Origin of the sequence: Streptomyces sp. CAU 1734 (assembly GCF_039888735.1) — a bacterium.
GTDB lineage: Bacteria > Actinomycetota > Actinomycetes > Streptomycetales > Streptomycetaceae > Streptomyces.
On record NZ_JBDQQP010000012.1, the window covers coordinates 53,508 to 111,178 of the forward strand.

The window sequence follows — 57,671 nt, forward strand, 5'->3', positions numbered from 1 at the left end:
CCACCACCTGACTGTCCCGCCGATACCGTGAACGCGTTCGGAGCGCCCACCGCGGGGACAGTTCGACCATTGGCCGGCACCTCGGATGACGGTCAGCCCCAGGCGGCCCGCGCCAACGACGCTCGGGCGGGTACGGCGGGAGGGAGGCGGAGCACGAGCCGCGAGGACAGGGGGTCGTGGTTCTCGTCAGCCCGGTGGCTAGAACGGGTGGGCGATCGGTGCGGCCGGCCTCTCTCGCATCGCCCGGGGAACTTCAGCGACGTGGGGGAACGGGGGAGCGCAGCGGTCTCGGAACCCGGCGTCGGGTAGAGAGCGGGATGAGGGCGGAGGCCCGGGGCCGGCTGCGGCAGGCTGGCGTGTTTCCCGGGCGTCACGAAAAGGCGCAGCCCATGAACGGCCAGGGGACCGCTACTCACCGGGGTCGCGCCGGCGAGTCCATTTGCCGCGTGCGTTGTCGGGCTTCAGCGCTTCTCGACGGCGGCCTGGTGATGGGAGCCGTGCATGACCGCTACGAAGCCGTGTGTGAGCACTCCTGCCGGAACTCGAACGGGGGAAGGAGGCGGCCTCTCCTTCGGAACCGGCAGCGGCGCGTGGCAAAACAGCGCATCCCCTCGGGCACCAACCACCAACGCCGGAGCCGGAGGCGCAAGCAACGGCGGGGGCTCAGGAGTTAGGACCGTTCATTCAGCAGCCTGCAGTTCAGGCAGAGCAGTTCCGTCTTGCTGCATGTGGCAACGCAAATGTGCTCCGCCTTCAGGAGTCCATTGAAGCAGCGCTTGGAGTCGTGTCCGCGCGGCGGGACCGGCCTGTACTTGTAGGGGGTCATACGGTCGCTGCCGCAGAGGCGGCAGCGGGCCTTGTTCAGGGGTGCGGCGTCACCAATCAAGTTTTCAGATTCCACAGGAATTGGACTTTCTACGAAGGTTGCGCGGAGAACGCGTTGGAGGGGTTGCACGACGGAACATCTGACCGGTGATGGAATTGCTCAGTTACAGCGGCATGCAGGGCCGGACCGGTGGAGGCCGGTCGCACCCTCAACCCTTGCCGGGCCGAGTGATTCGAACCCCGCCCGGTGCCCTTCGGCCACGCACCTACGCGGAGAGGGTCCGCAGAACCGACAGAACCACCCCCCTCTCGATGACCTCCTCAGGCAGGACCACCACGCTCTGCGCGGCATCGAGAGCCTTGAACGCAATGTCCGACAGCATCTCCGTGCTGATGGGGCAGGAGACCTCCACGTAGACACCGGAACCGGCTTCCGGGGCGATCACGACCCAGTCCCCCTTTGCGGTGACCTTCGCGACGAAGTCCAGGGCGCACATCACGTCCTGCCCCGCCGGGACGGTCAAGTCCTCCACGACTCCATCCCGGAAGACCCGGTGAACCGTGACCTGGAACGACAGCTTCCTCATAGCAAACTCCCTTGTCGTGACGCCGACCTCTCCATCTATCTCTAATGTACCCACTTTGGAGGTAGAAGTCAATTCTTAGATGCAAGCACCCTTGAACCGGGGCCTCCGGGTGGCCAGGAGGGGCGGTCGACTCCTCGGTCGCCTCGACGCGGCGGAGGGTGGGGCGGCGGGGGTGGCGGGAGGGTCGACCGCACCCCCGTGGCAAACCTCGCAAAATTTGACCCCCACCCCCTTTCTTGGTACATTAGAGATATCGGATGGCAGGCAAGGCCACCCCGAACACCACGAGCCCCCAGCGCGAGGAGTGCCCATGACCGCCATGCTCACCGACACCGTGGTCGACCTCATGGGCACCGGCAGGTTGACGGTCATCGAGTTCGACCGGATCGAGTGCGGCCAGTGCAACAGGCCCGGACCTTTCCTCGACGACGCAGACGAGGGAACCGAAGCGGCACACGACGCCGGATGGCACGTCTACAACCTCGATGACTGCGGCTGCCCCCACCAGATGTGCCCGGAGTGCGCCGATGAGTGGTGCGGAGTCCGGGACACCACACCCCGTCTGTTCGGGATGCGGGTCGTCTGACTTCCCCAACCGGGGGTGGCCATCGGCCGCCCCCGGCTACACACCGCACCGGAGCCCTGGCGGCGCCCGGCGAGAGCACCTTGAACCGCCCGCACCTCCCAACACCAAACGACGGGAACACACCGTGATCGTGGCACCGACAGAACTGGCCGAGGGCCCGCACGCGGCCGACTACCTTGCGCTGCGGCTGCCCGCCGGGACCTGGGTGAGCCACGAGGACGACGACGACGTGATCCGCCGCGTCTGGATCGCACAACCCTGCGCGTGCACGATCTGCGTGTCGGCAACTCTGGTGGGAGCACCCTCCACACACTACGAACTGCACCGGGCCGGCGATCGCAACACGACCCTCGCCCATGTCCGGTACACCTCGGTCGTCCCCCACCTCCACCCGGACGAGCTGTTCCAGACCTGGGCATCTCCCCTGACGCAACCTCAAATCGCCTCGCACCTGCGCAAGATGCTCCGCGAGGCCTTCCCTGCTGTGCGGTTCTCCGTGCGGCGCCAGCGCAGCCTGAAGCTCTCCGTGCGCTGGAGCGGCGGACCCTCCACCGTCGAGGTGGCAACGGTCGCGGCACCGCTGCTCGCGGACTACACCACCCCGGAACGCCGCCGGGCACGGCCGGTCACGGTCACTCGTTTCGGACGGGTCACACACGGGACGCCGCTCGTCAGGGCAATCGCCTTGAACCGCCGTTGACCGAGCCGCACACCCCAGCAACATCACAGCGGCTTCCCCCGCCCGCCCCTTCCCGAATCCATGTTTGGCAGCGCCTCTTACCGCGCGACGGCGGGGCCGATGCCTGCCGGACTGCCTCCGACGGGTCGGTGGTCAGCAATAAGAGCTCCGTCACCCTGCGGCTGCTCCTGTGCGGTCCCCGACCCGGCACCGGAGCCCCGGCCTCCTGTCCGGGAAGAGGAACACACCGATCCCTGGTTCACACACGGCAGCGCCGCACGATCACCGTCAGGCCCCGCCCGCCGTCACCATGGCGTGCGCGCTCGATGGACGCCTGGCCACGTTCCTGCTCCGGGAACCATCCCCTCTGGCCGCTCAGGCGGGCACGTGGAAGCCACAGCTCTGGTGCTCGACAGATACCGCGCGCGTGGGCGCCCGGGGACATCTACGGCGCTCTCGTGCGCGGCCGTTGCGGGCCGCGCGCCGATGCCGGTGAACGGCCCGAGGGTGTGGACGCTGTGGGTCCTTTCACCGTGCCGACGGCCGCGGGTGGACGGGACCAGGCATCACCGCTCCGCTCCCCGGAGGGCGCGGCTGCGGTGCTGGTCCGAAGCCACCTTGCCCAGGCCGGCGCGGAATCACATGTGCCGCGAGTCGGCCTCACTGCGTGGGGTGCCACGGCCGGGTCCCCTGCGGCGGCAGCCGGCTGCCGCCGCAGGGGACCGTCACGATTGACACAAGACCTCCAACATGGGAACATTAGAGGATATTATCGAAACGAACGGGCCCCCGGTCCCCTTTCCCGGCTGCCAGAATGCCCACCTGGAGACCCCACATGAAGAACATTGAAGAAGTCCGGGAGGCCTTCAAGGCCTTGCCCGAGTTCGTCACCGGCAAGGAGATCGCCGCCGCCACCGGGCGTGCGCACATCCAGAACTGGGTGGGGGACCCCACTTTCCCCAAGGTCCGGCGCGAGGGACGCACAGGCTACTGGCCCCGCGACGAGGTTCTGGCCTGGTACGCGTCCAAGGGCTTTGCGGGGACCAACCGGTCCGGCCCTCGCGGGCTGAAGCAAAAGATCCTCGCCGCAGAGCCGAATCTGGTGCTGATGGACTCCAGCGCGCTGGCCGACCTTCTTGATCTGACGCGTCGCGCCGTGAACAAGTACGCCGAGCGGTTCGCGCCCCGCGCGGTTGCCGATCCTTTCCCGCCGGCGGACCACGACGGCAAGCGCTCCTGGAGCCAGGTTCGCGGATGGTGGCTGCGGAAGGACGACCCGATGCCGCAGACCGACACGGGTGAGGCACCTTCCTGGGCAGACCGCCGCGCGTGGTTGCTGCGGCACGCCTCCGACGGCAACGAACCGCGCGCGGACGGCACCGTCTATCTGGACGAACTGGGGCTCACCGTCGGCCAGCGCGACGCCATCGAACGCGCCCGGGTCATGCGGTCCTCCGGTGCCCCCGTATCCACCGAGTGGCTGTCCGAAGTTCTTCACCTGACAGACCCTGAGCAGGAGGAGTGGCTGAACGAGTTCCTGGACCTGCAGAACGCAGGGCTGGCCGCCCTGCGGGTGGGAAGTGCATCGCCCGCGCGGGAGTCACGTCGCATGGGCGTCACTGCACTCGCTCGTGAGCTCGGCATCAGCCCTGTGTCCATCAAGCACTTCGCACGCGTTTACACCCCGGACCTGAAGGACGATCCCTTCCCGGCCAAGGACGAGAGCAAGACCCGCGACGTTGCGGAGGTCCGCGACTGGCTGATTCGCAACCGAAAGATCCAACTCGGTGAGGGCGCCTCCACCGAGGGCACAGCCTCCGGCTCCTGACGGATTCCCAGGACAGACGCAGGAAGATCAGGATCCCCAACCGGTGAGCCTCGACTCGGGTGTAGCCACGAGTCCACCGCCGCAGGTTCCGTGCTGGGAGTCACACGACGCGGTCGGTACCAGCGCGGTCCGGTCAGCAGCCTCGGCACCACGACGGAAGAAGCCCTTGAAAGGCAGGACGGCATGATCCAGACCGCACCGGAGCCGACTGATCCGGCCGGCATCGCAGCACTGCGCGGCGTGTTCTCCGACGGGTACACCGCTGACGACATCAATCGCGTCTTCGGCATCATCCACGACGTACTCGGCCAGCGGCTGGTGTGCCGCTGGGAGTTCCTCGACGAAGGCTGCTATCGGGGGAGCTCAGAGTTCTACTTCGAGAACAGCGGCGTCTACTACTACGACGGAGGCATCTATGGCTGGCTGAACGGAAGCTCGGATGCCCCCCTCAACCTCGGTGATCCGTTGCGGTGGCGCGGCGGCCCCGTTCCGGACACCGACCGCGAGGGGCCGCAGAGGGCAGCGACCGAGGACGGGTTCCACAACTGCGTGCTGTTCGACAAGAACGCATGACCGCGCGCCATCCCGCCCGCAGCCGGGGACACCATCCCTCACCCCGCCGGGAGGACTCCCGGGAGCACCGCGGGCCCTGCCGTGCTCCCGGGGGGTAGAGTAGATTCGCGTTCTTCTCCTGCCCGGTGTACTGGGTGGGGGGTTCGTGGTGAGGGGCCGGGCGGTCTTGCACATCCCCTTCGTCCCTGAAGGGGAAGACTTCGGTCTGCCGTCCGGCCCCGTTCTTGCGCCCGCGGCTCCTGTGGCGCGTTGCTCGGCGGATTCTCCCGCTCGTGCCGCCACCGCCGCCAGGCGAGCCAGCCCGTGCACACGGCCACGCCCGTCAGAGCAGTCCACACCGTTGCTGTGCCCCATACCTCTGACTCGGCGATCACGACTACGTCGCCGGGCCCCTTGCCGGCATTTCTCTCTGTCCCGCCATGCAACTTCCTCCCGGAGCCCTTGCGGCACGGGTGCGCGTACTGCACCGCTCCCCGCACCGCCTTGGCTGGCGACGTCTCCGCCGAGCGGCATTCTGCCGTGCCCGCGGGACTGCGGTAGCGACCCTCCCCCATGACGTCTTTAACTTGACTCTAAAGTACCCCTCATGTTAAATTAAAGACATCAGGGAGTTGGATGGGACTCCCGGTTGACCGAGGAGTCTGCCTGTGACTGTGCTTGAGACCCCCACCGACGGAACCGCCCTCCGCGCCCCCGGCCGCCCCGACGCCTGGAGCATTCTGGGCACCAGCATCCGCGAGGCGACCACCGCCGGCGAAGCCCTGGACACGGCCCACCTCAGCAACTGGGACGTCCGCGTGCTCGGCAGCGTCACGGCCAAGAGCGCCACGGTCTCCAAGGACGGCGTCACGATCAACGAGATCAAGATGCCGGACACCCGTGCCACGGTGCGCACCAACCCGCGCACCAGGGAGACCGAGTACCTGGGTACGGTCGGCCGCAAGTACACCCCGGTCCAGATCGAGGCGTACGAGCGGGTTCTGGACCTGGCTCGCACCGAGAGCGGTGCCGTCTTCCACAAGGCGGGGGGCTACGCGGGCGGCCGCAAGTTCTTCATCTCGATGAGCCTGCCCGGCACCGTCCGTATCGGCGGGGTTGACGAGCACGACATGCACCTGACGCTGTTCGGCAGCCACGACGGTTCCTCATCCAACTCTCTGCATATCGGACCGACCCGTCTGGACTGCGGGAACATGCAGCGGCTCATCATCGCGGGGGCCCCGCACAAGGTCTCGGTCCCTCACACCGCTTCGGCCCTCAAGAAGCTCGTCACGCTGGAGAAGGAGCTGGCCATCCTCTTCGACTGGCAGGATGCCTTCGAGCGTGAGGCCGACCGCCTGCTGAACACTCCGCTGACGTTGGGCCAGTTCGAGAATCTCGTCACCGGCCGCGACCTGTGGCCCGTCCCGACCAGTCCGACCACACAGACGCGCAGGAACTACGAGCAGCGCATGGCCACCCTGCGCGGCCTCTTCGAGAGCGCGGGCACCCAGGAGAGCATCCGGGGAACCGCATGGGCGGGATGGAACGCCGTCGGCGAGTACCTGGACCACTTCACCAAGGCCAAGAGCAACTCGCTGCGCGCAGCACGGTCGCTGGCCGACACCGGAACGGTCACCAAGAAGAAGACCTCCGCCTACCGGGCACTGCTCTCCCTGGCAGCCTGACGGCCCCGTTCGGCCGCCGGGAGCACTCCCCCGCTCCCGGCGGCCCCTCCCTCAGCGACTGAAGCGACGGAGTTCCCGTGTTCCACGATGCCGAGCACGATTCCGCCCAGTACGGGTACGGAATCAGCCGCCACGACGACGGCGTCCTCGTTCACATCGCGGCCGGGGCCTGGTCGGTCCGCTACTGGCCCGGCAACCCCGACAGCCTGCGGACCGAGGAGCGCACCGGCTACTGGATCGCATCCGTCTGGGGACGCTGCGGGCGCGGTCTCACCTGGAAGTCCGGCCCGCCCGAATCCGGCGGCCCGCGTCCCTGCCCGGCCTGTGGTTTCAGCCGCGCCGAACTCGCCGGTCGCCGGACACGGGTCCGGCCCACCCGTCCCCGGTAACCCGGTCACGGTGAGCCGGGCCCGTCCCCGGCTCCCCTTGACCGCCCTGCATCCGCTTCCGCCCTCTCCCTCCACACGTTAGGAAACTGCATCTGTGGCAACCTCCAACGGGATTCTCAATGGCCAGGAGGTCATCGAGTTCGAGTTCGCCGAGACGCCTCGCAGCACCCCCGAGAGCCCCCGGCACTACAGGGAGGTTCTGAAGGTCCTCCTGGCCGACGGCTCCGTGGTCTACAACTGCGTCTGGCCCGAGTGCGCGTTCACCCGACCGAGCGCGAACGGAGTGTGGCCCCACACCAAGGCCCACAAGACCCCGGCACCAGCACCGGCACTCGTCGCAGGGGAGGCCCCGGACCACTCGATGATCGACGTCGGAGGGCTGACGCTCGCCGAGGTCATCGACCGGGCGCAGAAGTCCGCCTGGTACAAGGCCGAACGCGACGACGCGCTGAAGAAGCTGGGCAGGATCAGCCGCGAGCTGGACGAGTGGAAGCCCCGCGCCAGGGCGGCCGAGAAGCAGCTCAGGGCCATTCAGAGCGCTATCGCTGGAGCCGTGTAGCGCTGGAGGGACCGAACCACGGGCCATCGACAGCCTTCTGCTGGCCCGCGCGGGCGGCGCCGCTCTACGGCATCGCCCCTTCCTCCCCTTTGCCCTCCTCTTGTGAAAGGACTGGGCCATGCGCCTGGCCGACCTGCCTGCGGGGACCGTTGTGATGGACGGCTCCGTCGCCACCGCCGTCGAGGCCCGCGAACTGCGGGAGGGGGATCTCCTTGACGTCGGTGGCACCACGGTCACCATCACCGGCAACGCTGCCGGCCACGACCTGTCGGGGATGACCCGCGTCTCCGTCAGCTACCGCCTGCACGACAACGAGACCGTCCGCACGGAGCGGTGGACCCTGCCCGGCACGGGCCACTTCGCCGCGCGCCGGCTGCTGCGTTCCGAGCGCGTCGAGTGCGGTCTGTGTGAACCCGGCGGAAACAGCCACGACGTCCTGGTCGACCGCGTCACCGAGGGCTGGGTCCGGTCCTGGGTGTGCGACGCCCATCTCACTCGGCCCTAGCCCCGTACCCGCTCTGTCCTGCCCTTGACTGTCAGACCCATCCGGAAGGATCACCGCATGACCACTGCTGCGCCTGTTGCCCCGCTGACCGACCGCACCGCCTACGAGAAGGCGGTCGAGGAGGCCCTGTCCGCGAGCGCGGCGTACCACCGTGCCGGAGACTCCCACCTCGACGACGCCTCCTACGACGCACTCGCCCGCTCGATCTCCGTCTATGAGCGTGAGCACCCCGACCACATCCGGGCCGACTCGCCCACCGGGAAGGTCGGCGGCGGCGTGGCACCCGTTGGGGATGTCGCTCACCGCGTACCCATGCTGTCCCTGGACAACGTCTTCGACTCCGAGGGCCTGGAGAAGTGGGGCGCGTCCCTGAATCGCCGGATCGACGGGCCGGTGACCGGCGGCTACGCGGTCGAGCCCAAGCTGGACGGGGCGGCGATCGCGGCCCGCTACCGTGACGGCCAGCTGGTCCAGCTCGTCGGCCGCGGCGACGGCGCGCACGGTGAGGATCTCTCCCACGCGATCGGCACGATCGTCGGACTTCCCTCTCAGCTGCCGGACCGCGTCACCGTGGAGATCCGCGGTGAGGTCCTGCTGACCCGGGCCCAGTTCCAGACCGCGAACGAGATCCGTGCGGCGCACGGGGCGAAGCTGTTCTCGAATCCGCGCAACGGCACGGCGGGAACCCTGCGCGCGAAGGACCGGCCGTACGTGATCGAGACGACGTTCTTCGCGTACAACGCCGTCCCTCTGGACGACGCCGAGTTCTTCGACGGCGAGACGCACGAGGCTGTCATGCGGCAGGTGGCCGATCTCGGTGTGCAGACCACCGAGACCACCGAGGTCGGACTGCTGGTGTGCGGATCGCTGGCTGAGGTTCAGACCCGCGTCGAGGAGATCCAGACGCTGCGGGCCGAGCTGCCGTTCGGCATCGACGGCGTCGTGATCAAGGCGAACCGTTTCTCCGAGCAGCGGGCTGCCGGGTTCGCCACGCGGCACCCGCATTGGGCGATCGCCTACAAGCTCGCGGCGGTGGAGGCGCAGACGAAGCTCGTCGGTGTGGAGTGGAACGTCGGGCGTACCGGGATCATCGCGCCGCGCGCCGTGCTTGAGCCCGTCGAGGTCGACGGAAGCACGGTCACCTACGCCACCCTTCACAATCCGGCGTTCATCCGGGACAGCGGTCTCATGATCGGTGACACCGTCATGGTGTGGAAGACGGGGGACGTCATTCCCAGGGTCGAGGCTCCGGTGACCTCGCTGCGTACGGGTGCCGAGACCGAGATCGTGCTTCCCAAGGCGTGCCCGAAGTGCCACGGCGGCATCGACACGTCGGGCGGACGGTGGGAGTGCGCGGGCGGCGTGGACGGCGGCTGCGGCCTGCTGCCGTCTCTGAAGTACGCGGTCGGCCGCGACCAGTTCGACATCGAGGGCCTGGGGGTGACCTATCTGAAGGCCCTGGTCGACGCGGACCTGGTCAGCGACGTAGGCGACTTGTTTCTCCTCACCCGGGCGCAGCTTGCCGGTGCGACCGGGAGTGAGAAGCGGGCCGACTCGTTGCTGGCCGAGTTCGAGAAGGCCAAGCAGCAGCCGCTGAACCGGGTGTTCTGCGCCCTGGGTATTGTGCGGACCGGGCGGACTCTCTCGCGGGAGATCGCGCGGCACTTCGGCACGATGAGCCAGATTCAGGCCGCTGACGCCGCCGCGCTCGCCGAGGTGAACAAGCTGCCGGGTGCGAACGCGCCGAAGATCGCCGCGCACATCGCCGTGATGGCCTCGGTCATCGAGAAGCTCGCCGGTGCGGGGGTGAACATGACCGAGCGCGTCTCCAGCGGGGGTGGGTCCGCGAGCAAGCCGCTGGCGGGCGAGGTGGTCGTGGTCACGGGCGGGATGCACGGCCCGCTGGCCGGGCGCAACCGCAACGAGATGAACGAGCTGATCGAGAACGCGGGCGGAACCGCCTCCGGCAGCGTCTCGAAGAAGACGACGATCCTGGTGGCGGGCGAGGGTGCCGGTTCCAAGCTGGCCAAGGCCGAGCAGTTCGGGACGAAGATCCTCAGTGAGCTGGAGTTCGCTGAGCTGGTCGCCGACCAGCTCTCCTGACCTGTATCACCTGCCGAAGGCGGGCGGCCCTCACAGGCCGCCCGCCTTCGCTCATCCCTGCTCATGGCGCGCGGGCACGAGGTGGGCGGGCCCGCTGAGTGCTGATTCGCCAGCCTCTGTCCACAGGACCGCCGCTTCAGCCTTCCCTGTGAACGACCAGGCCGCTGGTCCGACACAGGGGAGCAGATCGTGTGCAGGTCACTCGCGCAGGGAGGCAGGCGCTGCCGGGGAAGCAGTCTGGCGGTCCGACGGGCGCGGTATGCGACCGTGACCTCTGCGGCCGCCAAGAACTACCAGCAGGCCCTCGACGAGGGCGAGATCGACTATGGCGGTGCCGCGTGGCAGGCCCGCCAGCGAGCGGAGGCGAGCGCCGACCGGGCCCTCGCTGCCGCGCAGGAGGGGGACCACGACGCGGCAGAGCGCGCCGCCCTCGACGCCAAGAACCAGATGAACCACGCCGCCCAGCTGTCACGGCGCCACACCCAGGGAACCGTCGTCCGAGCCGCAACGGCTCGGCGTACGAACAAGCAGGTCGACAAGGCGCTAGACGCCGCCAACCCGCACTATCGCAAGGGCGTGGCGGCCTACTCGATGAACTGCAGCCATGTGGCCCAGGCGTATGAGCTGCGCCGGCGCGGGATGGATGTGCAGGCCGGACCCGCCTCTGGCGGCCGGGGCCGCAGCATGGACGAACTCGGCAAGGCTTGGGGCAGCAGTTTCACCGTTTGCGACAGTGACACCGCAGATACTGGCCGGTCCGAGATCGAGCGCGCCTTCAGTGAGCCGGGGTCGCGTGGCATGGTCGGTGTGATGTGGAAGAGCGGCGGCGGGCATGCCTTCACCGTCGAGAACGTCGACGGCAGGATCAGGTTCGTCGACGGCCAGCCGAATCCGCCGGTGACCGACGCTGGCCACTACTTCTCGCGCGCCAAGTGGAGCGCGTACATGCGCTTGGACAACAAGCCGACCCCGTCCAAGAAGACAATGGCCCCGTTCATCGCGGACTGATGAGCCGATCGGCGAGAGCTCACGCGAGACCGGCGTGCTGGTGCAGTGCCGCCGTCCAGGCACCCGCGCGACGGAAGTCGGTGCGGGTCACCCTCGAGAGGGAACATGGCCAGCTCGGTTGAGTTCGGCGTCGCGGTACCGGAGGACGAGTTCGCCGATGAGTACGTCGTCTTCCGTACTCATGACCGCCTTGAGGCTTTCGGCGCCTTGAACTGGACGCGGTTCGCCCGCCGATACCCGGTACAGCGAACGGCCGACGGCTGGGTGGAAGCCCTGTAGCGGATCACGAGCCCGGGCCACCGGGGCCTCCAATCAGTTCCGCGGACATCTTCGGCCCGAGGACTTCCATACCCCGGCGATGGTCCGCCGGCCCCTCGCTCTCCCGGCTGGCCGGACATGGAGGCGGGGCAGCCCATACGGCTGCCCCGCCTCACCCCCGTGTTGTCTTCCTCGGCCCCGCGCCAAGCCCCGGGCTGCACTGGCCTGCTTCTCCAGGTCTCTGTCCACAGGCCCTCCCCCGCAAGATCACCCAACCGCCCGGACGGACGGTCGCGTGGAAAGCGGCATATGGGAGCAGACGTGTGCAGGTCCATTACGAAGGGGGGCCGGCGGTGTATGTCCTCGCAGCCGGCCATGCGATCGGCCCGGCGCGCCGCCTCCGCGCAGCTGGGCAAGGCGGTCGCCGAGGCCGGTGATACGGACGCGCGCGCGGCGTACGCCAACGCGCAGGCATGGGCCGCGCACACCCGGGGCGCCTTGGAGGCCGGGGACGACGACCGGGCTCGGATGTACGCGGACAACGCGAAGAAGTGCGCGGCCGCGGCCCGGTCCTACACCCGCGGGAAGCAGCCCAGGGAGCCGTACCCCGACGCCGGTGATCCGGCCGCGCCGAACACCGCTCCGCCCCCGCCGCCACCGGAGCAGGCCCGGGCCGCGCATGCGCTGGCCGGGGCCGCCGGGATCGGTGGCCGCGCCCGGGTCATGCCACCGCGGGAGGACGGCGGACAGACGGCCGCCTGGAATGACAAGGACTTCGGCGGCGCGGCGACGGTCTACCCGGGCGAGGGCGACGAACCGCCGCACGCGCGGGTCGTGTTCACCCGCCTCGACCAGGACCGCTACGACGCACTGGCCAACTCGCCATGGCCCTACCGGACCGAGGACGGACAGGTCATCTACGACCGCGTCCCAGCCGACCACGCCGAGCAGATCATCCATGCGGCAGCCTCCCGCCGTGAGGCCAAGCCGTGGGAGAGACACGGTCTCAGCGACGCGCCGCACCGTGCAGCCCTCGACAGCGTGGAGGCCGATCGTCTGGTGCCGGAGTCGCGGCAATGGGTGTCGGACCTCGACGACGAGCAGCGCGACTGGATCAGGACGTACACCGGAGATGCGTACGGCGAGATCAACGAGCACTTGTATACGGGCCGCGACCTCGATCAGCCCGCCGAGGACATGTCCACGCCGATGCGGGTGGTGACGGGCAACATCGACTCCGCGATCGCGGCCGCCGGTGAGTCGCAGGATCCTCACCGGTGCTACCGCGGTTTCACACCGCCCATGGAGGTCCGCAGGGAGAACCGCGTCTCGTCCTGGGTCCGGGAGAACTTCGTCGTCGGCGGACGCTACCGGGACGACTCTTACATGTCCCTGTCCCACTGCCCGAAGGTGGCCTCCGGTTTCGCCGACCGCTCCTGGCACGGCGACGGCGAGAAGGGCAAAGCCGATCACGCCGTCGTCTTCGAAACAGTCTCCCGGCGCGGCGCGGCGGTCGCGCACCTCTCCGAGTACGACAACGACGAGCGCGAGCGGCTGATGCCCCGCGGGTCCGAGTTCGTCGTGGTCGGTGTTCAGGAGAACGTCGACGTGGCCGGCAAACCGTGCATGGTCGTGCAGCTCGTCGACGTGAAGGACACCCTGCGGTACTGACCTGCTCCTTCTGCCGGCGCATGTTCCGCAGCAGCGGATGCTCAGGCCGTCCGCTGCTGCGCCGTCCTCTGTCCACAGGTTGTTCCTTTCAGGATCGCATCACTGCCCGGCACAGGGCGGCCCTGCGGTTTCGCGGGTGAGGGAGGAAGGAGCGCGCAGCGTGTGCAGGTCCAAATCGAAGGGCGGACGGCGGTGCGTCGCCTCCCACCCGGCCGTCCGGGCCGCCCGGCGCGCGGCATCCGGCAAGCTGGGCGACGCCGTTGCCGTGGCCGACGCCGGTCACCCGGCTCATGGCGCGTACACGAGTGCCCGGGTGTGGGCGGCGAAGGCGAAGCAGGCCGTCGAGGAGGGCGACGACGGCCAGGCGCAGCTGTACGCGGACCATGCGAAGGAGTCCGCGGCTGCCGCCCGTGCGATGCTCTCCGACCCCGGCCGGAAGGCGGGTTATCCCAACGCCGCGGATCCTCGCCACGCCTACGCGCTGTCCCCGCGCCCCGCGGCGCCGGAGCCCGACGACGGGTGGACGGCTCCGCGGATGCCCGAGCATCCGGAGCATGTCCGCGCGGCCGATGCGTTCGCGCGGGCCAGCGGCGCCGGCGGTGCCGCGACGTTCATCCCGCGCGCCGACGGCGGGCAGACCGTCGCCTGGCGCGGAGAGCACTTTGCCGGCGCGGCGACGGTCTACCCGGGCGAGGGCGACGAACCGCCGCACGCGCGGGTCGTGTTCACCCGCCTCGACCAGGACCGCTACGACGCACTGGCCAACTCGCCATGGCCCTACCGGACCGAGGACGGACAGGTCATCTACGACCGCGTCCCAGCCGACCACGCCGAGCAGATCATCGCCGCAGCGCGCAGCGGGCAGGCGGCCCGCCCCTGGGAGCAGCACGGGCTGGGCCGCGCCGGGGTCCGGGAGCAGTTGCGTGAGCAGCGGGCCGGGGCGCTGGTGCCCGAATCGGCTGTGTGGGCGGAGAGGCTCAACTCCGAGGAGCGCTACTGGATCAGCATGTATACGGGTTCGAAGTACCGGCAGATCAATACGCACCTCTACAGCGGGAGGCCGATGGAGGAGCCGGCGGAGTCGATGACCGTTCCGATGGCGGTGGTGGCGGGGCACGTCAACTCCGCGATCCGCGCGGCGGGGCGGGCCGGGACACCGCATCACACGTACCGGGGGTTCACTCCGCCGATGGAGGCTCGGCAGGCCAACCGGGTGGCCGCGTGGGCCCGGGAGACCTTTCCGGCCGGGAGCAGGTACCGCAGCCCGTCCTTCCTGTCGTCGTCGCACTGCCCCGAGGTGGCGGCCGGCGAGTTTTTCGCCCAGACGCGGTGGGAGGCGGACGGCCGAGTCGGCGAGGCGGACCACGCGGTCGTGTTCGAGATGGTTTCCCGCGGCGGGGCGGCGGTGGCGCACGTGTCGCAGTACGGGAATCTGGAGCGGGAGCGGCTGCACGGGAGCGGTTCGGACTGGGTGTCCGTGGGGGTCCAGGAGGACGTCGAGATCAACGGTCGCAGGTGCGTCGTGGTTCAACTGGTCGACATGAGGGAGGTACCCAGACACTGAATGCAACTTTATCGTAACGCTTGACAAAGTTTAGGAATAGAGATATTATGATGTTACGGGTGAACGCCACCCTCGAACCCGATCCGGAGGATGACATGGCGGACAAGAAATCCACTCCCCGCGACTCGCGCCTGGCGGGTCAGCCCGCGATGCGGCCCGTCGGCCCCCTCCCGAAGGTGGGGCCGCGCCCCACCTTCGCCCAGCTCAAGGCTCAGGAGGACGGGCGGGACTTCCAGCGGCTCGCCGATTACCTGGATGACGCCGCGCGCGTCGCGCTCGGACTGCCGGCGGCGCCGCAGGCGTTCACCGTCGACCGTGAACTCGCCGGCCGCATCCGCGACTACTACTTCGACCACCCTGCCCGGATCGCTGAGCTGCCCGACGCGATCCGCGACCTGATCAACCTCTGACCACAGACCGCATCCGCTCTCGAACACCGGCACATCGACCCGAAGGACGGTTCTCCATGAGCAGCCCGGCCAGCGCTCCTGACCTTCTCCGCGGCGTCCGGTGGGCCCTTGGGGCAGCCGGCGTGCGCGAGGTGCTCGACACGGAGACGTGGGTCAGCCCCAGCGACGGGGTTCTCTGCAAGGTAGCCGTGGCGCCCGGGGATCGCCGGGGAGCAGCAGCCGTTCCCGGACGTCTGCTGCAAGCCCTGCACCCGGGCGGGTACACCCTGGCCTCCACCTCCGACAGCGCAGCTCCGGACTCGATGCCACCGAGGGCCGCGCTCCATACGGGCCACGCTGTTCGCGTCATCCAGCGCTGACCAGACCGAGCCCCTCCCGCGGCCGCGCCCTCCCTGTGCTCGTCGTCACCCTGAGAAAGCCCGCTCCGACACGCGCGCCGACCCTCGGCGGGCACAACCGAACGTCACCAGACATCCGACGGCCCGCCGTCCATCCGGGCGTCGAGCACTGGCCCGTCCGAAAGGGACCCGCGCCATGCGGCACGTGAAACCGAACTTCGACCATTACCCAACCAACCGGGACAAGGCCCAGGCGTATGCCGCCCAGGCATCGTGGGAGAACATCAGTACCCGGGAGCGCGCCGAGTACCTCGCCCTGGCGCGCCTATACCTGGACCTGTCGATCCAGGACGCCGCCGGCAACACCGCCCCCACCGAAGACGCCGCGAAGGCCAGGGGGGCGGAGCGCGACATCGCCCATTCATGAAATGCGAGCTGCGGCAAGGCGGGCCGGGCACGGGGCAGAGATCCTGGCCGCACGGTACTACCCGGGCCCGGCCTGCCACCTCGTTCGCCCGAATGCCGGTGAGGCACAGCCGGAAGGGGGACGCATCCCCGGCGCCGCAGACCGCCTGCCAGCGGGCTCGTGCGGCACCGGGAGAGGGGTTAACCAGGAGGCTGCTTGCGTTCGTTGAGCCGGTTGGCCACGGCAAGGGCGATCTGGTTGACCGCGGCCAGGGCCTCGGCCGACCACTTGGTCAGCCCCGCGCGGCCGGAGCGCAGCTCAGTCAGCTCGGGGAGGACCACGATGTCCGGGATGCCGTGAGAAATCATGCCGGCGCGGACTTCGGCGAGTTGGTGCTGGTCGATGTCCTGGGGGCGCGTGCGAGGAGCGGAACCGGGGCGGCTTCGGCGAGGTCGTCGAACTGCCGCACCAGCCAGTCGGTGACCGATGCCGGGGCGGCCGGATGCCGCGCCACCTTGATGTCGTGCTCGCCCAGGTACGCGGCAAGGTCGTCTGTTTCCTCGCCGGGCTGGAGGCCGCGGATGTTGCGGGCGCGGTTGCGGATCGGCCGGAGTGGTGATCCGGGCGCCCTGGCCGCGGGGCGGAGCGCAGGCCGACGCGTGAGGGCGCAGCGGCCTCCCAGTTTCATGGAGGGGTGCGAGGCTGCGACACGGCCGTCTGGCGGCTTCCCCGGCGTAGCGCACCCAACCCCAACGCGTCTTTTCCTTAACGCTTGACGTTGTTTAGTGTTACGTGAGATCATAATTCTTGACGGCGTTTAGCATTAGGGGAGAGCATGGCCAACAAGAAGGATCTGCGGCAGCTTCGCGCCAAGGCGGAAGGACAGGGATTCCGGTTCCTACCGACGAAGAGCCGCCACTTCCGCGTGTACTTCGTTCGTGTGGAGAGCACGGCAGGCCAGGAGGAGGTGCTGCAGTTCGTCACGACGATGCCCAGCACCCCGAGTGAGTACCGGGGCCTGAAGAACGCCAAGGCCGCCCTCAAGCGCTTCGGCTTCGTCGAGGAGACCGAACGCAAGGGCAAGTCCGGTTCCCAACAAGTCCGCTGACCAGCCGGAGGCGCCGGGGGGACCACCCCGGCGCCCGGCCGACCGCGCCGTCACCGCCCTGCCCACCCCGAGCATGAGGAAACCATGACCGCTACCAGCTACAACGTCCGCGTCGACTACGAGGCCGACCGGCCCTTGCCCGACGAAACCGTCAGCGATCTCCACGACAGCCTGGCACGCAACAGCGGAACCGTCAGCGTCTCGCCTGCCGGCGGCCTGGCCGTCCGGATCTTCCTGGATGCCGACAGCCCCGTCGACGCAGGCATCCGCGGCGTCGAGTACGTCCAGGCCGCGCTGCTCCGGCACGAAATCCTGCGGCCGGCCCGGATGACCGGCTTCGAGGTGCTCAGCGAGGAGGAGTTCGACCGCCAACTGGCCGAACCGCTCGTGCCCGAGCTGGCCGGCCTCGCCGAGGTCGCCCGGATCGCCGGCGTCTCCAAGGGCCGAGCCAGCCAGCTGCGCTCCGAGCTGGGGCCCTACTTCGTCCAGGAACTGGCGTCCGGCCCCGTCTACCTCGCCTCGGGCGTGCGCACGTACGCCGCCGAGGACCGCCCCACACCCGGAGTGCGCCGCACCGAGATCCCGCTCACCCCGCTTGAGCGCGCCCTGCTGGACACTCTCGCCAAGGCTGCGGAGCACACCCGCACCGACTTCCCCTCCGACGAGCACCGGGCCGCCGCGGGCGCGATCGAGGGCGTCGCGGGCAACGGCCACCAGGTGCAGTTCCACCCCCCGCAGAACGACCCCGGCCTCACCACGGCCCTCGACACCCTCGTCGAGCACGGACTGGTCCGCACCCGCAGGATCTACAAGAAGGAGTCGCAGGCGATGGCCCCCGGCCATGAGGAGGATCTCATCGTCACCCTCACCGTCAAGGGCCGGCGCCACTCCGGCCTCGACACCTCGTCCGTGGCGGCCCGCGCCGCCGGCCCGGGACACGACTCCTGACGGCGGATCCCACCGTGTCCTGCGACGCGGTGGTCCACCGGGCCGGCTTCCGGACTCCCGCTGCAGCACCGGCAGGTGCCCGCGCGGCCCAAGCGACAAACAGTTCCCCACCGACACCACAGAGCGGAGATCGTCTGTGAACCAGGCTCAGCCGATAACCCCGGTGACCGTCCGCCCCGTGAAGTACGCGGTGTGCGCGCTCCCGGAGAACAACATCAACTACCGGCACTACATGATCGAAGTGCAGCACCGGGGAAAGGGACGCTGGGCGGTGACCCAGATCGACAGGTGCCTCGGAGCCGACGGTACCTGGGCCGAGGGGATCAAGCCGTACGGGCGCGGCGAGCAGTGGCTCGCCGACCACCGTTTCGACCTCGACACCGCGCTCCGTCTGGCCAGCGAGGCGGCCCCGCACATCGTCGTGAACGGATACACCGTCGCCGATGCGCTCTCCGACTGACCACACGGCCGCAGTCCCCACCACGCCCAGCGTCAGTGAGCCTCCGCGAGAACGACACGAGGACCCCGTTTCCCGTACCGAAGGAGTTGCTGATGTACCCGGACATCACCGCCGTCGAGTTGGCAGACCAATTGGAGGCAGTCAGGGACGTGCCGCCGGACCTGACGGGCCCGCTGGCGCTGCTCGACGAGGCAAGCCTGAGCTGGACCCTGCGCTACCCGCAGCTCACCGAGCCGCACCGGGCATTCGCCGAGGTGCGGGGCAGGCTGTGGCCCCACAGCCGAACCGAAACCACCTGGAACGAGACCGTGACCGCCGCATCGGCACTCGCCGACGGGCTGCGCGAACTCGGTGACATCCGCCTCGAGCGCTGCTCGGAGGCGACCGAAGAAGGCCCGTGCAACCGAGTACTGCGGGAGGGCGGCCGGTGCGCTGGCTCCCACGGGCGTCTTCGGCCTCCGGCGGAAACGGGGACACCGGCATGAGGAAGTCCGCGGCGACAGGTTCCGGGCCCGACACCGCCCCCCGACGGGAACGAGCAGGCTGCGGCTCTCGGCCGCCTTCCAGATCCGATTCGGCTGCGCCCGGACCACAGCGCCACCCGCTGTGTCCGCTCGCGGACCGTGGAGAGCCTCGTCGCGGGCATGGGGACGCCGCCCTCCTGTGGGACGGGGCCGGAGCGTGACCGAAGCGATGGTGGCGCGCCCGGCGCCGGCGCACGGACATGACTCACCGCCTGGTGCGGTAATCCACGGCCTTCACCGTCCGACGATCCCAGAGAGCGCTGCCGGCGCTCTCTCACCCCGGCGTCAGTGGTGACCGAGCAGGCGACTCGACTATCGGCGGTGCGCACCGTACAAGACCGTCGATCCGCCATGACAGGAAAGCGAGATTTGCCATGACCGCCAGCAGCTCCGACAACCTCACCACCTTCGCCGAGACCTCCGCCCTGCTCGCCGTCATGGACGACGATCTCCCCAAGGCTCGGAGCATCATCGCTGACCTGTTCCCGCATGAGCGGAAGATGTTCGCCGAGCAACTGGCGCGCCTGCTGAGCATGCTCGGTGGGCCGTGCCAGGAGTGCGGCGGTCTGACCCCGGCTGCCCTGAGCGTGGCCACTCCCGCCTTCGGGCCGACCAGGCGCTGCCTGTGCCACACCTGCGCGGGCTTCGAGAAGGAGTCCGGCCCCGGCGAACCGCTTGGGCAGAGCCGTTGACGGGCATCGGGCCGGGTGCCTCCTGTCTGGGCCGCGTTCGGTCACGACCCGCCGCGGGCGTTCGCTCCGTAGCACGTATCCACTGCCGTGCCGGGGTGTCCCGGTGAAGGAGGAAGAGCGTGAAGCCCGTCGGCGAGGTGCACGCGTTGGCCGACCGCGCGCCCGCCGGGCAGGTCGACGGGCGCCGCACATCTGCGCGGGCGCCGGGGACCAGCCCGCGCGGCCTTCTCGCAAGCGGTGCTGATGTCGGACCCGGACGATCCGGTCGCGGACGCTGCCGCCGCAGTGCTCCAGTGTCTGGAGGGCGAACCGGGGACGTGGGGCAGGTCGGGAAGCGGCCGGTCGTCGTGCGGGCGCGGGAGGCATCATGGCCTGATGAGGAACTCCGTGGATCCGCCCTTCCCGGCCCTGTCCGTAGTAGCGGTGCGCCGGCGGTTCACCGCCGCAGCGTGGGCATCGGCCGTCGTCTGGCCGTTGCACGTCGCCGTTGCGGCGCCGCTGGTGTCGTGGATCTCGGGCGTGGGGTTGAACGAGCTGACCGCCGACGCATCCGGGATTGTGGGGCTCATGCCCGTGGTCCTGATCGTGGCGTATCTGTCTGTCGATGCTGTTCGCACGGTCCGTGCCGGGCAGCGCGAGGTGGCCGCGGAGGCCGCGGCCCTCGCGCGGGCAGCTGTTGACGGCGATCGCACTGAAGCCATGTCGTCCGCCTATCGCTTCGGGTTGACTCTGCTCATGGCGTCCACGGTCTTCAACACCCGGGTGCTGCCGCGTCGCCCCGCAAGGTGCTTCGCCGAGCAGGTGCTGAGCGAGTCGAAGTCCCGCGGGCTGAGCCCGGCTTCCCTTCGGACTGTGCAGGATCTCGCCGCCATGGGTGCGTAGTCCCCCGATGGACAGTCCTGCGGCTGCACGCGCCAGCTCCGGGCCCGGTTGTGAAGGGCTGGGGGGAACAGACGCGCAGGGGCGGGCGCTCCGCCCGATGCCGGCAGGATTACGCGCCCGCACGGGTCCTGGTGGTGCGGTGATGTGGTGGTGTTTCACCACGACGCCTGAGTGTCCGATGCTCAGCTCACTGCCCACGAGTTCGGCAATGGGCACGGACTTCTACAGGGGCGCCCCGCGACTGAGGGGCACATAGCGGTCGAGGTGCTGGAGCGATCCTCCGCACCCGAGGGGCGAGAGCCGCAGCAGACCGGAGCGTAAGGGGGCGTGGAAGTTGTCGCGCCCCAAGATGGGGTGGACCCGGCCGTACGCCAATACGGTGCGGGTCCACCGGCCTCGGGTACCAGCCGAGGCGATGTCTTGCCTGCTGCCACACGCAAGAGCGGGTGCTGCTTCCGGAACCACCGGTTGCAGCGTGTGCGCCGTGCGCCCTTGGCAGTGGGCGGCGGCGTCGACGGCTCCTGGCAAAGAGCCGTGCTGGGGATGATCGTATCGGCGGGCCGGCCGGTGAGCCGCGTTATGTCGTGCGCCGGTCGGGGCGGGCGGCGGCACGGGCCGCCTGGTAGGCGCGGGCGGGGTCGGCATGAGAGCCGGGGACGGGTTGCCAGATACCGTACGGGTTTCGGTAGGGGTGCCAGCGGCTGTCGGGTCCGTAGCGCAGCTGGATCCCGACGGCCCGGTCGGTGATCCGGTTGTACTCGATTTCGATGGTGGCCAGCGGTGCCGGTCTCAGGGACTGGATGGCGGCCTGGGCCTCGTGGAGGATGTCGCGGTCGACGGTGAAGGAGTACAGGTAGGCGGCGGCGCCGCCCGGGCCGCCCTGCGTATGGGCGAGGGTGAGGTGGGCCATGCCGACGGTGTCCAGGTTCAGGTGGTTCATGACGGCGGACCGCAGGTGCTGCCCGTGTGGGAGGGCGGTGAGGCGGACGAGGTCGGTCCCGGTGTCGGGGTCGTGCGGTACGGGGTCGCCGTTCAGGAGGCGGTCGGCGCGGTGGGCGGCGTCGGCGGTCAGGGTGACGAGCGCGGTGTGCTCGGGCAGGGGCCCGGGGGGCTCGCCGAGAGTGTGGGTGGGGGCCGGCTGATGTCTGGTGAGGTCGAGGTCGGCCGGTGCGGGGATCGGGACGGCGGCAGGGGCTGCGAGGGCTGGGGCGGTGGTCCGCTGGTGTGGTGTGGGTGCCGGTTGGGGAGTTCGGGGGCGGGAGCGGCTGGCGGGAGTGGTGCGCAGGCGTGTTCTGAGGTGGTGGTGGGCGCGGCCGCGCAAGGTGAACAGCGGGGCGGGGACGGTGCGGAGCCGCTCGGCGAGGAGGAGGCCGACGGCGGCGGTGTGGACGCAGGGGGAGGTTCGTGCGGGAGTGCAGGTGCAGGTGTGGGAGATGTCCGTGGGTTGGGGGACGACGGCGATGCGGGCGGTGGTGGCGGGGTCGGCCAGGAGGTCGCTGATGGCCGGGGTGCCGGCGATCGACAGGGCGTCGGGGCGGTCGGCGATGGCCTGTTCGATGCGCTCCCACTGTGGGGCGGTGAGTTCGTCGACGAGGAGACGGGGGCGGGCGGCGCGGCCGTCGGGCAGGGGGAACTTGCTGGTCGCGAAGCCGGCGTTGACGTTCAGCGGGGCGGGGTCGGCGCTGGTGTCGAGGAGGCGGCGGGCGGCGGTGAGGAGCGCGGTGTCGGCGACGGAGGTGGTCATGGCGGCGGTGAAGGCGGTGGACCAGCCGGCGGTGCTGTGGCGGCGGCTCATCGGCGTTCCTTCAGGGTGACGAGTTCGGCGAGTTCGTGGTCGGTGAGCTGGGCGAGGGCGCGCTCGGAGCCGGTGAGGACGGCTGACGCGAGGGCGCGTTTCTGGGTGAGGAGGGTGTCGATGCGGTCTTCGACGGTGTGTTCGGTGATGAGGCGGTGCACGGTGACGGTGCGGTGCTGGCCGATGCGGTGGGCGCGGTCCGTGGCCTGGTCCTCCACGGCGGCGTTCCAGCTCCGGTCGTAGTGGATGACGTGCTCGGCGCGGGTGAGGGTCAATCCGGTTCCGGCGGCCTTGAGGGAGAGGAGCATGACCGGGTGGCGGCCGGCCTGGAAGGCGTCGATCATGCGCTGGCGCTCGGCCAGGGGTGTGGTGCCGTGCAGGAAGAGCGGATCGTGGCCGAGGTGGCGCAGGTGGGTGTGGAGGAGGCGGCCCATGGTGACGTAGCTGGTGAAGACGAGGGCGGACTGGCCGCGGGATCTGAGCGTGTCGAGGAGTTCGGTCAGGGCGGCGGTCTTGGCGGAGCGGGCGGTGAACGCCGCGGCTTCGGCTTGGGTGGGGGGCTGTTCGGCGAGGTAGTGGGCGGGGTGGTTGGTGATCTTTTTCAGGGCGGTGAGGAGTTTGAACACGAGGCCGTTGCGCTGGATGCCGCTGCTGGCCTGGATCTGCTGGAGGGTCTCGCGGACGAGTGCCTCGTAGAGGCCGGCCTGCTCGGTGGTGAGCTGGACGTGGCGTGGCGAGTCGATTTTGGGCGGGAGTTCGGGGGCGATTCCGGGGTCGGACTTGCGGCGTCGCAGGAGAAAGGGTGCGACGATACGGCCGAGTTCGGCGGCCTCGGTGCCGTTCGGGTCCTTCTCGGCGGCGTTCGCCCACCGGGACCGGTACGTCTTCAGCGTGCCGAAGAGGTGGGGGTTGGTCCAGTCGAGGAGGGACCACAGCTCGGAGAGGTTGTTCTCGACGGGGGTGCCGGTGAGGGCGAGGCGTGTGGTGGAGGGCAGGGCGCGCAGGTGACGGGCGGTGGCGGAGGTGTGGTTCTTCGCGTACTGGGCTTCGTCGGCGATGACCAGGGCCCAGGGCCGGTCGGCGAGGAGGGCCCGGTCGCGGCGCAGGATGCTGTAGGTGGTGATCACGAGGGTGGTGTCGGTGATCGTGTCCAGGGTGCGCTGGGGGCCGTGGTAGGTGTGAACGGGCAGACCGGGGGTGTGACGGGCGGCTTCGCGGCTCCAGGTGGTGACGAGGGATGCGGGGCAGACGACGAGGGTCGGGCCGGGGGTTCGCTGCTGGTGGTGGAGGGTGAACGCGAGGGCGGTGAGGGTCTTGCCCAGTCCCATGTCATCGGCGAGGACGGCTCCGAATCCGAGGTCGGTGGTGGAGGCGAGCCAGGTCAGGGCCCGCTGCTGGTAGCCGCGCAGGGTGGCGCGCAGTCCGGGTGGGGAGGGCAGTTCCCGGTGCTGGTGTTCGCCGTTGCGCAGGATGGTGATGATGTCGGCGAGCGCTCCGGTGGGGCGGCACGGGACGGGGGCGCCGTCGGCGGTGAGGGTGCCGGTGAGGGCGGCGGTCAGGGCCTCGGTTCCGGGCAGGTGTCCCAGGAGCCGGTGGCGGGCGCGGCGGCGCTGGAGCGGGTCGGCCAGGACCCAGCGCCCGCGGACGCGGACCAGGGGGCGGGCGGCTTCGGCGAGGTCGTGCATCTCCTGTTCGGTCAGCGGCACCCCGTCCAGGGCCAGTTGCCAGCGGAAGTCGAGGAGGGCGGTCACGCTGAACCGGGCCCGCTCCCCCGGTCCCGTATCGGGGCGGGCGGGGGTGCCGATGACCGCCGTCGTGTGCAGGGCGGTGCGCATCCCGTCGGGCCACACCACCCGGACGCCTTCCTGGGCGAGGTCGTGTTCGTGTTCGAGGAGCGACTCGATCGCCGGGGTGTCGAGGGTGATGCGGTGCGGGTGGTGCTGTGCGGCGAGCCCGGCCAGGGCGGGGGTGCGGCGGGCTGTGCGGCGCAGGACTCGGCGCACCCCGGCCAGGAGCGCGGCCGTGTTTTCCCCGTCCGGGCGCCTGCCGCTGTTCCAGACCTGGCCGGCGTCGACGTGGTGGCCGGCGCCGGGTTCCGTGCCGGCGGGTGTCAGGTGCAGGGCGAGGGTGAGGTGTCCTGCGGTGGCCTGTTCGTCGTCGGGGCGCTGAACGTGGAGGGTGAGGGGCGGGGCGGGCCGGTCGTCGACCAGATCCTCCACACGGTCCAGCCAGTCCCGGGCCCCGTCCGCCATCGCGGGGTTGAGGGGCTCGGCGCTCGGGGTGGTCCAGGGGCTGGGGAACAGGGCGGCTGCGGCGGGGGTGCGGACGAGCGCGTCGGCCGCCGCGTCGCAGAAGGCGTCGAGGGTTTCACGGGCCGTCGTGTGCGCGGGGTGCGCGGCGGGCGGGGCGGCGGCGGCGAGTTCGTCGAGCGCGGCCCGGGCGGGCGGCGGCATTGGTCCGACGCGCCAGAAGGGGCGGGCATGGTCGTCGAGGGCGGGGTAGAGAAGGCGGGCGCGGACGAGCTGGAGGGCGATGTGGACAGCGCGTTGCCAGAAGACCAGCTCGGGGGTGGCGCCGCTGCGCGCCCGTTGGAGGGCGGCGAGTCCGTACGGGAGGGGCGTGTGCCATCCGCCGGCGGTGCCCGGTGTCGGGGGCGCCGGGGTCAGGGGGGCGGGAAGGCCGGTCGTGGGCAGGGCCCGGGTTCCGGTGTCCTGCACCCTCCAGGCTGCCGGATGTTCGGCGGTGGCGGGGACGAACGTCACCGGGCAGCCCGAGTCGAAGGCTTCCCGCAGCAGTTCGGCCGCGTCTCGGCCGGCCGGGTCGAGTGGCGGGCGGCGGTCCGCGATGGTGGCTTGGGCCGGGCGCGGGTCGGGGAGGGGTGTGTCCGCCCGGGCGGGCGTTGCGGTGCCGGGGGTTGGAGCGGAGCGCGGGTCGGGCACGGTCGGGGTGTGGTCGAGGGTGGTGAGCTTGCGCAGCAGTTTCAGGGCCGCGGCGCGGCGGGCGGCGACGCGGTCGGGTCCGGCCGCGGTCGCCCGGACCTGGGCGCCGCTGGCGCGGTGACGGCAGGTGTAGGTGCACTCGACCCGTGAGCCCAGCGTCCGCAGCTGGGCCTCCGGCTTGGTGATCGTCTCGAGCTGGTGGTGCTTGTTGAGGTGCTTGACCGGGTCCTGGTTCTGCCCGGGGACCGTGATCCGCGGCGCTGGGGCGGGCTTGTCGTCGTCGGGCAGCGAGGGTTCCGGAAGTCCGGTCATGTGGGCGAGGAGCGCGCACGCGGCGGCGTGCCGGGCGGATTTGCGGGAGAACGCGGTCCGCACCGGGCCGGTGACGTCCGAGCCGGCCCGCAGGCGGGCCTGGACGTGATGACGTCCGTCCGGGTCGGGCGGTGTCCCCTCCTCGTAGGTCAGTCCGTGGTCCTCACCGTGGTGTTCGGCGTGCCAGTGCAGCAGCCGGGCGGGCGCGGGGGGCATGGCCGCGGCCCTGTTCAGCGCGGCGGCCCTCAGCGGTGCCCAGGGTTCGCCGGAGGCCATCAGGATCAGCGTGAACATGTCGCGGTGCCGCAGGCGTCCGGCGGCCGCCCGGCGCAGCGCTTCCTCCTCAAGTTCCCGGCCCGGCCCCGTTCCTGATGCGAGGGCGCGGTGGAGGCGCTGCTCGAAGACCTCGGAGAGCATGCCGGGCAGGAGCAGGCGCTCCTCCGCGATGCTCGCTGTCGGCGCGGAGATGCCGGGCACCGTGCTATCGGCGAGGCGGGCCAGCAGGAAGAGCGCCGCGCGGTCCTTGGCCTCGCGTTCGGTGCTCCCGCCGGCGAGAGGTCCGGTGACGGTGGATCCTGCGGGACCGATGACGGCCGCGAACGAGCTGGCGCGGCCGCCGGGCGGCAGGGGCTCGCACGGCTGGAACTGCGGGGGCGGCCACACCTCGACCTGGGTGTGGGTGATCAGGACCTGCCGGGCCCGTTCGAGCTGGCCGGTCAGGCGGTCGACGACCGCTTGGCGGACCGGCGCCCAGCCGGGGGCGTCGCCGGTCGCGATCAGCAGCAGGCGCATGTCGCGGACGGTGAGCCGGTCCTCGCGGCAGCGCCGCAGGGCTTCGTGGGCCACCGCCGGGTTGAAGCCGTCCGTGCCCGCGAGGAGCCTCAGCTCCTCGTCCCACGAGTCCGGATCGCCTCCGGCTGACCGTGCGCCCGCGGGGATTGTGGGCACTGCCGTGAAACTCAACTCTTCCGCTCCTCATCCCTGACGGACTGGTTCTGTGTCCCGTGGCGGCACGCTGACACCGGGCCCCCGCCACAGTAAGTGAGGTCACCGACACACCACGGTGTCGGTCCCGTGGCGGAACCGGGCCTGCGGGGCGGCGTCCGTGTCGCCGGACGGCACGGGAAGCCCGGGACGAGGGGCCATGGCGTCGGCTGGTACTCGTACTGCTACGCGCGGGGGCGGGGGCGGAGGGCGCCGTCGCATGGTTCAACTGCGCAGACGGGCCCGCCTTCGTCGAGCGGGTCCGCGCGGCCCCGGACCGTGTCGTCCGCTCCTGCGTGATCCGGGCTTGGGGCTGCCACGTTCGGCGCCGGTACCTACCCGTCGGTGGCTTCGTCTCGGCAAAAAGCCGTGCCGTATCCCGGGTGAGCTGGTCCGCGTCCTTGGACGGCGAGGCGGGTGAGCAGGTCGACGAATCCCGCATGGCGTGTGCCACGGGCTCGTTCGAGGACTTGTTGCGCTTCGTCCTCCGCGATCCAGAGGGCCTTCGGTGAACCCGCCGGAGGTGGTTCGATCGGCGGCGGAGTGGTGTCGGGCTCCTGGGTCATGATGACGGTCTCCTTGAAGTGTGAGCGGAGCGCGCTGGGTTGCTGTTTTTGTGACGCGACCGCTTGTTCCTATCCGCTGTCGGCGGCGAGGTAGGCGGTCCAGGTGCGGGCGGCGCGGCGGCGCCACTGCTCGGCCGTGATGAGGTGGATGCCGAGCCTGGCGGACAGTTCGGCGGGCGGCAGGTCCATGGCGGCGTTCATCAGGGCGGAAGCCCTGGCCGGTTTGATGGTGAGGCCGTGGTGGTTGAGCACGGAGGTCAGTGCTCCGGCCGACTGGTGGCGCATGCGGTTGCGCGCGTTGGGGAAGAGCCAGCGGGACATCACCGGATCCGCGGCGGCGGATTCCGTGTGGGTGAAGGCCAGCTCGGCGATCAGGCGCGTGAGAGCCGGTGGGAGAATCAGCGGGGCCTCTCCCAGCAGGAGGTAGCTGTCCTGTGTCCGGTGTTCGAGGCAGTCGCGGGCCAGGGACACGATCCGGGTGGCCTGCTGACCGTAGAGAAGGACGAGCGCTCCGGCGACACGGACCTCAAGGGGCAGCCCGTCCTCGTCGTGCAGGCATCGGGTGAGGAGCTTCCAGTGGGAGCGGGCTTCCATGGCGACGGGGGCGGGCTTGTCCCGGTGCGGGATGTGAAGGTGCTGCGCACGACCGTCGTCCGCGGCCCAGACGAGGAAGTCGCGCACATTGTGCCGGGTGCTTGTTCCTTCCCCGAGCCACTGGTCGGTGTGTTCCTGGGCGAGTTGGTCCAGGGCGATGCTCCGGCCGTGCGCCCAGGTCAGCAGTTCGGCGGCCGCGGTCATGCGGGCGTTGGCCCAGTCGGCGACGTACTCCGTGCTGGGCCGTTCACGGCCGCGCAGGCGGGGCAGGACCGAGCCGTGTCCGTAGGCGTGCAGGTGTTCGGCGTGCCGGGGGTGCGCGCCGACGATCCGGGCGAGGCGGCGTTCGACGCTCGCGAGGTGTTCGTCACGCGGAGCCAGCACACCGGCATCGACGAGGATGTCGCGGAGGTAGCCGATGGCCTGTCCCCGGCCGGGACCGAGCTGGTCAAGGGTTGCGTGGCTCAGCGGTTGCCCGGAGGCGACGGCCCGGGACAGCAAACGGGCGGACGCCGAGTGTTTGAGCCAGGAGTGCGCCGCCCGCGGGTGCCCGCTGCCGGTGAGCCTGTCGTGCAACGGTTTCAGCTGCTCACGGGCCGCAGCGGGCAGGCCGGTGAAGTAGTCCGCGGCCGTGGTGTCGAACGCGCACGTCTCGCACAGGCCGCCGATCGTGGAGTCGGCCGGGTCCGCGCAGCGGGTGCACGCGTAATCGGCGGCGGCCCCGGAGCACGGGCCGCAGGCGGGCGCGCCCGCGATCCGGCCGGTCAGTGTGCGGGTGGCCCCGCAGGCGGTGCAGGGCGCCGGGTTCGCGCGGACACGGGCGTAGCAGGTGCTGCATACCGGTCCCAGCGGCCATCTGGCCTGTACCTGGGCCGTGATGCGGCAGAGCGAGCACGAGGCCGGCTTGCGGGGCCGGCAGGTGTCGCACAGGGGCCGGCCGTCGGTCCGCGATCGCCGGCACACCCGGTCCTGACCGCATTGGGCGCAGGCGGTCTTCGGTGTTCTGTGGGTGAGCCCGCGGGCGTAGCAGGCTGAGCACAGGCCCTGGGCGGGCAGCGGCCGGGTCCGGCCGCACTCGGCGCAGGTGCCGGCGGAGGCGGCGTAGGCCAGTGCCCCGGCGCAGCCGGCGCACACGCGCCCGTCCTCCACCGCCCGGACCAGCGGCCGATCGCGGTGGCACCGGTGGCACTGGGGTGGTTGCACGCGGGGGCACCCGGCGTCGGCCAGGGCCCGGATCAGCCGCTGCACGGCCGGAGGTGCGAGTGAGCTGCCGCTGACCAGGGCGTCGGCGTGCTCGGCCAGGTGGTCGTGGATCACCCGGCGGGCCCGGCCGCTGAGCGCCGCGACGGCGTTCTCGACGGTCGGCCGCTCCAGCTCGGGCAGTGCCGCCGCGATCTGCCCGGCGACGTCGCGGTGGAGGAGCGAGGTGCTGACGGTCCGCTCCCCCGCCCTGTTGCCGTTGTCGGGATCCTCGGTGATGGACTCCGTGCTCATGTGTTCCCCCCTTGTGATGGGTTTTGCCGGGCGGGCGTTGGCCGGCGGCCCGCACGGCACGGGCGTACCGCTGCACCCGGGCTCGCGCTCCGGCCCGCACCCCGCGTCGCTTCGCGGTGGTCGTGGCGCGTCTCATCATTGCGTCGTTCACCGACACGGCCTTCGTCGTGCGGTGGCTTGGCCGGCGGGACTCCGTCTCGGTGCGACCGGGCGGCGACGGTTTCGCCCGGCCCGGGCGGGAGAGGCGAGGATCGTCGTGGCCCCGGGTGCCGGGCACGGGCGCACAGAACTCTGTCCACAGGCAGCCGTCTTGAGTATGCGGTCATGACTTCAGCGACTTCGGCACCTCACCTGTACGCGCTGCCCGAACACCGGCGGCTGGATCTGCTGGCCCGCTTCCCGCAACTGGACGAGGAGCAGATATCGGCGTGGCTGGGCCTCACCCTCGCCTTCCGCGGCCCGGTGTGCGCCCGGCTGGAGAAGCGGCGCGGTCACCTGCCGGCCACCGCCGTTCTCGGCAGTGACGAGCGCTGGCACCTGCGTCTGGGCACGGCCATGGTCTGCTCCAACGCGGCGCGCATCCTGATCGACCTGGACGCACCGGCCCCCGTGCCCGGCACGGTGGTCGCCCATTCGTTCAGGGTCCGTTTCCGGTCCGGGGAGCAGAGCTCTCCCCCCGCTGGTGCCGTGCGTCCGGACTGGGACGTGGTGCTGACGGGGCAGGAACGGGAGCCGGATCTGGTGCCCCGGGCCGAGCGGTGCCCGATCAATCTCGACCAGGGCGACTGGGCTCCCTGCCGCGTGGTGTCGCGCAGCGACTGGAAGGGCCACAAGCGCAACCGGTACATCGCGGCCGCGGGCACGATGTGCCACGCCTGCGGTGACAGTCTGGGCCAGGACCTCCACTATGACCGGAACACTCATCTCATCACCGGTCTGCTGTGCAACGAGTGCAGCAGCCACATCAACGAGTGCCCCCATCCGTCGGGTTGCTACCAGGCCGACTACCTCAACGATCCTCCGGCGGCGCATCTGCGCGAGCGCTACTACGTCGGCGGCAACCGTGACGACCGCAAGCGCATGACACGCCGGGCGGCTTGAACCGGCCCTCTGCTCCGCGTGCTCTGCGGCCCGGCGTCCGGAGCTACGCGGAGCAGGGGGCCGGCCGCCGTTCTCCGGTCGTGGGGGTTTGCGCCTCGGGGCCGCGCCGCCGAGGATGAGCCGGCGTCCTGGTGTCTACTCGCTCGCCGCGACGGAGAGCGGGTCCAGACCGGCGAAGTGGTAGTTGAGGTATGCGGCCAGGATGGAGAGTACGGCGGCCTGACGGCTGGGGGGATGCTGGCTGATGTGAGTCCAGGCCCGTTCCGGTTCGCCGCGCATGCTCTGCTGGATGACGTCCTGTGCCAGCATCATCGTCGGGTCGTGGGCCGCGTTGCCGACCGGGACGACCTGTCCGTCGGGGCGGGTGTCGTCGGCCAGCATCCGTCCCGCCACCTCGAAGGCGGCGCGCAGTTGCTCCTCGCCGCCGCGCAGCAGGCTCAGCAGGAGTGCGGTGTTGGCCTTCCGGCCGGTCGCCGGGTCCGCGGCCGCCATCCGGCACAGCGTCCCGATCACCGCTCGCTGCGGCGGCGACACCGCGGCGGTCTCAGCGGCGAGAGCCAGGTCATCCACTTGCTGTCTCGTGAGGTCGGGCATACGCACAGCGTAGGGCTGGCGGCTGTTGCCCGAGCGCAAGGAGCGGAGTCCCGCCCGTTCAGGATCCGGGGCGCGGCCGTGGCTTCTCGTCGATCGCCGGCGCGGCAACGGCCGTACCAGTCGTTCCCCGGCCGCGCGCCTCGTCCGCCCGCTCCACGGCGTCCGGGGACGAACTCCGCGGCCTGCGGTCCGGTGCAGCCGTGGTGAGCTCACGCCCCGAAAGCTTGCCGCGGCACTCTCGGACGCCGGGCACCGCGGTGACACGCCCGCTGTGCCGGTGACGCTGCCGCATGACGCAGCACCGCCCCTGCCCGACCGTGCGCCGACGTGCGGTTTCACCGTCCGGGTCAGCGGGTGACGGACGCTGATGACGCTCTGGCGCGCCATGTCTCCATACCGCTTCTCCCTCTTCCTTTTTCTCTTCGGTGAGATGGGGCAGGTGAGCGTCATAGCGTCATGGATCCGCTGCCGTGGGACTAAAGCCGCAGGTCATCGTCAGTACAGGCCGGGTACCGGGTGCGTCATCGGCAGCGTCAGGCCTGCGTCATCGTCGCGGGCCGAGAACGCTCCCGGAGTGTCCTTAGCCGACGCGCAGGATCCGATGGCAGAGGAGCAGGAAAGGCCGGACCAGAGCCTTCGGCGCGGGAGCGTGCCGGCGTGACGTCCGCGGATCGGGCACCCAGCGCGCGGGCACGGACCGGTGCCGGGGCGCGGCCGGCTCTCGAATCGGCTGCGCCACCGGCGGTACCTGGGGAGAATCCTCTGGGTGAGCAACGAGACGACGGCCGGGCGTTCCGCCCCGGCTCTCCCCCAGACCAGCGCCGACGCCGCGACTGCGGAGAGCCGCGAGGTGCTGGCAGCGCGAGTCCGGGTGGGCGCGGCGGCGCGCGGCCTGGACGCGCCGTCCGTCGGCCGGCGGGTCGAACGGTGCGAGAACGAGCTGAAATTCACCCGCTCCGGGGGCCCTGCCGGGGAGGCTCTGGTCGCGGGTGTGGAACTGGAACTCGCGGAATGGCGGCGCATCGCCGCGCTGCTCGCGGGAGTGTCCGGCACCTACCGCCCTGCCGGCGATCCGGTGGTCGCCGCAGCCGAAACGGCGCTCGCCGCCCGCGAGGAAGCCGCCCGGGCCGCGAAGCAGGCCGCCGAGGAGGACCGGAAGGCCCGCCGGCACTGGGCGCTGCGCCGGGCCCACGCCCTCCTCGACCTGGCCCAGGCCGACCGCCTCGACGCCAGCGTGCCGGTGACGGCGGATGATCCCGGAGCGTGGCCGATGCTGACCGGACACAACCCGATGGCCGTCGCGCGGATCGACGGCTGGATGGCCCGCGCGCTGGCCGGCCGCTCCGGGGCCCTGTCCGACCCCGCCGTTCGGACGGCGGCCCTGGCAGCGCTGCCGGAGCGGGTGACCTCCCACGCCGCCCTCCTTGAGGCCCTCACCACCCCCCATCCCGGCACCTGCGTATCCGCCGACGAGTTGGAGTTCCTCGGCGAACTCGCCCGCGCTGCACCGGAGGCGACTGTCCGCCTCGCCCGGTGGCTCGCCGCGCCACGCTGAAGCACCGCACCCGCGGATTCGCGATTCGGGGACGGTCTGGGGGCGGGCTCGCGGCCGGGTGGGTGCCCAGTGGTCAGTCCGGCGGACCGTGGTCGGGGCGCACTGTGATGCTGAAGCCGCGTGTGGTGCTGGTGCGGGGCAGTTTGCGGATGTCGAGACCGTGTTGGCGCAGCGCCGGGGCGAGGGAGGTCAGGCGGGCGGAGAGCAGGGCGGTGGTCTTGGGCCAGGTGTCCGGGATCGGTCCGGGTGGTCGCAGAGCCTCGTCGATCTGGGCGGTGGTGGCCCGCCACTCGGCGGTGTCGGCGGTGGAGGCCCAGCGGGTGAGGGCGGTGGCGACCGGGTCGGCGTCGATGACGTCGTCGGTGACCGCGTTCTGCGAGGCGGTGTAGGTGTTGAGGGTGTCCCAGCCCGTGACCGCGTCGAGGGCCCACAGCAGTTCGGCCCAGTCGGCCATCCGCGGCCGGTGGTCGAGTTGCTCGGCAGCGTCGGGCAGGCGCGCCCACACCGCGGCCGCCAGGTCGAGCAGACCGCCGAGGATCTGGCCGTGGGCGGCGCGGTAGCAGCGCCACAGGTCGTGCTCGCTGCGCCTCGCCTTGGGGTCGATGGCCTCCAGGGTGAAGGGGAGAAGGCGTTCGGCGATGTCCGGTTGGAGGGCGCCGACGTCGATGCCGGTGAGCAGGACGGGCCGCTGGTAGGCCCAGGAGGTGACGTCGTCGTCGGTATACATCTCCCTTTTCGCGACGGCCTGCCCGGTGACCGCCCGGCACAGGAAGTCCGACAGCCACTGGGGGATGCCGGCGAGGTTGTCCAGGCCCATGGTCCAGCCGGCGGAGGCGGCGACCGCGCCGTCGTCCTCGCTGCGGGGGACGTTGCGCACCTCGGCGCGGATCCCGTCGAGGACGCGCAGCAGCTGCCGGGCGGAGGTGGTTTTCGCGGTGCCGCGCTCGCCGTTGAAGTACGCGATCGGGCGGGGCATGTCGGGTCTCAGTCCGGCCAGCAGCCAGGCGACCGCCAGCCGCCAGGACGGCTCGGCCAGCGCGGACAGTTCACGCAGCCGTCCGAGTCCGGTCCGCCAGCCACCCGGTTCCCGTTCGGGCATCGGGAGTTCGCCGGTCAGCCGGGTGCGCCGCCACAGCGGTCCCTCGCCGATCGGCGGGGCGGTCACCGACCAGGTGTCCGGTTCGATGCACACGCTCAGCCCGTCCCGGCGGCCCAGGTCGAGCCAGGTGACGTGCTCGTCGACCGGATCGGGGGCGATCCGCAGGTGGACCGGCTGCTCCGGGGCGTCCAGGGCGAGGGCGTCCATCGAGGCGATCGCGTCGGTCAGGCATCCCTGGGAAGGGGCCCGTCCCGTCGCCATCACGTAGGAGCGGTTGAGGAGTTGACGCAGGCTGCCGGTGCCGCCGAAGCCGCCGGCCGCGCGCAGCGGGCGGGCGATCGCAGGACCGGCGACGGGAACGGCGTACGCGGTCTGGTCGTGGCACACCAGGTGGTACTCGTCCATGCCCAGGTGCAGCAGGATGTCGGCCTGGTTGAGCTTCGGCCCGCGCTCGGCCTTCCGCTGCTGTTCCGGAGTATCGGCCGCCGCGGTCGCCTCTCCTGTTCCGGCGGGCGCCGGCCGGGAGGGCCGGGGTTCGGTGGCCGGGAAGGGCAGCGGCACGCGGGCGGTGAGAGGGTGGTTCATGGCCGTGCTCCCGGGCTCGGGACGGTGCGCGGCGAGCGCGTGCCCGCTTGGAGTGCGCGGCGGATGGTGGACTGGGCCTTGGCCTCGCCGGGATCGACCCCGGCCAGCGCGGCGGCCTCGGTGAGCGCCTGGTGGACCTCGTCGAGGTCCAGCAGCCCGGCCCCGACGAGCCGGCCGAGCCGGTAACCGGAGCGGTTGATCTGGTCGTTGCGGCCTGTGCGCGCCGACGCCACGGCGTCGAGTTCGCCGCGCAGCGCCGCGGCGGCATACGCGGCCGTGTCCCGCGGCCCGTGCCGTGCGCCGGGGCGGGGAAGCCGGATCCGGGCCGGTGGCGGGGTGGTGTCGGGGTCGCGGGTGCGCAGGCCGACGCGGGCCAGCTCCAGCGCGAGCCAGCGCGGCAGCCGGGCCGGCACCGTCCGGGGTCCGACCAGTTGGTAGCGGCCGGCCGCGGTGACGGTTCCGGGCGCGACCGCGGTGGACCAGCCGGCCCGCACATCGACCTGCCAGCCGAGCCGCCCCGCGCCCTGCACGAACCGCGGCCCGCTCCCGGCCTCGTACCACAGGTGCACCCCGCCGGAGGGGGTGCGCACCGTCAGCGTCGGTGGGGCGTGCAGCAGGCTCTCGGCCCGCCGCACCCGGCACAGCAGCTCCAGCACATCCACCCCGGTGCGCACCTGCTCGGTCTCCGGGAGGGACGCCGGATCGACGCCCGGGAGCAGTAGCGCGGGATCCGGCAAGGGGTGGTGGTGGTCGTCCAGATCGACGACCACGAGACGGGAGGGGCCGGTGGCCACGCCGACGGCGAAGTCGCGGCCGCGCCACCAGCGGCGGATCAGATCCGGGTCCGTGGTCGCCGCCCGCACCCCGTGGCAGTACCGGCCCGCCGTGAGGCACCGGCAGCCGCCGGCGTCCCGTTCGGGAAATCCGCAGGCGGCCCGCTGCCCCGACGCGGGCGGCCGGCACCGGCGGCAGTTGCCCGTCGGACGCTTCGATCCGGGCAGCAGCGGATGCACCCACCACCCGCGATCCGCGCACCGCATGGCCAGCTCCAGGCTTGCGTTCATACCGGGTTCACCGCCTTGTGGCACTCGCCCGCCCGCGACGGTGGCACCAGGTCCCTGCCCTCGAACAGCCGGCCGGTGGCCGGCCATCCGCGCGCCGTCCACCGCGCCACCCGCTCACCGCTCAGCCGGGTCTGCGGTCCGACGCGCGGGCCGGCCGGTGCCCGCGCGGGCACCCGGTTCCCGTGAGACGGACGACGAACGCGGTGACGGCGCGGGGGCCACAGAGGATCCGGTGCGGTCAACGCCGCACACCGCGGACGAACGGCCCGGGTTCGCTCCGCACGACCAGCCGGCGCGGGCAGATCCTGCCAGATGCCCATCAGAGCCTGCGCGCCCTGACAGGTCGGACGCCGTCCCCGTCCCGGTGCTCCCTCCAGCGGTTCCCGCCAGGGCGGGGACACCACCGTCCGCACCCGCCGGCCAGGCGGTGGGCTGAGTGAAAGCGGCTGCCGCCGACGCCCGGCCGTCACGGTCACGGAAGCGTTCACGCCACGCTCACCGCCTTCCGCTGCGGCATCCCGGCAGGCACCGAGGAGCTCTCGTCCTGCCGGTCGGCGAGCTCGGCCAGACGCTGAGCCCAGCCACCGGCCACGGGCCGCACGGCCTCACCGGCCCGGGCAGCGGCCAGCCGACGCGCCCGGTCGGCGAACAGGAACTCCGCCGCGCGCAGCAGGGCGTCGTGGGCGGCCCGGTCGGCGGCCTCCTCGGCCAGGGCCCGGTTCGCGTGGCGACGGGCGCGGAGTTCGGACTCGTACGCGGCATCGGCCTCCGCCCGCGCCTCGGACGAGTGCAGCAACTGCCCGTACAGCCGCTCACGCCGCTGGTCACGGATCGCCTCGGCGATCTCCCGCACCGCGAACAGCCCGGGTTCCTCACCGGTACCGGCACGGTGCCGGTCCAGGTACTGCTCCAGCAGCGCCCGGGTGTCCCCGGCGCACAGCCCGGTCAGAGCCACGACCGCGGCCGGGTCGGTGAGGTCCGCGCGGCCCATGACCGCGAGGTCGACGGCTTCGGCCAGCGTCCGCTCCACGCTCCGGCGCCCGGTACACACTAGGCACAGACCACCGGCGTCCGGGATCCCGCAGTCCGCGCACGGCTGCGCCCGCCGGGACTGTTCTGCGGCCTCCTGCCCGGCGCGGCGCCGCTCGAAGACTTCGGCGCGCGCCGCCCGCTCGGCCACCGCGCGCTCCCTGCGAACCTCCTGGACCGCGGCCTCGTACGCCACCGCCGCCTGGAGCCGCTTGTCGAACTCTGCCCGCAGCACCTGCGGCGCGGCCCCGGGCAGTTCCCGGGCCACCTCGTTCCGGACCCTGGCCCGCAGACCGCGCTGATCACCGATCAGAGTCTGGCAACTGGGGCAGCCCGCGCCGGAATCCATCCTCGAGCCCTCGTCGCACAGCTGCGACCAGCACCACGCACGCTGCACCAGACCACGCCCCAGCAGCCAGCCGGCCGGGTCCGAGATCCGGCCCGTCTGCTGGCACAGCCGCCGCTCCAGCCGATCGGCGAGAACCTGCTCGGCATGCTGCGGGCCCACGATTCCCCGGAGTCTGGCGAGTTGGGTGCGCACCGCGGCGGCGACATGCCTGCGGGCCGCGGACCGGGCGATCCGCTCCCACACCGACGCCACCGGAGCCAGCACCGTCTCCAGCCCCGCGGGCAACGGCGCCGGGCGCACGAACACCGCAGCCCCCACCGGCCGGCTCCCGTTCCGGGAAAGGATCTTCGGGGAGGAGTTGCGCTGTTCCCCGCGCAGCGGGCCGCCCGCACCCCGACCGGCCGGAAGGTCCGGGACACCTGTGGAACCCGGCGTGTCCTCGCGGACGCCCGCGGGCTCCGGCTGACGGCAGGACCCCCCAGCGGCTTCGCCGGAAGACCCGAACGAGAGAGCAAGTGAACCAAGTACAGAAACCACCGGAGCGTGGACTGCGTGGAGGTCTGCAGCAGCAGGGCGCTCCACCACACCAGGCTCCAGAGCGGAGACAGAGGCGTCTTCCCCGCACGTCACCGGCCCTGCGGCATCCCGGCCCGCACCATGATCCCCGGATGCAGCACCAGGGCGCTGGACGGACTCGGGCTCCACATCGTCGAACGACTCCTGCTGCCACCCCTCCCCCGACAGCACCACTCCCCCACCGCCGGCCGTCTCGGTGTCAGCCGAACCGCCCGCGCACGACGAACACGACCCCGGACCCTCGAGCTCCCCCACGGCCTCCTCAACGACCGCGTCCTGCACAGCCGCGGTCCCCCGCCCGAAAGCCACCGCGACCGCCGGAATCAGCAGCCGCCCCTTCCCGAACTGCCCCGTCCCGGTCGTCGCCCGGCCGACCCCGACCACCCGCTCGCGCTCCAGCCGGTCCAGGACCTTCCCCCCGCCCGACACCGAACACCCCAACGCCCGCGCCACCGTCGCGTCCGCGCGCCCCCGCCCCTCCTTCACCGAACCGCCAACCAGACGCACCCGCCCGTCAGGACGCGTCTGCAGCGCCAGAAGCAGCAACGCGAGCCGATCCGTGGCAGCGCCCCTCCCCCGCCGCGCCGCGAGCAGCCCCGGCGGCGTCACCGGCCCCCCGACCGGCGCCCACCCCGGCGCGAACAGTGCCTCACAGAACCGCAGCAGCGTCGCCAGGTCCTTACGGGCCAGCGCGAGAGGATGCATCGGATCCCCACTCTCCCGCGCCGCGGCCAACGGCAGGAGCTTCCACTCCAGCCCCGTCACCCGCCCGGCCTCGTTCACCAGCGGCTCCGTCTCGGCCGCGCCGGCCTCACGCATCGCGGGCAGCACCGCATGATTCACCGACGACGTGGAAACCCCGAGCCAGCGGGCCATCTCCCCCGCCCGCAGCCGCAACACCGCACTGCGCGCCGGCGCCTTCGCCAGCAACACCACCGCAGCCAGCCGCGCCGAATCCGGCACACCCTCAAGCGACTTGTCAGCCAGAAGGCACCGCACCGCGGCATACAGCCGGGCCCGCATCACCCGGTTCAACGCCAACGGCTCACCAGGCCCCGACTCCGGAACCGGCCCAGCCACCTCAACCTCGCCCGCGCGCGTACCGCGACGCCACGACGAGCCACCAGAACGAGCCGCCCCGCCAACCGATTTCGGCATGACTGAGCCAGCCCTCGTACGGACAGCGATGATCTGCTCCATAATCGAGAACGGAAGGGGACACCGCCGCAGTCCGCTCTGGCTAGGACAACCACAAGAGCCGGACCCGGCGACACCAGGACTCAGCCGGCCATCCGGCTGACCAGCACCCCCCTCCACGCAGTGCGAACAGCCCGGGACGGCCATCCCGGGCTGTTCGCGTTCCAGGTCACCCTGCAACCCCTGACCTGTGGACAAGGACCGTGGCTGCCCGTACTCCACGCCTCGAACGGAGATTCACCTACCACTGCGAGGGAGCTCCGCAGCGAGCACGCCCTGAGCACAGGGAACGAAGCTGCGAGGCGTCGACAGGTGAGGTCAGACATCCCGGCTCCTTCCTGCCGTCTAGTTATCTCAACCGATCCAGCATCAGATCCGAGAACCGAATTAGGGCCTGATGTAATTCGCCGCGCTGGTTGCTCTCATTTCTGCGCAAGGCGATTCTCGGCGAATGATCCGAGGCCCTTGCGAATAGCAGCTCGACTGTTGAGCGGCCACCCTACACCCTGCCTGACCTGCACTACTGCCACTGTTGGGGTCGGCGTGGCGACGCCACATAGGGGTTTGGAATCTGCAGAAAAATATCGAGATGGACCATCCAATAGCTTGGGAATCTCACCGGCATTTGGTCAGTTCCCTTTCACTTTTTCGCGAGACATCTTGCAGATAGTTCGGCAAAACTTCTGACGGCTGGATAGTTCTTCGCGAGCGGCTTCGGGAGACGGGTTGAACTAGTCGCGACGAGGCATCGCGAGGCGCGCGGCTCCTCGCACCCATCAGCCCGTAAGGTGCGAAGGTGAGAGACCGGGCGAAGATCGCTAAAATCACCCATACGGCCTAGACGTGTCTGGTTATTTGGGTACCCACCTCCCACACCTGAACCTGATCGTCTGGTAATTTGCGCTTCATGAGTACCACAGACACGCAAGGATCACGCGAAAAACTCCTCGTCAGCCTCACTCCCGAGATGAGGCGAGACCTGCGAATCCGCGCTGCACAGGTGGGAGTTGACATCCAGGACGCTGCTGCGCACGCTCTCTCCCTCTGGTACGAGACTGCGGACGCATCGACGGTCCCCACGAAGGGGGCCAAGTCCTGGGGAGTCTTCCTGCCTTCTGGAGGCCCTGCCCGCTTCGAGGCTGAGTGCGAGGCCCGCAAGCTGACCAAGGTTCAGGGGATGGCTCAGGCTGTCCACAACTGGCTCCAAGCGCACCCCTCCCCCAGGGAGACGCTCATCAGCCAGCCGGTAAAGAGAATCCTCGTCGCTCTCCAGAAGGGCGGCGTGGGCAAGTCCTTCCTCGCTGCTGGAATCGCCCAGGCATTCGCCGAGATGGGTCTCCGGGTCCTTCTGATCGACTACGACCCGCAGGGGCACATGACCCGTAGGCTCGGCGTGCAACCGCTAGCTGTCGACAACGACAACTCCCTCCTCCAGCACATGCTGGGGAAGGCGCGGAAGCACATCGCTCGGATTCTCGTGGACATCAAGGGCGACCGCTTCGAGGGTCGGCTTCACCTTCTGCCTGCGTGCACGGACGCCTTCCTCTTCGACGCAGTCATGAGCTCCGTGCGCCACGGGCGTGAGGAGTCGCTGCAGCGCGCTCTCGAACCCATTGAGGACGACTACGACGTAGTGGTGATCGACGGCCCTCCGAGCCTCGGACTGGCAATGGACATCGGCATGCACTACGTCCATCGTCGAGAAGGCGAACTCGCTGAACGATCCGGCATCGTGATGCCGGTGTGGGCTGACACTCCGAGTTTCGAGGCGTACGACCTCTTCAACAGTCAGCGCAAGGACCTCATGACCGGCACGAGGGTCGAGATCGACGAGCTCGGGTTTGTCATCAATCACTTCGATAACCGGCGCGGTGCCTCACCGCAGCGGAAGAAGGAAGAGTGGGAAGAGCGCGCTGCCCCCGGCGTCCTCGCGGTGTTTCACGACCTCAAGGAGCAGCGCGAGGCCACTGATGCGCACGTTCCTCTCTTCGAGTACGCCCCCACGTGCGAGCTCTCTGATGGCCTTCGTGGTTTGGCCAAGGAGTTGTCAGCCTGATGGCGGCTAGCAAGAAGGATCGCGTCCCGAGGTACGTGCCGCAGGAACCTGAGACAGCCGGCCCGTCACGGAACGACCTGCTCTCGCGATACGGCCTCTCTGAGGAGCCGAAGGAGGGCGAGACTGAGCAGGGGGGCGAGACTGAGCAGCAGCGCAAGGTGCGTGTGTGGGAGGAGCAGCAAGCAAAGAAGTTGCAGGACGACTCGAGAGCGGGGGAGTCTCCCTCGGATGGGAAGGCATCTAGCGCGGAGGCCCCGCGCAGCGACTCACTCGAAGCTGTCTCTCCCTCAGATGCATCGACCGCGGTAGAAGCCGAGAGCGGGGAAAGCTCGACGGAGGCGACCGTTACTCACCTCCCCGCGAATGCGGATGAGCATGGGTACGTGGCTATGCCGCAGTTCTCTATGCCCACGTCGGAGGATAGGAAGGAGCGTCTCCAGCACTATCTGCGCGGTATCGGCGCTCTCGAGTACGCGACGAAGTCCAATGAGCAACGAGTCCAGCAGCAACGGCTCTTGGTTCTCGGTGAGTACATCTCGGCGATGAAGGGAGAGCGCGCCTGGGAGGCCGGAGGCTATACGACCCTGGGGGATTTGCTGCTTGAGCGCTTCGGGATCCGAAAGGACTACGCGAACAAGGTCGAGCGAGCGCTTCCCGTGGTTCGAGCTCTTGAGTCGATCACGACGATGGACCTCAAGGAGCGTCAGCTGCGCATCCTGGTGCCCGTACAGCGAGACCACGGCGACGATGCGGTGCGCAAGGTCTGGGAAGAGGCAACCCGGCGGGGCAAGCTCACTGAGAAGTCCCTTGAAGCTGCCGTGAAGTTCCTGGGCCTTGGCGCGCCTGAGGTGGCAGAGGCCAGAGTTACGGAGAGGCGAGCGCAGAAGGCTGTGGCAGCAACTTCCGACTCCACCGGAGGGGATGGAGTCGAGGCCCGGACTTCCGATGGGGGAGGGGGGCTTGAGGGGGGAGGGCCGCCTCCCGTCACGCTGGTCCTGCAGCGCATTCGCGAACTTCGGTCGACCGACGAAGAGCAGGCGAGAGTGATGATGAAGGAGTTGATCTCGGCCGTCGAGGAGCTTCGGGCCGAGATGGGGATCGACGCCAGTAGCTAGAAGCTGGCGACCATAGATGTCAGAGTGACGAGAAGCGGATACCGCGGTATCCGCTTCTCGTCACTCTGACCTTAAGCGGATACCGCGGTATCCGCTTAAGGTCAGAGTGACGAGAAGCGGAAGAGTGGCCAGAGTAGGTATTGCGAGCGACTCGCTCAGCTAGCTGGCGCCGGACCTCTCGGAGGTGAGTGATCGCGGTCGGATTCGTAGCATCCGGCGTTGCCCTCAGAGTGGCCGCAAGGTAGGCGGGCTCCCGAAGTGTGTTGCACCTCCGGTGGCTCTATGGATTCCCCGCCCGCTCGATCGTTTCGCAGATAGTCGGAGATTTCACTCCGTCGGCCTCCCATCGGACGGGGGCACACAGGCGGAGCCTTGCGAACCCTCAAGGGCCAAGAAGATCGCCACAGGCCTGCTCGAACCGACCGACACCAGCGGCCTCGCCCGTGAAGAACCCCGAAAGCGGGCTCTTCGGCGTGGGCTCTATCCACAGGCTGGCTGCTGCACGCTCCTCTCATCCAGATCGGAGGGAGTGGGAAGTGGAGCGCACCGTGGAGCACATCCGGCTGAACCGAGCTCAGCGGGTGCTGGTGGCGGTCGTCGCTGTGGGGGCGGTGGTCATTGCGGGAATCGGGTTCGCTGGGTCATACACGGCGGTGCGGGAGCTGGCCATCCGTAAAGGGTTCGGGGACTTCGCGGCCGTCTTCCCGATTGGAGTGGACGCCGGCATCGCGGTGCTCCTGTCGCTTGATCTTCTGCTCGCATGGCTACGGATCCCGTTCCCGATGCTGCGCCAGGCCGCCTGGCTGCTCACTGCGGCAACCATCGGATTCAACGCCGCTGCGGCCTGGCCAGACCCGATCGGTGTGGGCATGCACAGTGTCATCCCGCTTCTCTTCGTGGTGACGGTTGAGGCTGCCCGACATGCGGTGAGTCGACTGGCTGCTATCTCGGCCGATCGCCACATGGAGAGCGTCCGCCTGTGGCGGTGGCTGCTGGCGCCTTTGCCGACCTTCAGGCTCTGGCGTCGGATGAAGCTCTGGGAGATCCGGAAGTACGAGGACGTGATCCTGGCCGAGCAGCAGAGGCTGATCTACCAGGCGAGGCTCCGGGGCCGCTACGGCCGGGGCTGGCGCTGGAAGGCGCCGGTCGAGGATCTGCTGCCGCTGAAGGTTGCGAGGTACGGAGTTCCACTCGAGCCGTCAGCCGGGTCGGATGCTCGGCGGCCTGCCGTAGTGGCCTTGGACCGCGATGTCGGAGGCGTTGCTCCGGTTGAGGTGGACGTGGCGCACGGCGAGCTTGAGAGGAGGGCGGCCGGCGATACGGACGACTCCAGGAAGCAAGGATCGCCCTCGCTGGAAAAAGTGGACCAGGCACCGGGTGGTAGCGGCCGCGCAGCCGCGGCTCATGAACTTCCAACCGGAGCTGCCGAGAGCGAAGCCGAGCGGCGATCTCTGCCGGGGACAGACAGGGAAGCAGTGGTGGTCGTGAAGTCGTCTGGACAGCGGAGCGATGATGGCGAGCCCTCGCTGACGGACGAATCCGAGAGGGTGGGACGTCGATCGGCTCGGAAGGAGACCGGTCGCGCCCGAGGTAAGGGGACGATGACAGCGACCGCTACGGAGTCAAGCAGTCGCGTCGTGGGGGAGGGGCAAGCTGTCAGGACGGAGAGGCGTGAGGCGGTTGCCGACTCGGGAGGAGTTCCTCTGTATCTGGCGAGCGATGAGCACAGAGCGGCCGTCGAGGCGCTCAAGTCGAATGCGGCAGCGGTTCGGTACGCGATGACGGTGCTCGGCTCTACGCAGACGACGGCGGTCGTCGAGTGGCTCGCAGCGCAGGGACGTGAGGTCAACCGCGGGCAGGCGCACAAGATCACAAAGACCGAGGAGGAGCGTCAGCGCAGCGGTGAGCCGGAAAGCGAGGCGGCGTCATAGCGGGAGCTCGTGACAAAGGCCGTGGGGTCCGAGCAGTGGACAGGCGTCGATGTCGACCGGCTCGGCGGCCGGATTGCGGCTCAGGCTGGGAGCGGGCGCCCGATGCCTGTGACCGGGCACGCATCCCGGAGAGGCCACGCGTCTGCGGTCTCGGTATTAGCCGACCGGCTTCCCCCGTGGCACTCAGCAGGCGTCCACGCTGTGCCCGTCGCCCTGCCCCGGAGCGGCGCTGCGGGGCAGGGACTTCATTCTCGTGGCCGACTGCCCGTCGGTCAGTAGATGCCGATCTGGCTGTGCGGCGAGGTAGTCGGTCGATGCGTGCCTGCGGTCGCGACGCGTTGATTCGTCCGCGGGCACGATCCCTTCACGAGCGGAGCGGGCGGACAGGAATCGGAGCACGGCAGGAGGAATGTGCTCCCTTGCACCTCTCGCCTGACGCGGTGCGCTGGTCGGGCCGATCGCCTCCTCGCGCGTCCCTGTCGTCCTGAGTTCGTGACCATCGGTGTCTGATCACGGACAGCGCTTCGTCCGCGCGGCTCTCCGGTTCTGCAGAACGGGGAAGGTGGCGCACACCGTCCCGGTGGGGGAGTGGCCGGACATTCAGTAGTACCGGCCCTCGTAGTTCGAGTGCGTTCGCTTCTTCGTCAGGAGCGATTCTGCGCGGAGAGCGTCCCAGGGCAGGGGGCATCGCCACCGCTCAGGATCGTAGCTCTGGACGCGGTCGCCGACCGTAGTGGGCGCGTTGAGTTTGCAGATGAAGCCTTTACACCTCAGGACCGACCGCTGCAGCCGATGTGCCACGCGGGGTGAACGCCAGCTACAGGTCCTCGGCGGCCGGGTTGTCCGCTGCGCGATGGACGATGCGCCTCAGCTGTCTCCGAAGGAGCGCAGCAGTTGCAGTCCGCCTACTCGGTGCCGCCTCGATGTCCCACCGCTGGAGATTGTCCACCAGGGGCTCAATCACTTCGCCGAGGCGTTGCCACAGGGGGCCGGGGCCGAGGGATTCAACTTCGGCGGCAGGCGCGGGTCGATGCCTTCGTTCAGGCACTCCTCGCGGTAGCGCCGGCAGTTGACGCGTGGGTGGTGAGCCGGCCAGGGCGGACGTCGGTGGTGGTGATGGCGATCTGCTGGAGGCCCCGGTCGATTCGGTGTGGCCACTACGTACTGCGAGCATGCGGCGGCCCCGCCACGGGGCGCCGGTTCTCGTTGCGGTCGTCCACGGGAGGCGGCGGTGACTGGCGCTTCTGCCGTCTCTGCCCGGTCGCTCAGGGTGTCTCGTCTTCGAAGCAGCCGATCACGAGGTGCTCCCGGACCCGGGGCCGGCCGGGGAGGTGGTCGTCGTAGGCGACGCGCAGGATCATGGGGCTGTGGTGGTGCCGGATCTCCTTGCCGCACACCCGGCAGTCGTCATGCTCGAAGCCGAGCCGTTGTTCGATGGTCTGCTGGAGACGATCGGTGTCCCAGACCTCTTCCACGCTGTGGGTGGCGGCCACCGCGTTGCCGTAGTGGTAGGCCACTCCCTTCCTGTCGGAGATGGCGAACGCGTGGCCCCACACGGTCTGACCGGTGCGGCGGTCCCGCAGCTCGTAGACGGCTTTGTCGCCGTCGTCGGTTGCCGCGGTGCGCAGTGCGAAGTCCTCCGCGGGCGAGCGCATCGTCAGCCGGTGGGGGAGCGGCTGGTGATGTCGGTCGATGGTGGACCGGGAGATGCGGGTGATCTCCTGGATGCGGGTCCTGCTGACCCCTGCCGCAAGCGCTGCCTGGACCAGGACGTCCCGGTGGTTATGCAGCACGGCCCAGCCGGCGAGAGCACGTTCGGCATCCCCGGCTGGACCCGAACCGTCCTCGGGGGAGAAGTCCTGGGGAGCGAGACGCTCGGCGGCCTCACGAATGAGATGTGTCCTCGTGGTGGCGTCCGTGAGTTCCGCAGCGACACGGGTGATCTTCTCGATACTCTGCATGTATCGAACGATACATGCACCGTTCGATACATGCAGGTGGCGTTCTGCACGGTACCGAACTCGATGTCTCTCTCGCGCTCGCGGGCGGGATTCCCGTGCGCGCCCGGATCTGGTCCGCCGGCATAGACCGTTCTTCCTGCCTCGAGGGGTGTGCCGACCGGCCATGTCCGTTACGCCGAGGCGCGGTTGGGCACGGTGTGGGGTTCGTGCGCTCACGGGCCGGGCGCCGCGGCGGCGTTGCCTGAGCACGGCCGGGCGGGTTTTCCCGGCTGGCCCGCGGGCCGGAATCCGGGCCGGCGGCAGGCTGCGGCGGGAGTGAGTGACTCTGTCCACAGGCTGATCCTCCTACCGTGCCCTCCTGTCGGTGCTTCCGCGCGGGAGCCGGGAGTGGAGAGGGGAAATGGGCCGTGGCGCAGACGAAGTTCGACAAACAGCTTGAGGACGGGATTGAACAAGGAGCCATGGCCTTCGGGCGGTTCGTCAGCGGCGCGCCCTTGGACGGTGAGCCGCGACCACCCGGCAGTGTGCCCAGGTGGGGGATCGCGCTGCTGAGGCTGGCGTTCCTGGGCTGGGCGGGCTGGGCCGCGTGGACGTGGTGGTGGGTGAAGGACCACGACCAGGTGATCCGGGTGTCGGTCATTGCCGCTGCGGTGGCCGTTCCGGTCCTGGTCGTGGCGGCGATCCGCGGCCGGGGCCGGCGCCGGCACATGCGGACGCTGGTGATCCCGATGTCCATGGCGCTGAAGGATCTGCTGCCGGGGTGGGACGATCATCAGCGGGTGCGCGCCCTGAACATACCGATCGACCGGTCGTTCGTTGCGATCCGGCTTCCGGACGGGTGGTACGACCCCGGTGCGGTCAAGGACCAGATGCGGGAGCTGGTCCAGGCCCGGATGGGCGGACTGTGGTCGGGGGAGTGGAATCTCAAGAGCCATCCGTTCGGTGTGGTGTTCACTCCGCAGAAGCCGAAGCCGAAGCTGGAACCGCCTGAGCAGGTCGACTTCTTCAGCGATCTCGTCCAGGAGGCGATCGCGGGGTGCGTGCCGGGGCAGCTGGTGCTGGGTATCGGTGACCGGCTGAACGCGGTGAAGAAGGAGATGACCGGCGAGACGGCCATGTGGGCCCTGTCGGTGGGATCCGGCGGCGGCAAGTCGTCGTTCCTCCAGATGATCATCACTCAGCTGATCCGGCAGCGGGCGACGGTCATTGGCATCGACGTGAAAATGGCCTCCATCAACTGCTTCGAGGGCGTGGAGGGCGTACACCTCTACACCGATCCGGGGAATATCGGTGACATGCGGGCCGCGATTTCCTGGGTGGCCCGCGAGGTCGAGGCCCGGAACTACATGAAGAAGAACGACCCCGGGAAGGACTTCGACCGCCTCACCCTCATTCTGGAGGAGGGCAACGAGTTCGGGGACGCCTCGAAGGAATGGTGGAACGAGAACAAGGAGAAGGGCGAACCGGCCGGCGACCCGATCTGGGGTGACATCGCGTCCATCATGCGCATGGGCCGTCACGTCAACGTCACCATCATCGGCGTGTTCCAGGACCTGCGGGAGGCCGCTGTCGGCTCCCGGGGTCTGCGGAACATGTTCCGGATGATCATGATGGGCAACTTCAACGCGAACCAGTGGAAGATGATCGTCAACACCTCACCCGTCCCGGAGTCCGTCGACCGGGCCGGCCGGATGATGATCATCGAGGGCAACCGGCGGAAGTGGATCCAGGTTCCCTACGCGGACCCGGACGCCTTCCGCGAGCACAGCATCAAGCTGCGCAACGAGTTCGGCTACAGCACCGCGGACCTGTACGGATCCCCGCCGGCGCGGAGCCCGCAGCGGCTCCCGTCGCTGCTGCAGACGTCAACGCCCCTGTTCACGAAGGAATCCGCTCCCGATGAGCGGGCCGTACCCGCAGGCCCGGGGGAGAGCGGCGCGGCGCTGCCGCAGGCAGAGGCTGAGGACGAGGAACCGCTGGAGCTGGAGAGCGGTGAGTCACCGGACGCTGAAGAGCCGCAGGAAGAGGACGAGCTGCTGGCGCTGGCGGAGATATCGAGAAGGCTGGCCGCGGACGGGATCGAGGTGAGCGCCGACCTGATGCGCCAGCACAAGCGTCGCCGCAAGGACTTCCCCGCCGGACGGACCGTCTCGGGCAGGGAACTGTTCGTGCTGGCCGACCTGGCCGCGTACTACCGGCCGGACGACGAGGCCGGGGTGACCGATCCTCCGCCGCACGGCGAGGAGGACGACGCCGATGGCGCTCCGGAGGCACAGGACCCGGAACCGGACGACGGCGAGGACGGCTGACCGCCTTCCGGATCGGGTGCTCACAAAGGAGGGGCCACGGGTATTCCCGTGGCCCCTTCTTTCTGTGCCGGCGCTCGTGCCCGGGCCTGGCCGTGAACTGCCGGAACTTATCCACAGGGGTGCGCTTTTACCTTTCCCGTGTGAGCTTTCCGCGACATACGTGAGGCCGCGTGACATTCCGTCATGCCCTGATGCGCGGAGGCCGGATATCGGGAATTGGCCGAGGAGTACGGATGAGTGCGCTGCGGAAGATGATGAATCTTCCACCGAAAGAGCCCAAGGGCGGTGATGACGAAAACACCGCGGCCGTCGGCGTCCCGGCGGACACGCCGGCACCTGGGAAGGGGAAGCCTTCGCCCGCGCTCGGCTGGGCGGAGGAAGAGGAGTCGTCGGGACGCTCAGCGGCCCGGAAGGCGGGCCGGGTGGCGATCTGGCTGGTCATCGGACTGGCCGCCTTCACCGGTGTGCGGACCTGGATCTTCCCCGTCGAGCCGCCGGCCCCCGTCGAGCAGAAGGACCCCCAGGCCGAGGCCCGGAAGAGCCATGTACCCGAGGCGGAAGCGCAGCAGGTCGCCGCCCGCTTCGCCCGCTCCTACATGACGTGGAACGCGCGGGACCCGGACTCCCGGGCGAGGGAGCTCGGGATGGACCTCGCGAAGGGCGTCGACCCGAAGCTGGGGTGGAACGGCGCCGGGCTTCAGATGGTCGCGCAGACCATTCCCGGGCCTGTCACCCAGGTCGGCGGGAAGCGGGCCCGGGTGCGGGTCGATGTGCGGGTCAGCGTGGTCACCGGGAGCGGCAAACAGCAGCGGAACGTGGCGAGTTGGCGCGGCCTGGAGGTGCCGGTCGCCCAGGGGCAGGGCCGGGTCGTGGTCACCGGCGCGCCCGCGATCGTGGGTATGCCCGCTGCCGCCGCGTACAAGGCGCCCGACGGCCGGGAGCCCGACTCCGCGCTGTCGAGCCAGACCCGCGACATCGTCCGTGACTTCTTCTCCTCCTGGGCCCAGGGCAGTGAGGACCAGGCTGCCGCGCCCGGCGCGGACATCGCGCCGATCGGCCCCGGCCTGCGGCTCGACGCGCTCGACTCCTGGGTCGTCGACGCCGGCGGCGGCGACAGACGGACCGGCACGGCGACCGTGCGCTGGAAGGTCGCCGGCGGTCAGGTGCAGCAGACCTACCAGGTCTGGCTCGCGAAGGTCTCGGCCAGCAGCGCGAGCCGCTGGCAGGTCGAGGCGGTCACCGCGAAGACCGCGTGACCCGCCCCGTCCCTCCCTGCCGCAACCCGCCGGCTTCCCCCACCTCGTCCGCACCAACCGCAAGGAGCACACACCCATGGGAGAAAACGAGCTCGTCTCGTGGATCTTGGCCATCGTCGGCAGCCTCTTCGTCGCCGTCCTCGCCGTCCGAGCCTTCGGCCACTGGATGAAGAAGGAATGGGGCGCCCTGATCACGCACATCGTCGGCGGAGCCGTCGTCGCGGTCATGATCTTCACCCCTCAGCAGGCCGTCACCATCCTCCGGTTCATCGGCGGCAAATTCGCCTCCGTCTTCACGGGCTGACGCGATGAGGACCTCACACACCTACACCCGCCACTGGGACATCGAGACCCGGCAGCACGAACTGCTCGGCCTGGACCTGGGCGAAGGACTGCCGCGGACCACGCTGAAGTACGGCGCGGTCATCTTCCCGCTGTGGTGGGGCGCCTGGCTCCTGCTGCTCGGGTTCCCGCCGCGGCCTCTCATCCCGCTGTTCCTGCTGCCGCCGCTGTTTCTCACCTTCTACGGGGCGAAACGTTCCGCCACCTACTGGAGGCGGACGAATCTCCTGCTCTGGGGGGTGCGGCTGAACTACCTCAACCACGGGCTGCGGCCCGTCATCGGCCGCGGACGCATCCCCGCGCCGAAGACCGGTCTGCGTCTGCGGACCCGGCGTCTTGCCGAACGCGCGCCCCAGCTCGCCGAAATGCCCGCGTTCTCCTCCTACTTCACCCACGACAGCACTGCCCCCGATCCCGCCGAGTCCTGCGGCGGGCCCGCCCGCCTGCGGCCCCGCCTGCGCATGTACGGGCCCGACGCCGTCGCCCGGGCACGCGCCAAGGCCGCCAAACGGCGCCGTCAATCCCACCGGAACACATCGAAGGACAACCCCTCATGACCGTCCAGACCTCCATCCCCGTCCAGGCCCTGCGCACATCGGTGCGCCTCGCCGACCGGTACACCCTGACCGCGCTGAACGCCGCGCAGGCTCCACTCCTCGGGCTCGCCGACGGCGACCAGCCGCTCCACCTGCCCGACACCGCCGCGCACACCCTCGTCGCCACCGGCGCCGGGGGCGGCACCACCACCCTGCTGCGATCGCTGACCGCGCAGGCACTGGCGCTCGGCGCGAGCGTCGACCTCATCGACCCGGGCGGATCCGGGCACCGGTGGGCCCACGACCTTCCCGGCGTCCGCTACCTCTCGAAGATCGCCGAGATCCACGACCACCTCCTGATCAACGTCGCGGCTCTCCAGGACGGGACCGGCGACTGGGACGGCGGCTGGAGCGGACGCCGCATCGTGGTCATCGAAAACCTCGCCACGGTCACCTACGGACTGCGCGAGTTCTGGAGCCAGACCCGGCCCGAAACCCAGCTCGAAGAGGCCCCCGGAGTCGAGGCCCTCGGCGTGCTGCTCGCCGCCGGCCCCGCCTTCGGGATCCAGATCTTCGCCGGCAACCCGCGCGTCGGCCTGCCGGGCCTGGGCCCCGTGCCCGTTGCAGACGTCTTCCCCACCCGCGTCCTCGCCTACGGCGGCGCCGCCTTGTGGCAGCGCGTCGCCCCCGAGGTCTGGTCCATACCGCCGGTGTCCCTGACCCCGGGCCGGATGCACGTCGTCGCCGACCGGAAAGCGACCCCGTTCCAGGCCCTGTTCCTCAGCGACGTCGAAGCCCGCGCCCTGGCCCGCGGCGTCATCGAGACCGGGGAGGCGGCATGAGGTTCCTGCCCCGACGACGGCCCGGCCCGCCGAGCACGCCGGATTCACCGCGCCTGCCGCAGCCGCACGTCGACCTGACACACGGGGCGGGCCAGGAGGCCGCCCGTCTGAGCGAACACCCGCTGATCGGCCTCGACGCCGAAGGCGCCGCCGTCCACCTCACCCCGAGCGACGGGCACGTCCTGGCGGTGGCCCCGCCCGGCACGGGCACCACCGAACTGCTCCGCAGCCTCGGCGCGCAGGCCCTTCTCGCCGGCCAGCACCTGGACATCCTCGACGTCCACCACGTCGAGCACGCCTGGGCCCGCGGCCTGGACCGCGTCACCTACGTGGACGACCCCGACCAGCTGCACCGGCACCTGCTCGGCCTGGCGCACCAGGCCCGCGGCCGCGCCGCGAAGGGACAACCCGGGCCCAGACGGCTCCTGCTGGTGGAGAACGACGGCACCACCCAGGTGCTGCTGGACCACCAGGCGGACCCGCGCCCCAACGGCGTGGCCCTGGACGCCCTCACCGCGGTCCTGGCCCACGGCCGGCTCGCCGGCATCCAAGTCGTCCTGGCCTGCCGGGAGGTGCCCGGCCCGCTCAACGGACTGGCCCGGGACCTGTTCTCCACCCGCCTGCTGACCGACCCGAGCGACCGGACCTGGCGCACCGCGGGCCCTGCGGGCCTGACACTCCCGCCGGGCCCCGGCTTCCGCCCCGGGCTGTGGCACCACCTCACCCGTACCGGCACCCACCGCCTCGTGCAGGCCGCCCGGATCGCCGAGGACACCGCCGCCGCCTTCGCCCGCCGTGCCCCCGACCAGCCCCCCGCCGACCGCCGTACCAAGGAGTCGCACCCGTGAGCACCACCACCAAGGCGGCGAAGAAGTCCGCGACTCGGTTCGGCCGGCTCCTCGGGCTCGGCGCCGAACGCCTCATGAAGGAACCACAGCTGGTGGCCATCGCCGACGGCCTGGTCGTCACCGACGTCGCCGCGGAGGCGTGGTTCACGCTGTCCTCCTCCAACACCGACCTGATGCCCGAGGACCGTCAGGACATGGAGCAGGACGCGGCCGCCCTCGCGCTCGCGAAGGTCCTGCCCGGCTACGAATGCCACCTCAAGGTCATCTGGGCGCGCCTGGACGGGGAGGACTACCGCGAGGAGGCCCGCCGGATCTTCACCGCCGGCGACGTCGAAGCGGTCGCCGAGATGTGGGCCCAGCGTCTGGACACCCTCGACCTGCCGCAGCGGCACATCCTCCTCGGGATCCGGCTCGTCGAACGGGACACCGCGGCCAACGCCACCGTCAAGAACGGAATCGCCGGCGCGCTCGGCGTGAGCCACACCGGACTCGACGAGAGTGAACTCGCCCACCTCGACGGCCTCGCCCGGCGCATGGAACGCCGCCTGGAGACCACCCCCTGGCGGGCGCGGATCGCACCGGCGGAACTCCTGGCCTGGGCCGTCTCCCGCGAGAGCTTCCGCCCGCAGCCCGCCCCGCCGCACCTGCCCACCGTCGCCGGCGCGTCCCTGGTCCGACTGACCCAGTCCAAGGCCATCCCGCACGCCGACCACGTACGCATGCTGGACGCCCGCGGCGAGAACGCCGCCTGGGTCAGCGTCCTGGCGATGCCCGCGTTCCCCGAGGAACTCATCACCCCCGGCGAGCAGGAATGGCTGCGCTGCCTCAGCGAGATCAGGTACACCCACCCGGTCACCGGGGACGACGCCCTGGTCTGCCCCGAGGCCAGCGTCCGCTTCACCGTGTGGACCAAGGGCCACGCCATCAAGCAGGTCGACAAACAGCGCCAGTCCGCCAAGGAACAGCGCAAGTCGGCCGCCGAGGGCAGCGCGGGGGAGACCTTCGCGGAGACCGAGGAGACCGAGTCCGTCATGGAGGACCTGCGCCGGCAGATGTCCCGCGACGGCATGACCCTGCTGGAGGACCATCCCCGCATCATCGTCTCCTCCACCGACTCCCTCGAAGACCTCCGCGCCCGCTGCGACGCGGTCACCGCCCACTACGCCGGTCTGAGCATCGACGTCACCGTCGCCTCCGAGGAACAGCGCGAACTGTGGCTGGAGGCGCAGATCGGCGACATGCTCCGCGTGTCCGACCTCGGCCACATCCGCACCACCGACGCCCTCGCCTCCAGCATGTTCTGGGGCGGGTCGGAGGCCGGCGACGACGAAGGCCCGATCGCCGGACTGCTCACCGGGACCACCCCGGGCGTGTGCCGCATCGACATCACCGCCGGCAGCGCGCGGGGCGATGCGACGACCACGGCGTTCGTCGGCCGGTCCGGCCGCGGCAAGACAACGAGCATGATGCTCGCGACGCTGATCGCCGGCCTCAAGGGTGCCTTCAGCCTGATGCTGGGCTTCAAGGGCGACGAGGGCGGCCTGGTGAAGGCCGGCGAATACCTGGGCCTCGACGCGCATCACGTCACCTGCGGCGTGGACACCCCTGCCGTCGCCGACGTCTTCCGGCTGCTGCCCAAGGGCGACGCCGCCCTCCAGGTCGTCTCCCAGCTGCTGATCATCCTGCCCGAGCGGATGCGGGACGCCGGAGTGGAGACGCACCTGCTGCGGGCCTGCAACGCCATCGCCCAGCACGAGGACGCCGCGACCTGGAGGGTGATCGAGTACCTGCAGGACAGCAGCGACCCGCTCGCGGCCGAAGCCGGCGAAGCCCTGTCGGAACTCTCCCAGACCCAGCTCGGCGCGCCGCTTCTGGGAAACCCCCACGACGGCGCCTCGCCACTGCGCCCCGAGCCTGGCCTGTGGCTGGTCCAGGTGCCCGGCCTGACGATGCCGCAGGCCGGCACCCGCCCGGGGGAGATGACGATGACCGAGAGGGTCTCCCTCGCGCTGATGCGCGGACTGATCGCGTACGCGCTCAACACCTCCGCCCGCGCCGACCTGCGCAATCTCCCCAAAGTGGTGGCGATCCCCGAGGTCCATGTCCTCACCGGCACCGACGACGGACGGCGCTTCATCGACTACATCGCCCGTACGGGAAGGGCACTCGACACCTCGCTCGCCATCGACACCCAGGACCCCAAGTCCCTGCTCGGCATGGACGGCGTCCTGGAGGCGATCACCACCGTCTGCGCCTTCGAGCAGAGCACCCGCAGCCAGCAGGACGCCATGGCCGAACTCCTGCGCCTCCCCATCTCCGACAGCACCCGCGCCCTGATCCACAGCGTCGGCAAGGACCCGCACGGCAACATCCGCCACGGCCACTGCATCGTGCGCGACCGGCGCGACCGCGTCGCCACCATGCAGTGGGACGCCCCCTCCTACGAGCTGCTGCGCGCGCTGTCCACCAACCCGAAGGACCAGGCCGCCGACCACGAGAGCGCCCGCCACGACCCCCCGGCCGACGCCGGCCCCGGCACCCCGTCCGCGTCGGCGGACTCTGTCCACAACCCGCCGCAGGAAGGGTCGGAAGCCGCATGACCCCCACCCCCAGCGGGCCGCCCGACGCTGCCCGCGAACCGAGGAGGTACGCCGTGACCTCACGACCGCGCACCCCCGCCAGCCGCGGCCCGGCCGCCGACGGTCGGGAGCGCCCGGCATGAACCGCCCCCTGAACCAGCGTCTGCTGCACGCGGTGCTCCGCATGTGGCTCGTCCTGCCGCGGCTGCGGACCCTGATGATCCCCACCGCCGGCATCCTGGCCACCCTCGGTGTCCTCGCCCCGGCCGCTGCCGCCGACGACAAGGACAAGTACAAGCCGGGCGGCATCGGCGACCTGATGCCCAGCCCTTTCCAACCCCCGGGCCAGGGGACCCTGTTCGAGTCCTACAGCCCCGATGTGTACCAGCTGGACAAGCAGCTCTCCGACGACCTGACCGGCGGCGATCTGATCGACGGCTGGCTCCACGGCTTCGGCAACATGCTCATGCAGGTCCTCTCCCTGGTGGGCCGGGCCGCCGTCGTGATCGTCGGCTGGTGCTTCAACGTGGTCTCCCTGCCAGGGGTGGAGGACGCGATCTCCGGCGCGATCGGCGCCGCGGCCGGGCCGATGATGACGATCTTCCTGCCGACATCCGTCGCGGTCGGCGCGTTCGTCGCCTGGGCCAAGCGCGCGGAGGCCTCTCCGCTGGGACAGCTCGCGTGGGTCGCCGCCAGCGCGGCGATCGCCACGACCTTCCTGACCGCCCCCTCGACCTGGGTGCAAGGCGTCGACAACGGCCGGCAACTGGGGGCATCCGTCGCGATGACGACGATCGGCTCGGGCCTGTCGGGCAGCGAGGACGCCGCCGTGCCGTTCAAGACCCCCGAGCCCGCCTGGTCCGACAACGAGAAGGACAACACGGTCCGGCGCGCTGGCGATGCCGTTTGGCGCACATATGTGGCCACACCGTGGTGCATCGCCAACCTGGGCTCGCTTGAGGCATGCCAGAAGTGGGGACACGAAGTCGTCAAGCTCGGCACCGACATGGACGAGCGTGAGGACTACCTCGTCAAGAACATGGGCGACGAGGCCGTCGGAAGCGAAGCCGTCCAGTGGCGACAGGGCCACACACCGGGAGGACGCATCGGTGTCCTCATCGCAGGCATCATCAGCTGCGTCATCTTCAGCGCCCTCGCCCTCACCCTGGCCATCACCACCCTCGCCAGCCTCATCGGCGCTCTGATGCTGCTCGTGTGCGGCGTCGCCTTCGCCACCCTCTGGTGCATACCCGGCAAACCCCGCCAATGGGGGGTGCAATGGTTTGAAATGTTGATCGGCCTGGTCATGGTGTCCTTCACCTCGACCATGCTCCTCGGCTCCGTCATGGTCGTCACGGTCGCCATGATGTCGCTGCTGTCCACCTACGGCTGGCTCATGGTCAGCGCCCTCAACATCTGCGCCGCCCTCATGGCCTGGCAGGTCAAGGGACGCCTCGACGGGATCGTCTCGGCGGGCGGCGCGCAGATGGCCGGCCGCGGCGTGTTCAGCACCATCGGCCGGATGGCCGCCGCCCGCCGTATGTACCGCGCGGTCACCAGCCGAGGCCGCGGAGGGCTCGGCGACACCGACCGTCACCCGCCCGCCCCCCAGCCCAGCACAGGCGGCAACAGCGGAGGCACCCCGGGCGGCACACCCCCCACTCCCAGCGGCGGACGCAGCCGCCCCACCCGCACGATCCCGCCGCCCCCGAGCTACCCGCCCACCGCGCACCGCCCGGGAGCCCCCGGCCCCTCCACCGGAGCGGGCCTTCCCGGCGGACCCGGCGGACCCGGCGGCCCCACCGGCACGCGGCCCGGGGGACCCACCGGGCCCACCGGTACCCGGCCCGCAGGACCCGGCGGACGCAGGACCCGTCCCGGCACCGGCCCCCGCCCCGGACCGCGGCGCCGCCCCGGCCCCACCCCGCCGGGAACCACCGCTCCGGGAGCCACCGCCGGCGGCTACTCCGTACGCCCGGGCGCGCCCCGCCGTACCGGCCCGCCGCCCGCCGGCCCGTCCCAGGGCAGCGGCACCGTGATCCAGGGCACCGTCATCAACCGGCCGGCGGCCGCCCCCACCGGTGCGCGATTCCGCACCTACCCCCCGCCGGCCGCCCCGTCACGGCCGCGTACACCCGGCCTTCCGCCCGGCACCGGAGCCCGCCCGGCGAGCGGTACCCGCACGGGACCGCCCCGCCCCTCCCGCGGCAGTTCCTGAGCCGTCTCTTCCCGCCCCGGGCAGCACCCCCCGGGCGGTCCCGCCCTCAGCGCGGACCGCCCGGGGCTGCCCGCCACGCCCGCACGGAGCCCCTGTGACCGACGAGAACGACTCCCGCACCCACGACAACGACCCCGCAGCCCGCCCCCGCCGGGGCCCCGCCCCCCAGAGCGCCGCCGAGTGGCGGGCCCTGCTGCGGGAGGAAGAACTCCCGCCCGAGATAGACGAACTGCGCGGCCGCAAGCGGCGGAGGGCGAAACGTCGTTGGCGCTCGGCCCGCCGGGAGGCGCGCACCGAGTGGATCCGCACCGAACGCCGCAACACCCCCACCCCGGTCATCATCCCGGTCATCGCGCTCTTGGTCGCCGCAGCCGTCGCCGCAGCCGCCTGGCTGCTGCCCGGCGACGGCCGTGATGACGCCCGCGCGGCCCCGAAGGCCCCGACGACCCCGTCCATGCAGGCGCCGCAGAGCCCCGGCGGCACCTCCCCGGCCCCCGAGGTGAGCGCCCCCGCCGTGGCGGATGACCCGCAGACCGTCAGCCGTGCGTTCGTCACCGCCTACACCGGCCGCCGCCCCGTCCAGGACGGCAGCCACAAAGCGGCTGTCGAGCGGGCCGCGCCGTACGCCTCCGACGCGCTGGTGGAGAACCTGACCACACACGACGACCTCGACTTCAACCAACTGGTGGCCAAGCAGGCCACCGAAGCCACGCCCACCAGAGTCGAGATCGGCCAGCCCAGCGCGAAGGACCGTCCCGCACCTGACACCACCCTCCGCGTGTACCTGCGGGCCGACGTCACCCTCGACGTCAAGGGCACCGACCCCCACCGCTACACCCGTCACCTGACCGTCGAAGTCGCGCGCGCCGACGCCGCCTCCCGCTGGATGGTCACCCGCGTCCTCGGACTGGAGGAGTAGCCGTGGACCAACGCGACGTCATGCGGGGCGCGGTGAAGGCCGCCGGGGTCGTCAAGAAGGGGGCCCAGCTCAAGATCGGAGCGATCGCGCTGTGCGTCTTCCTGGTCGGCCTGCTCCTGCTGGGCCTGTTCTTCCCCGCCGGCCGGGCAGAGGCGTCCGGCTGCGAGGACACGGGCCCGGGCACGGGGAACGCGGCCCCCGACGCCTCCGGAACCCCGGCCACCGGCACCCTGCGCGAGAAGCAGCTCACGTACGCCCAGCAGATCGACAAGGCCGCGCAGAAGGTGAAACTGCCCGGCCGGGCCACCCTCATCGCGCTGATGACCGCGATGCAGGAGAGCACCCTGCAGAACCTC

The 57,671-nt window shown here is 70.5% G+C and carries 47 protein-coding genes (1 of these 47 only partly in view); 36 read left to right on the forward strand and 11 right to left on the reverse strand.

Going from position 1 to position 57,671, the window contains the following annotated elements; translation table 11 throughout:
• Positions 1-1,091 precede the first annotated feature (1,091 nt).
• The gene (locus tag AAFN69_RS23110; RefSeq protein WP_347730597.1) at positions 1,092-1,412 is read right to left on the reverse strand and encodes a hypothetical protein; all 321 of its coding nucleotides are present in this window, start codon (positions 1,410-1,412) and stop codon (positions 1,092-1,094) included.
• A gap of 310 nt (positions 1,413-1,722) precedes the next feature.
• On the opposite strand from AAFN69_RS23110, the gene AAFN69_RS23115 reads away from it, so the two are divergent.
• From AAFN69_RS23115 to AAFN69_RS23185, 15 genes are all read left to right on the forward strand, one after another.
• Positions 1,723-1,998: a hypothetical protein gene (locus tag AAFN69_RS23115; RefSeq protein WP_347730598.1), complete on the forward strand. Its 276-nt coding sequence runs from the start codon at positions 1,723-1,725 to the stop codon at positions 1,996-1,998.
• Positions 1,999-2,128: 130 nt separating this feature from the next.
• On the forward strand, positions 2,129-2,698 hold the full coding sequence (locus AAFN69_RS23120) for an LPD29 domain-containing protein (protein WP_347730599.1): 570 nt from the start codon (positions 2,129-2,131) through the stop codon (positions 2,696-2,698).
• An 814-nt stretch (positions 2,699-3,512) separates the two neighbouring features.
• Complete coding sequence (locus AAFN69_RS23125; RefSeq protein ID WP_347730600.1) at positions 3,513-4,505, forward strand: hypothetical protein; 993 nt, start codon at positions 3,513-3,515, stop codon at positions 4,503-4,505.
• Between the two features lie 183 nt (positions 4,506-4,688).
• Entirely contained in the window at positions 4,689-5,078 is a 390-nt protein-coding gene (locus tag AAFN69_RS23130) for a hypothetical protein (RefSeq protein WP_347730601.1), read from the forward strand.
• A 647-nt stretch (positions 5,079-5,725) separates the two neighbouring features.
• On the forward strand, positions 5,726-6,745 hold the full coding sequence (locus AAFN69_RS23135; RefSeq protein ID WP_347730602.1) for a DUF932 domain-containing protein: 1,020 nt from the start codon (positions 5,726-5,728) through the stop codon (positions 6,743-6,745).
• A gap of 77 nt (positions 6,746-6,822) precedes the next feature.
• Positions 6,823-7,134 carry a hypothetical protein gene (locus AAFN69_RS23140; protein ID WP_347730603.1) on the forward strand — a complete coding sequence of 104 codons (312 nt, stop codon included), beginning with the start codon at positions 6,823-6,825 and terminating at the stop codon, positions 7,132-7,134.
• A gap of 94 nt (positions 7,135-7,228) precedes the next feature.
• Positions 7,229-7,693, forward strand: coding sequence for a hypothetical protein (locus tag AAFN69_RS23145; protein WP_347730604.1), 465 nt, complete (start codon positions 7,229-7,231; stop codon positions 7,691-7,693).
• A 118-nt stretch (positions 7,694-7,811) separates the two neighbouring features.
• Positions 7,812-8,198, forward strand: a complete 387-nt coding sequence (locus AAFN69_RS23150; RefSeq protein WP_347730606.1) for a hypothetical protein — start codon at positions 7,812-7,814, stop codon at positions 8,196-8,198.
• A 57-nt stretch (positions 8,199-8,255) separates the two neighbouring features.
• Complete coding sequence (gene ligA, locus AAFN69_RS23155; RefSeq protein ID WP_347730607.1) at positions 8,256-10,301, forward strand: NAD-dependent DNA ligase LigA; 2,046 nt, start codon at positions 8,256-8,258, stop codon at positions 10,299-10,301.
• A gap of 189 nt (positions 10,302-10,490) precedes the next feature.
• Positions 10,491-11,309, forward strand: coding sequence for a toxin glutamine deamidase domain-containing protein (locus AAFN69_RS23160; RefSeq protein WP_347730608.1), 819 nt, complete (start codon positions 10,491-10,493; stop codon positions 11,307-11,309).
• Between the two features lie 105 nt (positions 11,310-11,414).
• Positions 11,415-11,588, forward strand: a complete 174-nt coding sequence (locus AAFN69_RS23165) for a hypothetical protein (protein ID WP_347730609.1) — start codon at positions 11,415-11,417, stop codon at positions 11,586-11,588.
• Between the two features lie 336 nt (positions 11,589-11,924).
• On the forward strand, positions 11,925-13,238 hold the full coding sequence (locus AAFN69_RS23170) for an ADP-ribosyltransferase (RefSeq protein ID WP_347730610.1): 1,314 nt from the start codon (positions 11,925-11,927) through the stop codon (positions 13,236-13,238).
• Between the two features lie 160 nt (positions 13,239-13,398).
• Entirely contained in the window at positions 13,399-14,802 is a 1,404-nt protein-coding gene (locus AAFN69_RS23175) for a hypothetical protein (RefSeq protein ID WP_347730611.1), read from the forward strand.
• Between the two features lie 59 nt (positions 14,803-14,861).
• On the forward strand, positions 14,862-15,212 hold the full coding sequence (locus AAFN69_RS23180; RefSeq protein WP_347730612.1) for a hypothetical protein: 351 nt from the start codon (positions 14,862-14,864) through the stop codon (positions 15,210-15,212).
• A gap of 543 nt (positions 15,213-15,755) precedes the next feature.
• On the forward strand, positions 15,756-15,977 hold the full coding sequence (locus tag AAFN69_RS23185) for a hypothetical protein (protein WP_347730613.1): 222 nt from the start codon (positions 15,756-15,758) through the stop codon (positions 15,975-15,977).
• A 179-nt stretch (positions 15,978-16,156) separates the two neighbouring features.
• Here AAFN69_RS23185 and AAFN69_RS23190 read toward each other — a convergent pair whose 3' ends face one another.
• Together AAFN69_RS23190 and AAFN69_RS23195 are read right to left on the reverse strand one after the other, a co-directional pair.
• Entirely contained in the window at positions 16,157-16,324 is a 168-nt protein-coding gene (locus tag AAFN69_RS23190; protein ID WP_347730614.1) for a hypothetical protein, read from the reverse strand.
• Positions 16,321-16,644, reverse strand: coding sequence for a hypothetical protein (locus AAFN69_RS23195; RefSeq protein WP_347730615.1), 324 nt, complete (start codon positions 16,642-16,644; stop codon positions 16,321-16,323). Before AAFN69_RS23195 ends, AAFN69_RS23190 begins: the two co-directional genes overlap by 4 nt.
• 147 nt (positions 16,645-16,791) lie before the next feature.
• Between AAFN69_RS23195 and AAFN69_RS23200 the strand changes: the two genes are divergently transcribed.
• The 6 genes from AAFN69_RS23200 to AAFN69_RS23225 all read left to right on the forward strand — a co-directional run bounded on the left by AAFN69_RS23200 (position 16,792) and on the right by AAFN69_RS23225 (position 20,570).
• The gene (locus AAFN69_RS23200; RefSeq protein ID WP_347730616.1) at positions 16,792-17,064 is read left to right on the forward strand and encodes a hypothetical protein; all 273 of its coding nucleotides are present in this window, start codon (positions 16,792-16,794) and stop codon (positions 17,062-17,064) included.
• An 84-nt stretch (positions 17,065-17,148) separates the two neighbouring features.
• The gene (locus tag AAFN69_RS23205; RefSeq protein WP_347730617.1) at positions 17,149-18,012 is read left to right on the forward strand and encodes a hypothetical protein; all 864 of its coding nucleotides are present in this window, start codon (positions 17,149-17,151) and stop codon (positions 18,010-18,012) included.
• A 136-nt stretch (positions 18,013-18,148) separates the two neighbouring features.
• Complete coding sequence (locus AAFN69_RS23210; protein WP_347730618.1) at positions 18,149-18,472, forward strand: hypothetical protein; 324 nt, start codon at positions 18,149-18,151, stop codon at positions 18,470-18,472.
• Between the two features lie 92 nt (positions 18,473-18,564).
• Positions 18,565-18,957 (forward strand): hypothetical protein, encoded by a 393-nt coding sequence (locus tag AAFN69_RS23215; RefSeq protein ID WP_347730619.1) that lies wholly within the window; start codon positions 18,565-18,567, stop codon positions 18,955-18,957.
• A 413-nt stretch (positions 18,958-19,370) separates the two neighbouring features.
• Positions 19,371-19,688: a hypothetical protein gene (locus AAFN69_RS23220; RefSeq protein ID WP_347730620.1), complete on the forward strand. Its 318-nt coding sequence runs from the start codon at positions 19,371-19,373 to the stop codon at positions 19,686-19,688.
• A gap of 375 nt (positions 19,689-20,063) precedes the next feature.
• Positions 20,064-20,570 (forward strand): hypothetical protein, encoded by a 507-nt coding sequence (locus tag AAFN69_RS23225; protein ID WP_347730621.1) that lies wholly within the window; start codon positions 20,064-20,066, stop codon positions 20,568-20,570.
• A gap of 577 nt (positions 20,571-21,147) precedes the next feature.
• Here AAFN69_RS23225 and AAFN69_RS23230 read toward each other — a convergent pair.
• From AAFN69_RS23230 to AAFN69_RS23240, 3 genes are all read right to left on the reverse strand, one after another.
• On the reverse strand, positions 21,148-22,365 hold the full coding sequence (locus tag AAFN69_RS23230; protein WP_347730622.1) for a hypothetical protein: 1,218 nt from the start codon (positions 22,363-22,365) through the stop codon (positions 21,148-21,150).
• Positions 22,362-26,564 carry a DEAD/DEAH box helicase gene (locus tag AAFN69_RS23235; protein WP_347730623.1) on the reverse strand — a complete coding sequence of 1,401 codons (4,203 nt, stop codon included), beginning with the start codon at positions 26,562-26,564 and terminating at the stop codon, positions 22,362-22,364. Before AAFN69_RS23235 ends, AAFN69_RS23230 begins: the two co-directional genes overlap by 4 nt.
• 671 nt (positions 26,565-27,235) lie before the next feature.
• On the reverse strand, positions 27,236-29,254 hold the full coding sequence (locus AAFN69_RS23240) for a hypothetical protein (RefSeq protein WP_347730624.1): 2,019 nt from the start codon (positions 29,252-29,254) through the stop codon (positions 27,236-27,238).
• A gap of 324 nt (positions 29,255-29,578) precedes the next feature.
• Here AAFN69_RS23240 and AAFN69_RS23245 point away from each other — a divergent pair, with 324 nt between their 5' ends.
• The gene (locus AAFN69_RS23245) at positions 29,579-30,355 is read left to right on the forward strand and encodes a hypothetical protein (RefSeq protein WP_347730625.1); all 777 of its coding nucleotides are present in this window, start codon (positions 29,579-29,581) and stop codon (positions 30,353-30,355) included.
• Positions 30,356-30,490: 135 nt separating this feature from the next.
• Here the strand turns inward: AAFN69_RS23245 and AAFN69_RS23250 are convergent, their stop codons facing one another.
• Entirely contained in the window at positions 30,491-30,949 is a 459-nt protein-coding gene (locus tag AAFN69_RS23250; RefSeq protein ID WP_347730626.1) for a hypothetical protein, read from the reverse strand.
• 766 nt (positions 30,950-31,715) lie between these two features.
• Between AAFN69_RS23250 and AAFN69_RS23255 the strand changes: the two genes are divergently transcribed.
• Complete coding sequence (locus AAFN69_RS23255; protein WP_347730627.1) at positions 31,716-32,504, forward strand: hypothetical protein; 789 nt, start codon at positions 31,716-31,718, stop codon at positions 32,502-32,504.
• 73 nt (positions 32,505-32,577) lie between these two features.
• On the opposite strand, the gene AAFN69_RS23260 is transcribed toward AAFN69_RS23255, so the two are convergent.
• The 3 genes from AAFN69_RS23260 to AAFN69_RS23270 form a co-directional block, all read right to left on the reverse strand.
• A complete protein-coding gene (locus AAFN69_RS23260; protein ID WP_347730628.1) occupies positions 32,578-34,188 on the reverse strand; it encodes a hypothetical protein in 1,611 nt (536 codons plus the stop codon).
• Complete coding sequence (locus tag AAFN69_RS23265; protein WP_347730629.1) at positions 34,185-35,252, reverse strand: bifunctional DNA primase/polymerase; 1,068 nt, start codon at positions 35,250-35,252, stop codon at positions 34,185-34,187. The genes AAFN69_RS23260 and AAFN69_RS23265 overlap by 4 nt, the downstream gene beginning before the upstream one ends.
• Positions 35,253-35,736: 484 nt before the next feature.
• The gene (locus AAFN69_RS23270) at positions 35,737-38,406 is read right to left on the reverse strand and encodes a hypothetical protein (protein WP_347730630.1); all 2,670 of its coding nucleotides are present in this window, start codon (positions 38,404-38,406) and stop codon (positions 35,737-35,739) included.
• 904 nt (positions 38,407-39,310) lie between these two features.
• Here AAFN69_RS23270 and AAFN69_RS23275 point away from each other — a divergent pair.
• The 3 genes from AAFN69_RS23275 (at position 39,311) to AAFN69_RS23285 (ending at position 43,505) form a co-directional block, all read left to right on the forward strand.
• Positions 39,311-40,459: a ParA family protein gene (locus AAFN69_RS23275; protein WP_347730631.1), complete on the forward strand. Its 1,149-nt coding sequence runs from the start codon at positions 39,311-39,313 to the stop codon at positions 40,457-40,459.
• Positions 40,459-41,574, forward strand: a complete 1,116-nt coding sequence (locus AAFN69_RS23280) for a hypothetical protein (protein ID WP_347730632.1) — start codon at positions 40,459-40,461, stop codon at positions 41,572-41,574. The genes AAFN69_RS23275 and AAFN69_RS23280 overlap by 1 nt, the downstream gene beginning before the upstream one ends.
• A gap of 548 nt (positions 41,575-42,122) precedes the next feature.
• Positions 42,123-43,505, forward strand: a complete 1,383-nt coding sequence (locus AAFN69_RS23285) for a DUF2637 domain-containing protein (RefSeq protein WP_347730861.1) — start codon at positions 42,123-42,125, stop codon at positions 43,503-43,505.
• 1,265 nt (positions 43,506-44,770) lie between these two features.
• Here the strand turns inward: AAFN69_RS23285 and AAFN69_RS23290 are convergent.
• Positions 44,771-45,466, reverse strand: a complete 696-nt coding sequence (locus AAFN69_RS23290) for a hypothetical protein (RefSeq protein WP_347730633.1) — start codon at positions 45,464-45,466, stop codon at positions 44,771-44,773.
• Positions 45,467-45,873: 407 nt separating this feature from the next.
• Between AAFN69_RS23290 and AAFN69_RS23295 the strand changes: the two genes are divergently transcribed.
• From AAFN69_RS23295 to AAFN69_RS23340, 10 genes are all read left to right on the forward strand, one after another.
• Positions 45,874-47,775: a hypothetical protein gene (locus AAFN69_RS23295; protein ID WP_347730634.1), complete on the forward strand. Its 1,902-nt coding sequence runs from the start codon at positions 45,874-45,876 to the stop codon at positions 47,773-47,775.
• A gap of 233 nt (positions 47,776-48,008) precedes the next feature.
• Positions 48,009-49,031, forward strand: a complete 1,023-nt coding sequence (locus AAFN69_RS23300) for a conjugal transfer protein (RefSeq protein WP_347730635.1) — start codon at positions 48,009-48,011, stop codon at positions 49,029-49,031.
• 76 nt (positions 49,032-49,107) lie between these two features.
• Positions 49,108-49,335, forward strand: coding sequence for a hypothetical protein (locus AAFN69_RS23305; RefSeq protein WP_347730636.1), 228 nt, complete (start codon positions 49,108-49,110; stop codon positions 49,333-49,335).
• Between the two features lie 4 nt (positions 49,336-49,339).
• Positions 49,340-49,930, forward strand: a complete 591-nt coding sequence (locus AAFN69_RS23310) for a hypothetical protein (protein WP_347730637.1) — start codon at positions 49,340-49,342, stop codon at positions 49,928-49,930.
• Positions 49,927-50,751: a cell division protein FtsK gene (locus tag AAFN69_RS23315; protein ID WP_347730638.1), complete on the forward strand. Its 825-nt coding sequence runs from the start codon at positions 49,927-49,929 to the stop codon at positions 50,749-50,751. Before AAFN69_RS23310 ends, AAFN69_RS23315 begins: the two co-directional genes overlap by 4 nt.
• Positions 50,748-51,599: a hypothetical protein gene (locus AAFN69_RS23320; RefSeq protein ID WP_347730639.1), complete on the forward strand. Its 852-nt coding sequence runs from the start codon at positions 50,748-50,750 to the stop codon at positions 51,597-51,599. Before AAFN69_RS23315 ends, AAFN69_RS23320 begins: the two co-directional genes overlap by 4 nt.
• Positions 51,596-54,199: an ATP-binding protein gene (locus tag AAFN69_RS23325; protein WP_347730640.1), complete on the forward strand. Its 2,604-nt coding sequence runs from the start codon at positions 51,596-51,598 to the stop codon at positions 54,197-54,199. Before AAFN69_RS23320 ends, AAFN69_RS23325 begins: the two co-directional genes overlap by 4 nt.
• Before the next feature lie 118 nt (positions 54,200-54,317).
• On the forward strand, positions 54,318-56,396 hold the full coding sequence (locus AAFN69_RS23330; protein ID WP_347730641.1) for a hypothetical protein: 2,079 nt from the start codon (positions 54,318-54,320) through the stop codon (positions 56,394-56,396).
• 94 nt (positions 56,397-56,490) lie between these two features.
• Positions 56,491-57,315, forward strand: a complete 825-nt coding sequence (locus AAFN69_RS23335) for a hypothetical protein (protein WP_347730642.1) — start codon at positions 56,491-56,493, stop codon at positions 57,313-57,315.
• A 2-nt stretch (positions 57,316-57,317) separates the two neighbouring features.
• Positions 57,318-57,671 carry the beginning of a peptidase M23 gene (locus tag AAFN69_RS23340; RefSeq protein WP_347730643.1) on the forward strand. It continues 822 nt past the right edge of the window, so only the first 354 of its 1,176 coding nucleotides appear in the window; the start codon lies at positions 57,318-57,320; its stop codon lies off the right edge, out of view.

What these genes read in the sequence shown, in the direction of transcription:
- AAFN69_RS23110 (WP_347730597.1), bottom strand. Translation starts at nt 1,412, where the DNA reads ATGAGGAAGCTGTCGTTCCAGGTCACGGTTCACCGGGTCTTCCGGGAT.
- AAFN69_RS23115 (WP_347730598.1), top strand. Translation starts at nt 1,723, where the DNA reads ATGACCGCCATGCTCACCGACACCGTGGTCGACCTCATGGGCACCGGC.
- AAFN69_RS23125 (WP_347730600.1), top strand. Translation starts at nt 3,513, where the DNA reads ATGAAGAACATTGAAGAAGTCCGGGAGGCCTTCAAGGCCTTGCCCGAG.
- AAFN69_RS23130 (WP_347730601.1), top strand. Translation starts at nt 4,689, where the DNA reads ATGATCCAGACCGCACCGGAGCCGACTGATCCGGCCGGCATCGCAGCA.
- AAFN69_RS23150 (WP_347730606.1), top strand. Translation starts at nt 7,812, where the DNA reads ATGCGCCTGGCCGACCTGCCTGCGGGGACCGTTGTGATGGACGGCTCC.
- ligA (WP_347730607.1), top strand. Translation starts at nt 8,256, where the DNA reads ATGACCACTGCTGCGCCTGTTGCCCCGCTGACCGACCGCACCGCCTAC.
- AAFN69_RS23165 (WP_347730609.1), top strand. Translation starts at nt 11,415, where the DNA reads ATGGCCAGCTCGGTTGAGTTCGGCGTCGCGGTACCGGAGGACGAGTTC.
- AAFN69_RS23170 (WP_347730610.1), top strand. Translation starts at nt 11,925, where the DNA reads ATGTCCTCGCAGCCGGCCATGCGATCGGCCCGGCGCGCCGCCTCCGCG.
- AAFN69_RS23190 (WP_347730614.1), bottom strand. Translation starts at nt 16,324, where the DNA reads ATGATTTCTCACGGCATCCCGGACATCGTGGTCCTCCCCGAGCTGACT.
- AAFN69_RS23195 (WP_347730615.1), bottom strand. Translation starts at nt 16,644, where the DNA reads ATGAAACTGGGAGGCCGCTGCGCCCTCACGCGTCGGCCTGCGCTCCGC.
- AAFN69_RS23200 (WP_347730616.1), top strand. Translation starts at nt 16,792, where the DNA reads ATGGCCAACAAGAAGGATCTGCGGCAGCTTCGCGCCAAGGCGGAAGGA.
- AAFN69_RS23205 (WP_347730617.1), top strand. Translation starts at nt 17,149, where the DNA reads ATGACCGCTACCAGCTACAACGTCCGCGTCGACTACGAGGCCGACCGG.
- AAFN69_RS23215 (WP_347730619.1), top strand. Translation starts at nt 18,565, where the DNA reads ATGTACCCGGACATCACCGCCGTCGAGTTGGCAGACCAATTGGAGGCA.
- AAFN69_RS23220 (WP_347730620.1), top strand. Translation starts at nt 19,371, where the DNA reads ATGACCGCCAGCAGCTCCGACAACCTCACCACCTTCGCCGAGACCTCC.
- AAFN69_RS23225 (WP_347730621.1), top strand. Translation starts at nt 20,064, where the DNA reads ATGAGGAACTCCGTGGATCCGCCCTTCCCGGCCCTGTCCGTAGTAGCG.
- AAFN69_RS23230 (WP_347730622.1), bottom strand. Translation starts at nt 22,365, where the DNA reads ATGAGCCGCCGCCACAGCACCGCCGGCTGGTCCACCGCCTTCACCGCC.
- AAFN69_RS23240 (WP_347730624.1), bottom strand. Translation starts at nt 29,254, where the DNA reads ATGAGCACGGAGTCCATCACCGAGGATCCCGACAACGGCAACAGGGCG.
- AAFN69_RS23245 (WP_347730625.1), top strand. Translation starts at nt 29,579, where the DNA reads ATGACTTCAGCGACTTCGGCACCTCACCTGTACGCGCTGCCCGAACAC.
- AAFN69_RS23250 (WP_347730626.1), bottom strand. Translation starts at nt 30,949, where the DNA reads ATGCCCGACCTCACGAGACAGCAAGTGGATGACCTGGCTCTCGCCGCT.
- AAFN69_RS23260 (WP_347730628.1), bottom strand. Translation starts at nt 34,188, where the DNA reads ATGAACCACCCTCTCACCGCCCGCGTGCCGCTGCCCTTCCCGGCCACC.
- AAFN69_RS23265 (WP_347730629.1), bottom strand. Translation starts at nt 35,252, where the DNA reads ATGAACGCAAGCCTGGAGCTGGCCATGCGGTGCGCGGATCGCGGGTGG.
- AAFN69_RS23270 (WP_347730630.1), bottom strand. Translation starts at nt 38,406, where the DNA reads ATGGAGCAGATCATCGCTGTCCGTACGAGGGCTGGCTCAGTCATGCCG.
- AAFN69_RS23275 (WP_347730631.1), top strand. Translation starts at nt 39,311, where the DNA reads ATGAGTACCACAGACACGCAAGGATCACGCGAAAAACTCCTCGTCAGC.
- AAFN69_RS23280 (WP_347730632.1), top strand. Translation starts at nt 40,459, where the DNA reads ATGGCGGCTAGCAAGAAGGATCGCGTCCCGAGGTACGTGCCGCAGGAA.
- AAFN69_RS23290 (WP_347730633.1), bottom strand. Translation starts at nt 45,466, where the DNA reads ATGCAGAGTATCGAGAAGATCACCCGTGTCGCTGCGGAACTCACGGAC.
- AAFN69_RS23300 (WP_347730635.1), top strand. Translation starts at nt 48,009, where the DNA reads ATGAGTGCGCTGCGGAAGATGATGAATCTTCCACCGAAAGAGCCCAAG.
- AAFN69_RS23305 (WP_347730636.1), top strand. Translation starts at nt 49,108, where the DNA reads ATGGGAGAAAACGAGCTCGTCTCGTGGATCTTGGCCATCGTCGGCAGC.
- AAFN69_RS23310 (WP_347730637.1), top strand. Translation starts at nt 49,340, where the DNA reads ATGAGGACCTCACACACCTACACCCGCCACTGGGACATCGAGACCCGG.
- AAFN69_RS23315 (WP_347730638.1), top strand. Translation starts at nt 49,927, where the DNA reads ATGACCGTCCAGACCTCCATCCCCGTCCAGGCCCTGCGCACATCGGTG.
- AAFN69_RS23320 (WP_347730639.1), top strand. Translation starts at nt 50,748, where the DNA reads ATGAGGTTCCTGCCCCGACGACGGCCCGGCCCGCCGAGCACGCCGGAT.
- AAFN69_RS23330 (WP_347730641.1), top strand. Translation starts at nt 54,318, where the DNA reads ATGAACCGCCCCCTGAACCAGCGTCTGCTGCACGCGGTGCTCCGCATG.